Here is a 44643-nt window from a genome sequence, read left to right on the forward strand (position 1 = left end):
AACCCAGCACAGTTTGTTATCAATGCAATGTCACCAGCAGAAGTAGCTTCAATCGTAATGGATGAAGACACTCACTCAATGGATATCGCAGTAGAAGCTGATAACCTAGCGCAAGCAATCGGTCGTAATGGTCAAAATGTTCGTTTAGCAAGCCAATTAACTGGCTGGGAACTAAACGTAATGACTGTTGAAGATATGCGCACTAAAAATGAAGCCGAATCTGATAAGTTACTTAACTTATTCACTGAAAGTTTAGAAATTGATGATGAGTTTGCATCATTACTTATTAATGAAGGTTTCTCGACACTTGAAGAAGTGGCGTATGTACCTGCATCTGAATTTTTAGAAATTGATGGCTTAGATGAAGAAATGGTCGATCTTTTACGTTCACGCGCAAAAGATGCATTAACGACTAAAGCCCTTAAAACGGAAGAAAGCTTAGATGGTGCAGAACCAGCTGAAGACTTACTTGCGCTTGAAGGCTTAGAACGTCACTTAGCATTTGTTATGGCGAGCAAAGGTGTTGTTACACTTGAAGACTTGGCAGAGCAAGGTATTGACGAATTAGTTGATATCACAGAGCTTACATCTGAAAAAGCGGGTGAACTAATTATGGCTGCACGTAACATTTGTTGGTTTGCAGACGAGTAATTTATTAACGGAGGTATTACACACTATGGCAGAAGTAAATGTTGAAAAACTAGCCGGCGATATAGGTACAACTGTTGATAAATTGCTACAGCAGTTTTCACAAGCAGGTATCACTAAGCAGGCTACTGATAATGTAACTGAAGCAGAAAAAGCAACGTTACTTGATCATTTAAGCAAGCATCATGGCGGTACTGGTTCAGATGGCCCAGCGCGTATGACTTTACAACGTAAGAGTAAGAGCACATTAAGTGTAACTGGCTCTACGGGTAAAGCTAAAGCTGTTCAAGTTGAAGTTCGCAAAACACGTACATACGTGAAAAAAAGCGCAATGGAACAAGAACAAGAGCAAACACGCTTAGCCGCTGAAGAAAAAGTGCGCCTTGAAGAGCAGCAAAAAGCTGAGCTAGAAGCCGCAGAATTAAAAGCGAAACAAGAGGCAGAACGTAAAGCGAAAGAAGACGCTGATCGTAAAGCCAAAGAAGAAGCTAAACGCAAAGCTGATGCAGAGCGTAAAGCGAAACAAAAGCAGATGACCCCAGAGCAAAGTGCTAAGTCTGAGAAAGATCGCATAGAAGCTGAGCGTCTGCAAAAAGAAGCAGAAGAGGCCGCATTGAAGAAAGCTGAAGAAGAAGCGAAACGTCAAGCAGAAGAAGCAAGAAAGCTAGCTGAAGAAAACTCGGCACGCTGGAAGAAAGAAGAAGAAGAACGTAAGAAACGCGAAGAAACAGCGGATCACCATCTTACGACTTCTACTTATGCACGTGAAGCAGAAGATGTTGCCGATGCTCGTGATGAGCAAGGTACACGCCGTGTGAAGAAAAAGAAAAAAGCGCCAGCAAAAGATAAATTTGCAGCGTCAAGAGGCCGTAATAAAGCCAAGCTAAAAGCACCAGCATCATTACAACATGGTTTCCAAAAACCAACTGTTGATGTTAAAAATGAAGTGCGTATTAGCGAAACAATTACAGTAGCTGAGCTTGCATCACGCATGGCAGTTAAAGGCGCTGAAGTTGTTAAAACAATGATGAAAATGGGTGACATGGTTACCATTAACCAAGTGATTGACCAAGAAGCTGCGCAACTAGTTGCAGAAGAAATGGGTCACAAAGTTATCATTGTTAAAGAAAACGAATTAGAGCAAACAGTACTTAATGATCGCCATGAAGATGGTAAATCAGAGCCACGTGCTCCAGTAGTTACTGTTATGGGTCACGTTGACCATGGTAAAACATCTACGCTTGATTACATTCGTTCAGCAAAAGTTGCTTCAGGCGAAGCAGGTGGTATTACACAGCACATTGGTGCATACCACGTAGACGTGAACGGTCACATGATCACGTTCTTAGATACACCAGGACATGCTGCATTTACTTCAATGCGTGCTCGTGGTGCTAAAGCGACAGATATCGTAATCCTTGTGGTTGCAGCAGATGATGGTGTAATGCCACAAACTAAAGAAGCGGTACAGCATGCTCGTGCTGCTGGCGTTCCTTTAATTATTGCTGTAAACAAAATGGATAAAGAAGGCGCAGATCCAGATCGCGTTAAAAACGAACTTGCTGTACTAGACGTTATTCCAGAAGAATGGGGCGGTGATACGCAGTACGTTCATATTTCTGCAAAAACAGGTTTAGGCATCGATGACCTTCTTGAAGCTGTATTAAACCAATCAGAGCTTTTAGAGCTTTCAGCTCCTACTGTAGGTATGGCTGCTGGTGTTGTTATTGAATCTCGCCTTGATAAAGGTCGCGGTCCAGTAGCTTCTGTTCTTGTTCAATCTGGTACGCTTAACCAAGGTGACATTGTATTATGTGGTCTTGAGTACGGTCGTGTTCGTGCAATGAGAGATGAGAACGGTAAAGACATTAAGTCTGCTGGTCCATCTATTCCAGTAGAGATTTTAGGTCTTTCTGGTATTCCTGCTGCAGGCGATGAAGCGACAGTTGTTAAAGATGAACGTAAAGCGCGTGAAGTTGCTTTATACCGTCAAGGTAAATTCCGTGACGTTAAGTTAGCTCGTCAACAAAAAGCTAAGCTTGAAAACATGTTTACTAACATGACTGAAGGCGATGTCTCTGAAGTTAACGTGGTACTTAAAGCAGACGTTCAAGGTTCAATCGAAGCAATCTCTGATTCACTAACTAAGCTTTCTACTGATGAAGTAAAAGTGAAGATTGTTGGTTCAGGTGTTGGTGGTATTACCGAGACTGACGCAACACTTGCTGCAGCGTCTAACGCGATTGTAGTTGGCTTTAACGTTCGTGCTGATGCATCAGCTCGTAAAGTTATCGAGACTGAAAACTTAGACTTACGCTACTACAGCGTAATCTACAGCTTGATTGACGAAGTTAAGCAAGCAATGTCAGGTATGTTAGCACCAGAATTTAAGCAAGAGATTATTGGTCTTGCTCAAGTTCGTGACGTATTCAAATCTCCAAAAATTGGCGCTATCGCTGGTTGTATGGTTACTGAAGGTGTTATTAAACGTAGCGCGCCTATCCGTGTACTTCGTGAAAACGTTGTTATCTACGAAGGTGAACTTGAGTCACTTCGTCGCTTTAAAGACGACGTTGCTGATGTTCGTAACGGTATGGAATGTGGTATCGGCGTTAAGAACTACAATGACGTTCGCGTTGGTGACCAAATCGAAGTATTTGAAACAGTTGAAGTACAACGTACTCTATAATTGTTACTAGGGCATATTGAACCGCTGGGGTTAACACCTCGAAGTTTGATACGCTCTACGCTAAGATTTTAAATGGGGGCTTAGCCCCCATTTGTGTATCCATTATTTAGTTAACTTATTATTTAATTAACTTATTATTTAATTTCAATAAGTTATTATTTTAGGACAAGTATAATGAGAGAATTTTCTCGCACTGATCGTGTTGCTCAGCAAATTCAAAAAGAAATTGCTGTAATTTTACAACGCGAAATTAAAGATCCACGCTTAGGTATGGTGACAGTGTCAGCGGTAGAAGTGTCGCGCGATTTATCTTATGCAAAAATCTTTATCACTGTGTTTAATACACAAGATGAAGATGCAGCAAAGCAAAGCGCAAAAGTACTTAACGAAGCGACTGGTTATATTCGCTCGTTACTTGGTAAGCGTATACGCGCACGTATTATGCCTGAGTTAAAGTTTGTTGTTGATAACTCACTTATGGAAGGTATGCGTATTTCTAACTTAGTTGATTCGATTATTCGTGAAGATAATGCTAAGCATGTAGATGACGAAGTTGAGCATGTTGATGACGAAGCTGAGAGTGTTGATGCTGCTGAAGTTTCAGACAGCGAAGAAAGTACTAAGCACGTAGACGATACAGATAGCGAAGAAGGCACTAATACAGATGGCAAAACGCAGTAAAGGCCGTGCGGTTGACGGTATTTTGTTGTTAAACAAACCTGAAGGCATTTCATCAAATAAAGCACTACAGCAAGCAAAAGGTGTTTATTTTGCGCAAAAAGCTGGACATACAGGTGCTTTAGATCCACTTGCCACAGGTATGCTGCCAATTTGTTTTGGTGAAGCAACTAAGTTTACGCAGTTTCTACTCGATACAGATAAAACCTATATTGTTCGAGCGCAACTGGGTGAGCGTACAACAACATCAGATTCTGATGGTGAAATTGTTAGCACAAAAGATGTGAACGTAACGCGTGAGCAGCTAACAAAAGAAATTGCCGCATTTGTTGGCGAGTCTGATCAATATCCATCAATGTATTCAGCGCTTAAGTACCAAGGCAGACCTTTATATAAGTATGCTCGCGAAGGTATTGAAGTACCTCGTAAATGCAGAAAGATAAATGTATTTAGCTTATCATTTGACGAATTTGATGAAGAAAGCAACATATTACAAATGACGGCCCATGTATCTAAAGGGACTTACATTCGTACTATCGTTGATGACTTAGGTGAAAACCTTGGCTGTGGTGCTCATGTTATTATGCTTCACAGAACTGCTGTTGGTCAGTATCCCGCAGATAAAATGGTAACGCTTGACGAAATTGAAGCGTTGCTTGCTAAAGCGAAAGAAGAAGAGGTTGCTCCTTCTATCTACTTAGATTCGCTATTATTGCCAATAGATACTGCTTTAACCGATCTGCCTGTTGTTGAAATAACAACTGAACAGGGTTCGGTGTTTAGCCACGGGCAGGCGGTAGAACTTCCTGTTACTTTGCCTGAAGGGGCAATTAAAGTGGTTGCAGAAGGGGTATTTATTGGTACTGGTGAGCGTAATTCAAGCGGTCATTTAAAAGTCAAACGTGGTCTTGCTAGTCAGCAAGATGATTACGTTAAACCGCAATAAAAAGTAATATGTATTATTAACGACAGCTTATTAATACATATTGTGGATAATTAACTTGTAGTTATCCCCACAGTTGGTAGAATACGCCCGCTTAATCGTTTTGGCTGAATTAGTGATCGGCTAAGACACCTTTTAAATTTAATTTCTGGAGTTATTATGTCACTAAGTAATCAAGAAAAAATCGATATCATTGCTAAATTTGCACGTGCTGAAGGCGACACTGGTTCACCTGAAGTACAAGTAGCTTTACTTACTTTTGATATCAACAAGCTTCAAGGTCACTTTGCTGACCACAAGCATGACTTCCACTCGCGTCGTGGTCTGCTTCGTAAAGTAAGTACTCGCCGTAAACTGCTTGATTACCTTAAAGGTAAAAACATCACGCGTTATACAGCATTAATCCAAGAACTTGGTCTACGTCGCTAAGAACTTGATTACAAAGAAAGGAGCTTTTTAGCTCCTTTTTTTGTGCCTGAAATTCCTGCTAAAACCTGCAATTCGTTTTTAAACTTCTTGAATTTAAAAATAAAAACCCCATTATTCAAACTAGATAAAATGATTTTAAATACGTATTTAGAGTCGTGTTTATCTGATTGCTAGGCTCGCATTTTAACGGTGCTTTGGTATATACTACGGCACAAGCTAAAAAGGTTTAGCTTGATTATTTACGTCATCGCCAATTGTAGTACTTAATTGATTTTAAAATAAATACAATTATGTACTGTAATTGGTTCTTTGATGGCAACTTATTTAAGAACACATTTAAGGAATATTTTAAGTGCAAGCAATTATTAAAAAATTTCAACTAGGTCAACACACAGTAACCCTAGAAACAGGTGCTATTGCTCGTCAAGCTGACGGCGCAGTACTTGTAAGCATTGGTGATACTTCAGTTTTAGTAACTGTTGTAGGTAAGCGTGAAGCTCAACCAGGTCAAGACTTTTTCCCACTAACAGTTAACTACCAAGAGCGTATGTACGCTGCTGGTCGTATTCCAGGTGGCTTCTTAAAGCGTGAAGGTCGTCCTAACGATGGCGAAACACTTATTGCACGTCTTATTGACCGTCCAATTCGTCCACTTTTCCCAAGCGGTTTCGTAAACGAAGTACAAGTTATTGCTACTGTTGTTTCTGTAAACCCTGAAATCCAACCTGATATGGTTGCGATGATTGGTACTTCAGCAGCACTTGCTATCTCTGGTATCCCGTTCAGTGGTCCAATTGGTGCATCTCGCGTTGGTTACATCAACGGCGAATACGTACTTAACCCTACATTAAAAGAGCTTGAAGAAAGCCAACTTGATTTAGTGGTAGCCGGTACTGATAAAGCGGTACTTATGGTTGAGTCAGAAGCTAACGTACTTGCAGAAGACGTAATGCTTGGCGCTGTTGTATATGGTCATGAGCAATCTCAAGCGATCATCACTGCAATCGAAGAATTTAAAGCCGAAGCAGGCAAACCTACTTGGGATTGGACTGCACCGGCTAAAAACGTTGCACTTGAAGATAAAGTAGCAGCAATTGCAGCTGATAAAGTAGGCGCAGCTTACTTAATCACTGATAAAGTAGCGCGTAAAGAAGCACTTGGCGAAGCGAAAGACGAAGTTGTTGCAGTACTAACAGCTGAACTTGCTGAAGGCGAGTCTTTAGACAAGCAAGAAGTTGGTAAAATCTTCGGTTCACTTGAGAAGAAAATCGTTCGTGGTCGTATCGCTGCTGGCGAAAAACGTATCGATGGTCGCGAACCAGATATGATTCGTGCACTAGATGTAATGACTGGCGTATTACCGCGTACTCACGGTTCTGCTATATTTACTCGTGGTGAAACTCAAGCGTTAGTAACAGCTACACTTGGTACAGAACGTGATTCACAGTTAATCGACGATTTAACTGGTACTCACAAAAACCACTTTATGCTTAACTATAACTTCCCTCCATTCTGTGTAGGTGAAACTGGTTTTGTTGGTTCTCCTAAGCGTCGTGAAATCGGCCATGGTAACCTTGCTAAGCGTGGTATCGCTGCTGTAATGCCAACATTGACTGAATTCCCATATTCAATCCGTGTAGTATCTGAAATCACTGAATCAAACGGTTCATCTTCAATGGCTTCTGTATGTGGTACTTCACTTGCACTTATGAATGCTGGTGTACCAATTAAAGCATCTGTTGCGGGTATCGCGATGGGTCTAGTTAAAGAAGACGAAAAGTTTGTTGTTCTTTCAGATATCTTAGGTGATGAAGATCACTTAGGTGACATGGACTTTAAAGTTGCGGGTACTGCTGCCGGTATCACTGCGCTTCAAATGGACATTAAAATTGAAGGTATTACTCAAGAGATCATGCAAATTGCTCTTAAACAAGCAAAAGCAGCACGTTTACATATCCTAGCGGTAATGGACGAAGCAATCTCTACACCTTCAGAAGAGCTATCTCAATTTGCTCCTCGTATTTATACTATGAAGATCCCACAGAAGAAAATCGCTGAAGTTATCGGTAAAGGCGGCGCAACTATTCGTCAACTTACTGAAGAAACTGGCACAACGATTGAAATCGGTGATGATGGTACAATTAAAATTGCAGCTACAGATGGCGAAAGTGCAGCTAATGCAATTAGTCGTATTGAGCAATTAACAGCTGAACTCGAAGTAGGTACTATCTACGAAGGTAAAGTTGTACGTATCGTAGACTTCGGTGCGTTTGTAAACATTCTTCCTGGTAAAGATGGTCTAGTACATATTTCTCAAATTAGTACTGAGCGCGTTAATAACGTTGCTGATCACCTTTCTGAAGGTCAAGAAGTTAAAGTTAAAGTACTAGAAGTAGACCGCCAAGGCCGTGTACGTCTAAGTATTAAAGAAGCAATGGAATCAGCAGCACCTGCAGCTGACGCGCCAACTGACGCGTAATTGCTAATACTTCATCCAGATATATTTACTGGATAATATAAAAGGGGGCTGTTTAGCCCCTTTTTTTATGCTTTAATGAGGCTAATTAAATTTAAACAAAGATTATTCAAGGAAGCTAAATTACTCATATATAGTGATCAAAACCTTAAATGGAATACCAATGCATTTAAATTTGATGTTGTTATTGAGCAATTTTAGTGTGGCAATAATAGTTCGTCGGTTGTTATGAACCTATTCAGGCATTTCCTGTCATATTGTTACATATCTTGGTACTAAGGATTTTAATGAGACTCAAACACTTAGCTTTGGCATCTTTCGCTATTTTGTCTTTAAGCGCTTGCCAATCAACTGCACAGTCAGAACCTACACCTATTATTAATGTGCCTTTTACTGCTCCATTAGCTTCTGACTTTAGAAGTGAAATTGCTATAGCACGTTATTCAGAGCTACTTAACAGAGCCGATCTTAGTCCCGAACAACAAGCAAAACTGTACTACGATCGTGGTGTACTATTTGATAGCTTAGGCATGACTACACTTTCGCGCATTGACTTTAATCGTGCAATAAAGTTAAAACCTGATTTATCAGAAGTGTATAACTTCTTGGGTATTCAACATACGCTAATGCAGCAATACGAAAAAGCTTATGAGTTTTTTGATTCGGCATTAGAACTAGATGAACAACACGAATACGCTTATTTAAATCGTGGCATTGCACTTTATTATGGCGACAGAGCCGATATTGCTAAAAGCGATTTCGTTGAGTTTTTAGCGCGCTCTCCAAATGATCCTTACCGTGTACTATGGCTTTATTTGGCAGAGGCTCAAGAAAATAAAGAGCAAGCGCTTACTGAGCTAAAAACAAATGCAACAGCGCTTGATGAATCACAATGGGCGTATCAGCTAATTTCGCTTTTTACGGGTGATATGAGTGAACACACATTTTTATCAGGCATCAGTGAGGGTGTTAAGTCAGAACAAGAATATGCGCAGCGTTTATGCGAAGCTTATTTTTATTTAGCTAAGTTACACCAAGCCGCAGGTAATGAGTATTTAGCCTCTGATTATTTTAGATTAGCGCTTGCTACTAACGTCCATGAGTTTATTGAATACAAGTATGCGCGTTTAGAGCTTGAGCTAATGACTGGCGAAAACGCGGGTTAATATTTTAAAGATAGTTGGTGTATTACTGTGTAGCTTGTTAATTTCTGGCTCCAGTAATCACCATAATGTACTTGGCTTTTGGCACGTTTTAAACGCAAAAGCCAATGCTGTGCAAAGTTATTGGCAGTTTCCTCGTTATTTTTCTCAGCATTTACAATTACTCCCTGATTTTAAGCTCGCTTTATTAGCACGTAACAAAATTCCTTTTGCGCAATATGTGTATTCTCTTAGGTTATTAAAAAATAAACGTAGCGATACAGCTAAACTATTTTGGCAAGCAAGTATTTATAGCTTAAGTGAATCACAGCGGCAAAATTTAGCACGCCAGTTATTTACCCAATCTCGGTGGGATGACCTTAAATTATTAGCTAAAAATGGTTTACTGCCTAAAGGTGATACTTTAAATCACCTTAATTTAAAATTAAGTGCGCCTTACACCAATATTCCAGAATCGTTCATACACAACCTTGGTTTTTTAGCATTAGGTTCAGAGTTGCCTGTAAATAATCAATGTTTGTTTAATGTGGTAACGATGAGCGATCATCGTAGCGGGCTTTATAAACTCTCTGAGCTGATAAAAAAATACAACGAAAAACCAGAACCTGATAACAATGTATTTTGTTTCACTAAGCCTGTTTATGTTGCAGGCGCTATTGATTGCACAAATACAGTAAATAAAATGGCGCAGTGCAATTGGCAGTCATCATCATTAAAAAAACAACTTTCTGGAAAATTTGATTTTATAATAATGATGCCAAGGTATGGCAGTGCGAATGTACAAAACAACATAATGCAGCTGAATTCACATGTTAACTACAACGTATTTTTACATGAACTTATGCATTTTAGTGGTTTTGAGGATGAATATGCGCTGCCAAATACAAAACAAGCTTGGTTATGTAGTAAAAAAGGGTTTGTTGCACCTAACTTATTTATTTCGCACGGAGAACCTGCACCTAAAGGGTGGTATAAAAGTGAGAGCTGCCAGCAAGGTGGGACAGCTTATAAACCATCTAAAACTTGGTCCATTATGGAATATCAACAGATAGGGCTTTCAGAGCAATATAGGGCGCTTTGGCAAGCACATATAAAGGCTACCCCTCACCGTTTTTAACCCTAGAATACTTTTTTCGTAATTTTACTTTCTTCGTTCAATATTCATTCAGGTACTACCGCTTTTTATAGACAAAAAGCATGTTTATCAGTATAACTATATGTATTAATGTCGTTAAAAAACAGGCAGTAAAAGCATCACTTAATGTAAACCAAGTGATGCACTGATAAACTTATGACTCTAAAAGGCCCTTCATTATGACTTTGCTCTGGATACCTTTGTTATCCTTAATTGGCAGTGTTATTTCAGCATGCACTGGCAAACTTTCACGCAATCAATCTGCTAGCTTAACGGCTCTTGCGCCATTAATTGCTTTAGGCATTACGCTATACCATGCGCCTGCAGCTTTAGCGGGTGAAACAATTCGTTACTCAATGTCGTGGATCCCATCTTTAGGACTTGATTTATCACTGCGGTTAGATGGTCTTAGCTTATTGTTTATGTTTATGATTTTAGGCATAGGCTTACTAGTTATTTTGTATACCCGGTATTACTTAAGTTCTAACGATTCGATGGCTAAGTTATACAGTTATTTAATGCTGTTTATGACCGCAATGCTTGGCATTGTCATGTCTAACAACGTTATTCAACTTTGGTTATTTTGGGAATTAACTAGCATAAGCTCATTTTTACTCATTAGTTTTTGGTGGCATAAATCTGAAGCACGCAAAGGTGCGCGTATGGCACTTGCTGTAACGGGTGCTGGCGGATTGGCATTACTTGCAGGGTTAATGATACTTGGTGATATTGTTGGTAGTTACGACCTTGATGTTATTTTAGCAAGTAAGGCGATTATTCAGTCGCATGACTTATACGAACTTGCGCTTGTATTAGTGTTACTTGGTGCATTTACCAAATCGGCACAATTTCCGTTTCACTTTTGGCTGCCACACGCAATGGCTGCGCCTACACCGGTAAGCGCTTATTTACACTCTGCTACTATGGTAAAAGCAGGTATATTTTTATTGGCTCGTTTTTATCCTGCTTTAGCGGGTACCGATATTTGGTTTGCAATTGTAGGGTTAACAGGCTTAACAACTTTATTATTTGGCGCTTACATTGCGTTATTTAAACACGATTTAAAAGGGCTATTGGCCTACTCTACAATAAGTCATTTAGGTTTAATTACCTTATTACTTGGTCTAGATACTGAGCTTGCTACCGTTGCAGCTATTTTGCATATTATAAATCACGCAACGTTTAAAGCGTCGTTATTTATGGCTACAGGCATAATAGATCACGAAACAGGCACGCGTGATATGCGTAAACTCAATGGTATGTGGCGATTTTTACCCTATACCGCAACGCTTGCTATGGTTGCTGCTGCATCAATGGCAGGTGTCCCATTGCTTAATGGCTTTTTATCAAAAGAGATGTTTTTTGCAGAAACATTGCACCAACAAGTTCTTGGTTCTATGTCTTGGTTGATTCCAGTACTGGCTACAATAGCAGGTGCATTTTCGGTGGCGTATTCTGCTCGCTTTATCCACGATGTATTTTTTAATGGCGACCCAATTGATTTACCACGTACACCGCATGAACCACCACGTTATATGCGAGTACCAATAGAGATACTTGTTGTTCTTTGCTTATTAGTTGGTATGTTTCCACATTTTGTAGTTGGCGATATTCTATCTGCAGCATCCACTGCTGTTTTAGGTAAAGCAATGCCTGATTATCAAGTTGCTATTTGGCATGGATTTAACTTACCACTTCTGATGAGTGCAATGGCTGTGGTTGGCGGTTTGTTTATATATGTAAATCGTAAGTATTTGTTCCAGTTCCAAGCTTCATTACCGCCATTTAATGCTAAAAAAACATTTGAACGCGTTATCCTCAGCGTTATAACTTGGTGTCAATCAAAAATTAGTCATACTGAAAATGGTTCTTTACAGCGCTACCTTGTCGTTATGCTAGGTGTAGTATTGCTGTGTGCTGGTTGGCCATTATTTGAAATGCAACAATTAGCGGGCAGTATGCCAAGAACCCCAATTGACGTACACAATGCTATTGGTGCCGGTTTATTAATGATAGGTGCATTAGCAACTGTTATTTGGCACAGGTCGCGAGTGGTTGCATTGTTAATGCTCTCTATTGTGGGTCTTATGGTGTCAGTCGCATTTACGCGTTTTTCGGCGCCCGACTTAGCACTTACTCAACTTACCGTTGAAGTGGCTACCGTTATACTGCTTATGCTGGCGTTATTCTTTTTGCCTCAACATACGCCAAAAGAATCAAGTTCGCTGCGTATTTTACGCGATATCGGTATAGCTTCTACTTTAGGTGTAGTTATAGCTAGTATTTGTTATGCACTGCTTACACGCCCACTTGAATCGATTTCTGACTTTTTTATTGCCAACGCAAAAACAGGTGGTGGTGGTACTAACGTTGTTAATGTTATTTTGGTTGATTTTAGAGGATTTGATACGCTTGGTGAGATTACTGTTTTAGGTATTGCTGCATTAGGCATATTTAAAATGCTTTCTAGAATTCCTCTGTTTATGCCAGCGAGTGATGGTGAAGGACGCCCATGGGCACGAGAGCGTCATCCTATTTTGTTAGCGAGTATTTCACACAGTTTATTACCACTTGCTTTGTTAGTATCGGCGTATATTTTCTTACGAGGTCATAACTTACCAGGCGGTGGGTTTATTGCTGGCTTAGTTACATCTATTGCCTTTATTTTGCAATATATGGCGCACGGTTCAGCATGGATAAGCGAACGTTTTGATGTTAATTACCGTAAAATAATTGCCTCAGGTATCGCTATTGCAATGTTTACAGGCGTGGGTAGTTGGTTCTTCGATAAGCCATTTTTAACAACGTGGTTTGATTATTTCGATATACCATTTATCGGTAAAACAGAGCTTGCCAGTGCTATTGTATTTGACCTAGGTGTGTACTTAACGGTTGTAGGTGCAACACTAATGATTTTAGCAAGCTTAGGTAACATGACAGCAGATACCCAGAAAAAAGAGGTAAATATTTAATGGAATTATTGTACGCATGTTGCGTTGGAGTATTAGTGAGTTGCGGTATTTTTTTACTGCTAAGAGCGCGTACATTTCCTGTAGTGCTAGGGCTTACTATGATTTCATACGCAGTTAATTTATTTTTGTTTTCTGCTGGTCGTCTTACCATTAACAAAGCAGTAGTACTTGGTACTGGTGCCGACTACGCTGACCCTTTACCTCAAGCATTAGTGTTAACTGCAATCGTGATTGGTTTTGCAATGACAGCATTTGTCGTTATTTTAGCAATCCGTGGTCGTGCCGACTTAGGTAGCGACCATGTTGATGGTCATTTGGTAAAAATGTCAGCTGAAAATAAGGAGCAAAAATGATTCAACATTTAGCATCCTTACCTATTTTATTACCCATGTTTGCTGCGGTTATTTTACTGCTGCCACCGTGTGGTAAAAGCGTACCAATACGACGTATTGCCTCAAGTATTATGGGCATAATTACGTTTGCAGTAAGCGTGTTTTTATTAATACATGTGTATAACACAGGTATTAACGTGTACGCCATTGGCAACTGGTCTGCGCCGTTTGGTATAGTACTTGTTGCCGATATGCTCTCAACATTATTAGTAACGCTAACTTCTTTTTTAGGGTTAGGTGTTATTTTATATAGTTGTGCAGGGGATGATGAAAAAGGCAGCTTTTTTCACCCGTTAGTTCACTTTTTAGTATTGGGCGTTAACGGCGCTTTTTTAACTGGCGATTTATTTAACGTATTTGTATTTTTTGAAGTGCTACTTATTGCCTCATATGCATTACTTATGCACGCAGGCGATAAACAAAACACGCGTGCAGCGCTGCAATACGTAATATTAAACCTAGTAGGTTCAAGCGTATTTTTAATTGGCTTAGGTATTTTGTATGGCGTATTAGGCACGCTTAATATTGCTGATATGGCACGCAAAATGCCACTTCTTACTGGCGATGATGTTTATTTAGCAAAAGCGGGTGGTTTATTACTACTTGTTGTATTTGCGTTAAAAGGGGCGTTACTACCACTTCATTTATGGTTGCCAAATACTTATGCGAGTGCCAAACCTGTGGTTGCAGCGTTATTCGCAATTATGACCAAAGTTGGTGTATATGCCATGTTACGTGTATATACAGTGATATTTGGAGAACAAGCTGGCGAACTTGAGCATATGGCACAACCTTGGTTATGGGGGTTAGCTATTGCTACCATAGTTGTAGGTGCTATAGGCGTAGTTGCAGCGCAAGATTTACGTAAATTAACTGCTAATTTAGTTGTTGTTTCGGTAGGTACTTTAGTCGCACTGATTGCATTACAAAACGTAAATGCGACTGCTGCGCTGTTATATTATTTGGTACATTCAACACTTGTTAGTGCTGCATTGTTTTTACTAGCCGATTTAATAGCAACCCAACGTGGTAAAGCAGCCGATAGGCTGGTTGGCGGACGCATGGTTAATCAGCCTTTCTTGTTAGGTGGGTGTTTTATTATCGCAGCTTTAACGGTTGTTGGAATGCCACCATTTTCGGGTTTTGTAGGAAAAATTTGGATTCTTAAAACCACTTTAAATAGTGAACAAGCTTTATTATTTTGGCCTGTCTATTTAATTACAAGTTTTGTACTACTAATAGCATTATCTCGTGCAGGTACCGGCTTGTTTTGGGAACGTAAAGACAGAAAAAATGAAAGTTCTGATGGTGTAAATGCACACCCATTACAAGTAACCGTAATAGTTTGTTTGCTTGCTTGTTCGCCATTGCTGGTTATTTTTGGTGGACCGATAAGCGAGTACATGATTGGAGCTGCAACGCAACTCCACGATATAGGCGGTGGTATTAACGCTGTACTAAAAGGAGGTTCGTAATGAGATTACAAGCCCGTTTTCGATGGTTACCAACGCCATTTCGTAGTTTGTTTTTGTTTATTGTTTGGTTATTACTCAATAATAGTGTTTCGGCAGGGCATTTAGTATTGGCAGTGTTTTTTGCCATATTTATACCTTTACTAAGCTTTTCACTACGCGATCCTCAGCCGCTTATTTTAAAGCCTGGGTTAGCATTTAAACAGTTACTTATTGTGCTTTGCGATATTGTTGTTGCCAATTTACAGGTTGCTTTACTAATACTTGGTCCAACAAAAAAACTACGTCCAGCGTTTGTAAAAATACCAATTGATTTAACGCATAATATGCCAATCACTATATTGGCAAGCAGTGTATCGTTAACACCAGGCACAGTAAGCGCAGAGGTTTATCCTATTCCTGAATCAATAAATAAGGGCGATGAGCCAATACAGCGTTATTTACTTATTCATGTGTTGGACTTAAAAGACGAAGAGGCGCTAATTAAGCAAATTAAACAACGCTACGAAGCTCCTCTCAAGGAGATATTTCAATGTTAGACACTGTATTACTTATTGTTTTTTCAATGATTGGGTTATCACTGTTACTTAATTTATGGCGATTAATTATCGGTCCATCAGTACCTGATCGAATTTTAGCGCTCGATACTATGTATATAAATGTAATAGCACTTATTATTTTATACAGTATTAGTATGGGAACAGGGCTTTACTTTGAAGCAGCATTACTTATCGCTATGCTTGGTTTTATAAGTACGGTAGCGGTGTGCAAATATTTACTTCGTGGCGATATAATCGAATAAGGTGGAATAATGATTAGCGAATGGATTGTATCAATATTATTGTTGTTTGGTGGCGCGTTTATATTAATAGGCTCGATTGGGCTTATTAAATTACCTGATTTTTTTATGCGTTTGCATGGACCTACAAAGGCAACAACACTGGGTATGGCGAGCGTTTTAATTGCTTCAATGGTTTTTTTTACCAATGCAGAGAATGGGCTTAGTGTTAAAGAAATATTGATTACAATATTTTTATTAATTACAGCGCCTATTAGTGGTTATATGTTAATTAAGTCGGCAATACACCATAAGCTTAAAGCTAAAGAGGGCACCAAAGGTCTTGATAATATAAAAAACGATTAAGTGCTTTGACTTAACATAAGAGGGAGGCTTGATGCCTCCCTCTCTTCTACAATATAAGCTAAGTGATTTAGGTGTAATTTATTACCTGTTCTTCAAGTATTCGGCTGTTTCTATAATATCTTCATGATTGCCTGATGAAAGAGCTTCGCCAACCTGATAATCATGGCATAAGGATTCTTCTTTAGTCCAAGCAGTTACGTTTTTAGCATACTTCACAAGTGTGGTATCAAACATGGGGCATTCAATATAACCATGTTCGCGAGCAGCAGACTTCCAAATAATAGAGTGCACAAAAAAAGCCAAAATAACCAGAATCAACGTAACGCAAAAAATTGTCTGGAGGTGAACAAACACTTTCTTTAGCCAAGGTTTTTTAAATAATTCATAAACCCCACGAAATACGCCAGTAAGTAACGCCGTGAACAGTATCAACCAAAGGCTTGGCGTAGCTAAACTGTCATTTGAATAAACGATGACAGGGTAGCCGCTATATGGGTACGATAGCATTTGAAAAAAGTTATCTAGCGCATGTGAAAGTAGATACCATGTTATTGCGGCTGTGAACAAAGTTAATATAACTAGCCCGATAAAATAGCCAGCAACATTTAGATCATCAAGTTCGTCTTTAATAAGCTTTACCATGGGCTTTTAAGCCCATCTAAAAATTTACTGACACTTTGTTTTATTAATTGAATTAGCATATGTTCTATCCTTAGTTTTTCAGCTACATCCTTTACACATAGTATCCTATCAAATAGCCATAATTAATAACAATATATAAAGTCAGTAGTTAAATCAGTTCAAGTTAATTATGTTTGTGCCATTATTTAACTAATTTAAAAATAGCCATTGACCTATGTGTCGCACCTAGGTTTATCATTCAGGTATTGAACAACCATGGAGCTACATTATGTATGTTAAGCAACTAGCAAAGTTAATGGGTGTTACCCCCGATACTGTTCGTCATTACACGCGTGTAGGGTTACTTAATCCAATACGCAGTACAGAAAATGGTTATCAAGAATATACAGCAAGTGATCAGCAACGTTTAAAGTTTATTATTAGCTCACGTCAGCTAGGTTTTTCAGTTAAAGATATTCAACAAATTATTGGTGAGTCACAGCAAGGAAATTGCCCGTGCCCATTAACACGTAAACTTATAACCAAACGTTTAGAAGAAACAGAGGCACTCTTTCAAGAAACGCTAAAATTGCGTACACGCATGCAAGCAGCTCTTGCCCAGTGGGACTCTTCAGCGGATGGTGCAAATGCAAGCGATGTATGTAGCTTAATAGAATCGTTTGTTGACCCAATTAACAATCAAATGAACAAAGAGGAAGCGTAATGACTACTAATACAAAAGACACCGCGCAAAACTTTATGATTGAAGGCGCTAACTGTGGCAGTTGCGTGGGGAAAATCGAAAAAGCCCTGCAAGGTGTACAAGGTGCAAAAAATGTAGAAATGAACTTTGCAGAACGTACCGTACGTGTAGAGGGGAGTGCAGAGGAAAGCACGCTTATCAAAGCTGTCGAAAATATTGGTTATGCCGCTAAGCCTATGAGCAACGACTCCGATCAAGATGCGCTTGATGAAAAAGCTAAATCGGACGAGGCACACTATAAAAAGCTAATGCGTAATATGATGCTCGCATTGGGTGTAGGCATACCTTTAATGATATACGGGCTTATTTTTGATATGAGCGTAGCCACAAATCCACAAAGAATTGCGTGGTTTGTAGTTGGTATTATTACATTAGCTGTGATGGCTGTGTCGGGTAAACAGTTTTATAACGGCGCTTGGCAGGCATTTAAAAATCATGCAGCAAATATGGACACGCTTATAGCACTTGGTACAGGTACTGCGTGGTTATATTCAATGTTTGTAGTTATAGCACCTAATTTATTACCTGAAGTAGCAAGGCACGTGTATTTTGAAGCTTCATCGATGATCATTGGTTTAATTAGCCTAGGTCTTGCCTTTGAAGTTAAAGCGCGAGGACGTACTTCACAAGCGATTAAACGCTTAATTGGTCTACAGCCAAAAACAGCACGCGTTATTCGAAGTGGCGAAGAGCAAGACATCGACATTAGTGACGTTATAAAAAATGATGAAGTAAGAGTGCGCCCTGGTGAAAAAATCCCTGTAGATGGCGACGTTATAGAAGGTAGTAGCACGGTTGATGAGTCAATGTTAACCGGTGAACCTATGCCCGTAAGTAAAAAAACGGGCGATAAGGTAGTCGCAGGAAGTATTAATAAAAGTGGTACTTTACTATTTAAAGCCACCCATATTGGTAGTGAAACAACACTCGCTAATATTATAAATATGGTAAAGCGTGCGCAAAATTCAAAGCCTTCTATTGGTCGTTTAGCTGACGTTATATCGGGCATATTTGTACCAACAGTGATGATCATTGCTGTGCTTGCGGGTTTAGCATGGTTAAACTTTGGACCTGATCCATCAATTGCGTATGCAATAGTTGCAGTAACCACAGTACTTATTATTGCTTGCCCGTGCGCGCTTGGTTTAGCTACGCCAATGTCGGTTATGGTTGGTATTGGTAAAGCCGCAGAATCTGGCATCTTAATTCGAAATGGTGAATCGCTGCAAACCACGTCTAAAATTACGACTATGATTTTAGATAAAACCGGGACTATTACACAAGGTACACCAGAGGTAACCGATGTTATTGCGTTTAATAACAGTGACAAAAATACTGTTATGCAACTAGTTGGTAGTCTTGAAAGTAGCTCTGAGCATCCACTTGCAGAAGCTATTATTCGTTATGCTAAAAACGAGGGTTTGAGTTTAAGTAAAGTTAAAGTAACTGACTTTGATGCACTGACAGGTAAAGGCGTAACAGGGAAGGTTGATGGGCAAACATTATTGTTTGGTAATAAAGCCTTAATGGATAAATACAATGTGGTCGTTGATGATGCAACCGAGCAAGCACAAACACTTGCCGCAGATGCTAAAACACCTATGTACTTTGCTAGTAACAGTCAGTTACAAGCGATTATAGCCGTAGCCGATCCGGTTAAAGAAGACTCAGCTGCAGCAATTAAACGTTTGCAAAGTAAAGGTATTCACTTGGTTATGCTTACAGGCGACAACAAAGCCACGGCACAAGCGGTTGCTAAGCAAGTTGGGATTGATGACTTTATAGCTGAAGTAATGCCAAACGATAAAGTAGACGAAGTTACAAAGCGCCAAGCGAAAGGTGAGATAGTAGGAATGACAGGCGATGGTATAAACGATGCCCCTGCACTTGCTCAAGCTGATGTTGGCTTTGCAATAGGCACAGGCACCGATGTGGCAATAGAAAGTGCTGATATAACTCTGATGCGCGGATCGCTTCATGGACTTGCTGATGCAATTGCAGTTAGTAACGCGACCATTTCAAATATTAAGCAAAACTTATTTGGTGCATTTGTTTATAACGTCGCAGGTATACCGATTGCGGCTGGTTTATTGTATCCATTTTTTGGAATATTGCTCAACCCCGTTGTTGCAGGTGCAGCTATGGCACTTTCATCATTAACGGTAGTAAGTAACGCAAATAGATTACGTTTTTTCAAACCAGAAAAATCATAAGCTAAAGCCTTTCATTTAGGAGTAACAATTATGTTGATGATTAATATATTAGGCGCTTTGTTAATAGCTGCAATTATTTACTGGTTTTGGTTATACAAACCAGAACAAACCCAGAGTGACGACAATAAAGTAAAGGTTGTTGTTAATAACGGCGTATATCAGCCAGGGCATATTAAAGTAGTTGCTAATAAAGAAGTTGAGCTAACCTTTGATCGACAAGACAGCGCCCCTTGCGCCGAAATGGTCATATTCCCACAGCTCGATATTAGTAAAACCCTTGTAATAGGCGATGGTAATACTATTAAATTACCTGCGCTTGAGGCTGGCGAATATGACTTTCATTGTCAAATGCAAATGTATAAAGGTAAGTTGATTGCTCAATAGAGTTTGAACTAAATATATAATTGAGTCGTATTAGTTTGTAACATAAATTTAGGTTATCCGGACTTAATATAAACAATGAATAAGCTAAACCCTAAGAAGTTATTGAATAGTAAGTGGACGGCAGTACCTGCAATTAATAAAGAAAAGCACTTTATTATTATTGAGGTTGATTACGATGAAGATGCAAACGTAATTGAATGTATTACTGAAGCTATTATTTCAAAAAGCCAATATCCAATTAGCTGGCGAGATTTAAAAAACTCACAAAATTGGTTACAAGGGTGGAAGTAATTATTTATACGAGCTCAATTAACAGCTAACCTTTAAAACCGCTACCTTGTTAGCGGTTTTTTATTGTTAAAAAATACATGTATTCGCCAAATAGCAACAAACTCATGTTTTTAATTTTAAATGACTAAATATGTTTTAACTAGTTATTAAATTATAATTAAATCTATATATATCATTGAGTTATTTTATGTTTTTTGTTTTGTTACTTTTCAATAAAAACATATTCAGGATGCGTTTATTAAAAAAGTAGCTTAAAGCTATGATAAAAATAATTTAGTTTATGTTTTGTGTCTTTTTATTAAACCCTAAGTCACTGATTCTTAATGCTAATTTATCAGTGGCTAACTAGCTGTTGCTAAAAGGCAACAAACGAACCCTCGCTTTTCTGGTAAAACCCTCAAAAACAAAGTTAAGTCATTGCTTTTAAATTGTTTTTTAAAGTTGGCATCGAACTTGTAATACTTAGTTTGTATTAAGCAAAACGTGATTAAGCTAAGTAGCTAAATCGCAATAACCCAATGAAGGATTACTATTATGAAAACTTTCCAATCAACACTAGTATTAATGGCTCTAGCTTCTTCATCAGCGGCTTTTGCAGCAACAGATTTTGACACACTTGATGTAGACGGTAACGGTGCAATTAGCCAAGCAGAAGCTTCGGTAGATGCAGAGTTAATGAGCCAGTTTACAGACCTAGATACTGACCAAAACGGTGAGCTATCAAAAGACGAATTTACAGAGGCGTAAGCTTCAATAAAAACAGTTTGATGCCCAGTAATGTTATTTAAATTCTGAGTTGCCAAAGACAACCTTAATAGGCAAGGGAGCTTATTAAAAAGAATAACAAGGACGTGTTGGTACTTACACATGGGCACATTTATTCGCTATATATTACTGAAGGATTAAATTATGAAAAAATTACAGTCAACACTTGTATTAATGGCTCTTGCTTCTTCATCAGCGGTATTTGCAAGCACAGATTTTGAAACGTTAGATGTGGATGGCAGCGGAGCAATCAGCCAAGCAGAGGCATCGGTAGATGCTGATTTAATGGCGTTATTTTCTGAGCTAGACATCGATGGTAACGGTGAACTCTCTAAAGAAGAGTTCTCTGAGTATTAATATATAAATTCGACTCCTAAAGGATCTTTGAAAAGGACTTCTTACCATTTATTAGGGTTTTAAGCCAAAGGAAGATAATATGAAAACATTACATAAAACGTTAGCACTAATAGCATTAGCATCTTCTTCAGCGGCGTTTGCAGCAGTAGATTTTGACTCATTTGATACTGATGGTGACGGCGTTATTAGTCAAGCAGAAGCGCAAACTAACAAACAGTTAGCACAGTTATTTGACGACTTAGATTTAGACGGAAATGGTGAACTTTCTAAAGAAGAGTTTGCTACAGTACAATAGTTATACATTAGTAAAAAATCATACTCGAGCAGCTTAATACGAATAGTGTTAGGCTGCTTTTTTATGAGCACCTAAAATTGATATTTGAATAAAAATTTGTTTTTTTAAACTGATGAGATTGAGTTTATTATCTAATTTTAGTAATGACATTTATTCTTAATATATGTTTAATAAAAAAATCCCCCAAAGAGGAGGATTTTATAAATTTAAAGTGATTATTTAATAATCGTTATTGCTTATCTTCAGCGCGTTTAGCTTTAAAGTCTGAATCGCTTGTCCATTTTGGCCAATCGCCATTATTAGCAAGCTGAGTAGCTATATCAATAATTAATTCTATATCCTGTTTTACACCACCTAATGACCAATCTGCTGAGTAATCGTCTGCTTCTTTGTGATACTTATGTGCAATATACTCAGGATCAGTATCTCCAAGGCTCATAAATAATAAGCTAGGTACGCCTTGTTTAGAAAGTGAGAAGTGATCAGATCTGAAAAACAAACCATTTTGTGGGCGAGGATCCATTTTTACAACACGACCTTGCGCTTTAGCTGCTTTTGCTAGGTAATTTTCCATTGTCGATAAATCTTTGCCGTATTGTAAAATGTAGTCGGTCCCATCAAGTACGTTCATACCATCTATATTTAATAACCCAACCATTTGCTTAGTAGGGATTATAGTTCCCGATGCAAATTCTTCTGAGCCAATTAAACCTGTTTCTTCAGCAGTAAAGTTGGCAAAAATAATAGATCGTTTAAATGGGTGCTCTTTGTTCATTTTACTCATTATGCGAGCTATTTCTAAAGTCGCAGCGCTACCAGATGCGTTATCTACTGCCCCATTGTAAATTTTAGGACCGGTATCGGTTTGTTTTGTACCAAAGTGATCCCAGTGAGCGCTAATTACAACGTATTCATCAGGTGATTCGCTCCCTGTTATTTGAGCAACCACATTATGTGATTTAGCGTGTGATACTTCATTTTTAAACGAGAGGTTTGCTTGTAAATTTAGTGCAGTTGCTTTGAAGTTTTTATTAAGCGCTTCTTGCTTTAATTGTTGATAGCTAAGATTTGCTGATTTAAATAGCTGCTCGGTTGCGTTAAGTGTCAACCAACCCATAACAGGTAATTCGGATGCGTTTAGATTGTTATCCATTAACGTATATTTTGTGCCAGTATTTGAGCTTTCAACTACGCCCCAAGGGTAAGCTGCTGGTGCTGTTTCGTGCACAATAAACACTGCTTTTGCGCCTTGACGTGCCGCTTCTTCGTATTTATAAGTCCAGCGACCGTAGTAAGTCATTGCGTTGCCAGTAAATAGAGCATCATCTTGTGTTGCAAACCCTGGGTCATTTACTAATACAACTACGGTTTTGCCTGTTACGTCAATATTCTTGTAATCGTTCCAGTCGTATTCTGGCGCATTAATACCATAGCCTACAAAAACAACGTCAGAATCGCGTACATCTATAAGAGGCTGTAATTGCTTGGTACGCGCAGTAAAGTCTTTACCGGCTTTAAAGCTTAAATCGCCAATGTTAAGTTGCATGTTTTGATCAGCAGTTACCATCGCCATTTTTACGGGTTGTAAAAATTTGCTGTTATAAGCGCCAGTTAAACCAAGTGCTTTATATTGCTCACTTAAGTAACCTACCGTTTTTACTTCGCCGCGAGTTAGTGGACCACGACCCTCAAATTCATCTGAGGCAAGTGTCTTAATATGTTGTTTAATATTATTGAGATTTACACCTGTTGTATTTTCAAGTGTAGATTGTTCTTGAGTAGGCTCCGAGCAGCCAAATAACGTAACTAGTAGGCTTAGGCTCGCGCTTTTTAAAAGAGTAGATGCCATGGTATTCATTTTGTTATTAAAAGTTGCTTTTAATATAAGGAAGCTGGTCAACGATGTCGAATTTTTTAGTTAGATTATTAAGGTAATATCGAGCGTAATTTTTTACTTGTTATGAGTATTATTAATTAAACAATGAAAATAACTTAAAATGAGCAGAAATAAAAACAGTAGGGCTTTCTATTGTGCTATTAGTATTTATTGCCCTTAAACGATGGTAAAAAAATGTATATTAAAGAATTAGCACTAAACATTACTTATCTGTATTTAGCAAAAAACCAGCATAAGCTGGTTTTTTAATTTTAAGTAATGAGTTATTACTTAAGCATCTGCTAATTTTACGCGGATCTTGCTTTTATCAACAGTAGCTTGGTTAAGAGCTGCAATAGCGCCTTTAACTTCTATGTCGTTTGGCATTTCTACAAAAGCAAAACCTTTTGATTGGCCAGTTTCTTTATCAAGTACTAAGTTACAGGTAGTCACTTTACCGTGCTCTGCAAATAAAGTACGAAGCTCATGCTCAGTTGTAGCACGAGACAAGTTACGAACTAATAGTTTCATAATGAACCTAAATAATTATGTCAGTACTAATTATCTCAAGTAACTCGGGTTTAACCTAATTTTATTTTAAAAAGGGTAAATTCATTTTATTGAGCGTATATCGACTGCGATGAATACATACGTTAGTATGAAGTTATCGGATATATTTCTGCTATTAATTTTTGTGTAAAAACAAGAATAACAAACCTGTAAAATTCACTCGGTAAATAAGGATTATTCATGACTGAGAATAAGTTTGATATTTATAACCCTGTAATAAATGAACTGGTATCTGAAAGTATTAACTGCTCACCAGACTCATGGGAAAAAGGTCGATTGTCAATTGATTGTGATGGTAGAGCTATCAATTATAAATTAAAAAACTCTGATTCACCTGACTCTGCAAATATAAGTGATTCTCTTAGACAGCTTGCTGAACAACTGTATGTAACAATGAGGCAAAATGGCGATACATGGACCGAGGCTTTTATAGATTTTTTTGTAGAAGATGATTCTTGGAATTTTAAAGTGCAATTTGAGTATGAAGAGAATGTTTAGCTTAATTTCATGATTTTAAAAACAAAAATATCTTTTTAGAATGTAAATACGCAAAATACTAATTATCTAGAATATTAGTCATTCTAGATAATTAAAGCTTTTCTAATAATTAAATTAATATTCTTACCTGTCATTGTGGTACATACAGAATAACTACTCTGTGATTTACACAACTGTATCACCCCAAATAAATTGACATACTTAATCAAAATAGAGTTTACATTATGGATACGTTAGAAAGCTCATGGACACCTATACTTGCATTATTAATACCTCTTCTTTATGTCATATTTAGCGTTATGAAAAAAATGACAGCAAAATCTATATTTAAATATGGTGTACCTATCTGTATTTTATCAGGCATATTTATTGAAGTTATAGTGCAAAGCCATCCTCATGTTCCTGCTTTTATGGCAATTTTATTAACACTATTATATTTTTTGATTATTGTTATTTTTACTGTTTTTATAAGAAGCCTATATCGAACATTTACAAGTAAAAAAGTAAACGTTAGGGTGTAGGTTATTTATTTTATTAGAAAATATAGTGGGTTTTTAATTTGTTTATTCGATAAAAAATTACTATATAAGTTTTTATTAGGAAGTTATGCATGCTAAAAAAAATATATGAAAATTTTTGGTACAAAGAACAAGATGAAAAACTATCGGGCGCTAGTGTTCAAAGCCTACAGTCTTTTGAAGAGAAAACGGGCATAAAGTTACCAGTCGAATTTAAACACCTTTATACGTTATCTGATGGTGGATTTGTAAACCTTGATTTAAATTGTGATAGTGAAATAGCTCAAACAGCCGTTCCAGCCTTTTCAGCTTTAAGTGAGTTAAATCTTAGTCATTATGATTCAAATACAGGGTTTGACTATGAAGCCGCAGGTATACCAGAGAGCTTAATTATTCTTGGCTCGCACGGATATGATTTTTATGCACTAGATTATCGAGGAGGAAAGAGTGACCCCAAAGTAGTTTATGGCGATGGGGAAGATAGAGTTGATGTTATTGCTAACAGCTTTTTAGAATTTATTTTATGTTTGGAAGAAGAATAGTGATTTTAATATAGTGAGCTTCAACGTTAATGCGCTCTATTCCAAATTTTAAATAAAGTACTCATCTGCAAGTTTAGGTATCTTTTTCTGTAACAGAGTTAAATGATTAAAATTAATTTCTCCTATTACATAAACTAACTTTTACAAATGTGAAGGAATATATGCATTACAGTTTCGAAAAGTACTCTGAAAACCAAGGAGTGTATTTAAATAATCCAATATCGGCTGAGCTTAATAACCATATTACGCCATTATTTAAAGTATGCTTTGGGGATCGTTTTACCCTTGAATATATGCACTTTTTAACGTTGACTGATGGCATTCAAATAAATAACGTCATTATTTTTAGTGCAGAGGAATTAGTAAGCGAGCTTAGTACATCTCAGACTTCACTTGAACTGGGAAGTAATGGCAATATGGATGCTTATAAATTTTGTGCGATTCGCAATCAGTATCTAGTGGTTAACTTTTTTGCACATGATGACGTATTTGAATCATTTGATACTTTGCCACAATTATTTGATTACATAATATCTATTTCATTATAAAAAATCATTTCAGTTGGGCAGACAAATAACTTCATGCTATTTACATGTATGTGCTTTAACAGAAAAGCCGTTAGGGGTTTATCCCTAACGGCTTTTTTACTCATAATAAAAAAGTGATTATTTCACTTCTTTACCAGCTGCTTGTTGATCAGCATGGTAGCTTGAGCGTACAAACGGGCCTGACGCCGCGTGAGTAAAACCAATTTCGTCTGCATACGCTTTTAAGCCGTCAAACTCTACTGGTGGCACGTAACGTTTAACAGGTAAGTGATGCTTAGATGGCTGTAGATATTGACCTACAGTAAGCATGTCAACGTTGTGAGCACGTAAATCGCGAAGTACTTCTTCAATTTCGCTAATTTCTTCGCCTAAGCCAACCATTAAGCCTGATTTAGTTTTAACTTCAGGGTGAGCTTCTTTAAAACGACGAAGTAGTTCTAATGACCATTTGTAGTCAGCACCTGGGCGAGCTAGTTTGTATAAACGTGGCGCAGTTTCAAGATTGTGATTAAACACATCTGGTGGTGTTTCGATTAAAATCTCTAGTGCACGGTCCATACGACCACGAAAATCAGGCACTAAAATCTCAATAGTAATAGTTGGGTTATGTTTGCGGATTTCGCGGATACAATCGGCAAAATGCTGCGCACCACCATCGCGTAAATCATCACGGTCAACCGAAGTGATTACTACGTAGCTTAACTTCATATCTTTAATTGTAAGTGCTAGTTTTTCAGGTTCTGTAGCGTCGGGTGTTAAAGGGCGACCATGGGCAACATCACAAAACGGACAACGACGAGTACATATAGCACCTAAAATCATAAAGGTAGCGGTACCGTGGTTAAAACACTCAGATAGGTTAGGGCACGAAGCCTCTTCGCATACCGAGTGCAAGCCATGCTTACGCAGTGCTTGTTTAATACCATCAATGCGTTCTGTTGATTTAGGTAAGCGAATTTTTAACCATTCTGGCTTACGCAACATTTCAGTTTTTTCTGTAGGTAAAACTTTTACTGGGATCAACGCCATTTTTTCTGCGTCGCGTAGTTTTACACCTGGTTCCATTTTGACTGGTTTATTCATTCGTTTTCAAACCCTTCAGTATGCTTAACCTGTGTTGCATTAAGCTTATTGATCATGTGTTTTACCAATCCTTCACCTGCGCTTTCTAGGTTTTTAGGACCATCTAATTCTTTAGTTTGCACCATATTCATGCCCGCATAACCACATGGGTTAATGCGTAAAAATGGACTTAAGTCCATGTTAACATTTAATGCTAAACCATGAAACGAGCAACCACGACGAACTCTTAATCCAAGTGATGCTATTTTGCTATCGTTAACGTAAACACCTGGCGCATCAGCTTTTGCATAGGCTTTAATACCGTACTCTGCGAGTGACTCAATAATGCACTCTTCAAGCCATGTAACAAGCTCTCGGACACCAATTTTTAAACGACGTAAGTTAAATAATACATACATCATTTGCTGACCAGGACCGTGATAGGTTACTTGTCCGCCACGGTCTACTTTAATTACCTCAATGTCGCCAGGGGCAAGTAAATGTTCGTCTTTACCTGCTTGGCCTTGAGTGAATACACTCTCATGCTCTACAAGCCAAATTTCATCTGGTGTATTTTCATCACGGGTGTCGGTAAAGTCCTGCATTTTTTGCCAAATTGGCATATAACGCTGACGACCCAGTTGGCGTACGATTAAGGTGTTTTCGTTCACAACAAATCTCAACTATGGCTTAAAGCATGTGTCGTACGTCATCAATATTACTGATCACGTTGTAAATTTCTTCAATATGTTTGCCACTAGTTACCGTTGCAACAAGGCTTACTGATTCGTAGTTACCTTTGCTGCTTGGTTTTACTTTAGGTGCGTAGTCGCCAGGTGCAATTGGCTGTAACTTAGCTAAAATTTGATCAGTTAAGTTTACGTTAGCTAAACCCATTATTCTAAATGTAAATGGGCAAGGGTACTCTAAGTACTCATCAAATTTTGTATCTTTAACAGGTTGAACCACGACGGTGACTCCTCAAAAAAATAAAATGAAGGCTCTATGCAAAACGCTAAGCGTTAAACTGACAGGCTAATGGCAATCTTGAGTTTATACAGTTTTGGATGCACCAAAAATAACAACTCAATATGATTGGTTTATATGGGGCGCATTCTAGCATTTTTCAAGCAAAAAAAAACGCCTCACAATGGAGGCGTTTAAATTATATGCCCAAGTTAATAGGGCAGCTATAAATTACTGCATAATTTGTAAACGTAAGTAGTCATAAATCTTACTAAAGAAGCTACCTTCTTCCACTTCTTCAAGTGTTACTAGTGGGTACTGAGCAATGTCTTCGCCTTCTAGTTGTAAGAATAACGTACCTACTTTAGTACCTTTGGCAAGTGGTGCTTCAAGTGTGTTATCTAGCTCAAAGTTAGCTTTAAGGTTTTTATGCTGACCACGTGGAATAGTAATAGGTGTATCTTCTAAAATACCTAAAGATACGTTTTCTTTATTACCCATCCAAATACGTTGTTCTGCAAAGCTGTCGCCTGCTTTGTAAGGAGTAATTGTTTCATAAAAACGAAAACCATAGTTAAGTAGCTTTTTGCTTTCTACTTTACGAGCTCGTTCGCTTGAAGTACCCATCACAACAGCAATTAAACGCATATCGTTTTTAGTTGCAGATGTTACTAAGCTATAACCCGCGTCTGATGTGTGACCTGTTTTAATACCGTCAACATCTAAGCTTTCGTCCCACAGTAGTGAGTTACGGTTGTATTGCTTAATACCATTGTAAGTAAATGACTTTTGCTTATAAAGTGCATACTCATTTGGTACGTCACGTATAAGTGCAGCACCTAACGTTGCCATATCTCGTGGCGTTGTATAATGCTCATTGGTATCAAGACCATGACTATTGATGAAGTGACTGTTGCTCATACCTAATTTAGCTGCGTGAGCATTCATTAAATCAGCAAACGCGCTTTCACTACCTGCTATATGCTCAGCCATTGCAACACAGGCATCGTTACCCGATTGAATGATAATGCCGTGATTAAGTTCATCAACACTAATTTGCTTACCTACTTCAATAAACATTTTAGATGATTCAGGGAAGTTTTTAGCCCATGCCTTTTCACTCACAGTAACCATATCGGTTGGTGCTATGTTACCGGCTTTAATTTCGTTACCAATTACATAACTGGTCATCATTTTAGTTAAGCTTGCAGGTGCTAATTGTGTATCGGCTTCACCTTCGGCGATTACTTTACCAGTAGTAAAGTCGACTAAAAAATAACCTTTAGCATTAACTTGAGGTGGTGCCGGAATAATCTGGGCGGTGGCTGAAAATACAGCGGCAGAACAAGCTAAGCCGCATACACCTTTGAGGATTTTTTGTTTAATAGATTTCATCATACTCATTAATGGTTAAAGTTAAAGATTCGCGTTACGCCATTTTAAAGGTCTTACTGAGTGTAAAGCAAGAACGCGTTTTGAAATTGATTTTGTTTTAATTTATTTAATACTTCTTGTGCATGTGAGGCATCTTTTATCGGACCTAAATGCAACCTGTAAATAGCGTCTTTTTGAACGATATTTGTTGGTAATTTATATTGCTCTCGCAAGGTACTCGCTAGTGCTTCTATATTCATTAAAGTGCTACCCGCAGCTACCTGAATGTAGGTCTGATGTGCAACCGAATCAGGAAGCGTAACGGCTTCAAGCTTAACCTTTGCTGTACCATGGTTGTAGTAACCGAGCTTATAAGCAGCTGCATATGAAAGGTCAATTAGTCTATCGTCATGAAAAGGACCTCGGTCATTTACACGCACAATAACTGATTTACCATTGGCTGTGTTTGTTACTTTAACAAAACTAGGTAATGGCAGCGTTTTATGCGCCGCAGTCATGGCAAACATATCATATGTTTCACCATTTGACGTGTGATAGCCATGAAACTTACGTCCGTACCACGATGCAATACCTTCTTCACTGTAACCCGTTTCGTCAAGCATAGGGCTATAGCGTTTACCAAGAACCTCGTAAGGTCTACCTGCACTGGCGCTTTTGGTTACTTCGGTTACGGTTGCATCTTGCATTTCAATTGCAGTAGGCACACGTAAAGGAGCTGAGTCGTGGCGCATACTATAACGGCTACTTGAGCCGCTATTAGAACTACTACAAGCGCTTAATAATGTAATTAATAGTGTAGTGAGTAAAAGTTGTATATAAAGTCGCATTATTTTAAAAGCATCCTTTTATCAGTCGCAATCGACATAATAATACCAAAACCAGCCATTAACGTGACCATTGACGTTCCACCATAACTTATTAGAGGCAACGGTACACCTACTACAGGCAACAACCCAGATACCATGCCTATATTTACAAAAACATACACAAAAAAGGTCAGTGTAAGTGCGCCTGCAAGTAATTTACCAAAAGCATCTTGTGCGTTTACAGCAATGAACAAGCCACGACCTATAATAAATAAGTACAGGCTAAGTAATATGCATACTCCAAATAAACCAAACTCTTCACTTAAAACTGAGAATATAAAATCGGTATGGCGTTCTGGTAAAAACTCTAATTGTGATTGCGTGCCAAGCAACCAACCTTTGCCTTCAATGCCACCAGAGCCAATCGCTATTTTTGATTGAATAATGTGATAACCCGAACCAAGGGGATCACTCTCAGGGTCTAAAAAGGTAAGTACACGTTGCTTTTGATAGTCGTGCATTCCGTAATGCCAAAATGGCCATGCGGCAAGTGCAACAATAGAGCTTAAAAAGCCTATCAAGCGCCAGCTTAAGCCTGATAAAAACAATACAAATATACCCGAGCTTGCAATAAGTATGGCTGTGCCTAAATCGGGTTGTTCTTTAATTAATAAGGTAGGGAGCATTACTATCATAAAACCAATAATTAAATGGATAGGGCGAGGCGGTAGGTGATTACGACCTATATACCATGCAACCATCATTGGCACTGCAAGCTTCATTAATTCAGCAGGTTGAAACCGTGTAATACCTAAATCTAACCAGCGTTGTGCGCCTTTGGAGCTTACACCAAATAAAAGTACGCCAACTAACATAAGTAACCCAACACAATAAAGAGGGATAACTAAACGCTTTAAAGTAGCGGGTGAAAACTGCGCTAAAATAACCATGCCTAAAATAGCACCGCCCATACGGGTAATATGACGAATCATCATAGAAGAATCTTGACCACTGGCGCTATAAACGACTGTAATACTGCCTGCCATCATTATTAGTAACGCAATGAGCAGTGGTAAATCAAGATGCATACGCATCCAAATAGAGCGTTCATCGTGCAAAGTGGTCATGGTGTATCATTCCTTGCAAGATTAACGGGATTTGCAGCAAAATAGTAATCCATAAGTTGGCGAGCAATTTGAATGCCGCCATGGTTGTTTTCTAATACAACAGAAACCACTATTTTTGGATCGGTATACGGTGCAAAGCCAACATAAATAGTGTTATCGCGTTGACGTTCTTTAAGTGACTCTGCATCGTAGCGTTCGCCTTGTGCAATACTTACTATTTGTGCAGTACCCGTTTTACCCGCAGAGTCATATGTCGTGCCTTTAAATGCTTTATGTGCGGTACCGGAGACTTTTTTAACTGTGTTATGCATTGCATCTAAAGAGACTTGCCAATGACGGGGATCTTTTAAAATAACAGGCGGCTTTTCTTCATTATTAATTTGTTGAATATCGTTATCTTTTTTTACAACCTGCACTAAATGAGGAGGGTGGTTAAGACCGCGATTCACTAATATATTTGTTGCGTTTGCAATTTGAATTGGAGTTGCAGTCCAGTAACCTTGTCCAATACCTACAGAAATAGTATCACCACGCCACCACGACTCTTTAAAGCGACCTTCTTTCCATTCTTTTGAAGGCAATATTGCAGTAGTTTCTTCGTGAATATCAATACCTGATAAGTCACCATAACCAAAGCGCGCCATAAAATCGCTTATTTTAGTAATACCTAAGCGATAAGCAGCGTCATAAAAGTAGGTATCACACGACTCTTCAATTGCCTTATAAACATCAACATGACCATGTCCCCAACGTTTCCAGTCGCGCCATTTATGTTCAACGTTCGGAATCTGAAAAAAGCCCGGATCCCAAAGAGAAGTTGTTTCACTTACTATGTTTTCTTCAAGTGCTAGTACCGCCATAAGCGGTTTAACTGTAGAGGCAGGAGCGTAACGTCCTTGCGTAGTTCTGTTTATAAGTGGGCGATCTTGATTAAGTAATGCTTTGTAATTTTTGCTACTTATACCGTGTACAAATAAATTAGGGTCGTAACTAGGGTTTGAATAAAGCGCCAGTACGCCACCATCTTTTGCATCCATAACCACAACAGCGCCACGCATATCTTTAAGTGCATGCTGTGCTATTTGCTGTAAACCAACATCGAGTGTCAGTACTAAATCGCTGCCAGGCTGAGGAGGGGTCATACTTAATGTGCGAATAATACGTCCACGGTTATTTACTTCTACGCGTTGAGAGCCTACTTTTCCGTGCAGTATTTCTTCATAGTATTTTTCAATACCGAGTTTACCAATATCATGTGTTGCACGGTAATTAGTTGTTCGGTCTTCTTGTTCTAGTTGGTTTAGCTCTTTTCTATTAAGTTTTGCTACGTAACCCAACGCATGGGTGAGGGTATCGCCAAACGAATAATAACGAGCAAGACGTGCCTCAATACTAAAACCAGGGAATTTATGTTGATTAACCGAAAATCGAGCCACATCGGTTTCATCTAAGCGTGATTTAAGAACCTGTGATTTAAAACGACGTGTGTGCTTTATATCTTTTAAAAAGTCTTCTTTTTCTTGCTCAGTAATAGTGATTAGCTTGCTTACTTGTTCAAGCGATTCGGCTAAATCGTCCACTTCTTCGGGTATTACTTCAAGATTATAAACAGGTTTGTTTTCGGCAAGTAATACACCATTACGATCGTAAATTAGACCACGGTTAGGTGCAATTGGTATAACTTTAATGCGGTTATCGTTAGAGCGGGTTTGATAGTCTTCGTGATCTTCTACTTGAATAGTATAAAGATTAGAAAGTAGTACAGCGACTAACGCTAATACAAAAACAAAACCCACAAATGCACGCCTAGCAAATAAGTTTGCCTCTGCGGAGTGGTCACGAATAGTGGGTCTATGTTTTAGCATGGCAAGGGGTTACTCGCGATGATAAGGATGGTTGTTATTTAAGCTCCAGCCTCGGTAAAGGCTTTCTGCAACAATTATACGCACCATAGGGTGCGGTAATGTTAAATTAGATAACGACCATTTTTGCTCAGAAGCGTCAATACATTCTGGAGCAAGTCCTTCAGGTCCGCCAATAAGTAAACTTACATCGCGCCCATCGAGTTGCCATTTTTCCATATTTTTAGCAAGTTGGTGTGTATCGAGTGCTTTCCCTGTTACTTCTAACGTAACAATACGATTGCCTTTTGGAATAGCCGCTAAAGTTTTTTCACCTTCAATGTGTAAAATACGCTTTATATCTGCATTTTTACCACGTTTTCCGGCTGGAATTTCGATTAACTCAAGCGCCATATCTTTAGGGAAACGGCGCTGATACTCTGCAAAACCCGTCTCTACCCATGCTGGCATTTTTGTACCAACAGCAATCATTTGTATTTTCACGTATTACTTCCAAGCATTGTCTAAAATGAGTGAGCGTTTAGCCCCACAGTTTTTCTAGATCGTAATAGATACGTGCTTCGCTTTGCATCACGTGTACAACCACATCACCTAAATCAACCAGTGCCCATTCGCCGTCGCTTTCACCTTCATAACCTAGAGGCTCTGAATCGGCATGGCGAGCTTCTTTTGCTAAATGATCAGCAATTGACTGTACGTGACGTTTAGATGTACCAGAACAAATAACCATATAGTCAGTGATGTCTGATGTCTTCGTTACGTCAATATGAATGATGTCACGCGCTTTCATATCGTCAATTTTATCCATTGCAAAGGCGAGTAGTTGTTTTGAATCCAAGGTTTTGTCTCAATTTAAAAATTTAATGGCGCGCATTTTAACACGCTAAGGGTTTTTAAGCATCAATTTGATAGAGCTGATGCACTTCTATGTAATGACTCACTGCATCGGGTAATAGTTCATTCTTTTTATTACTTTTTTTTAGCTGCTTGCGAATGGTACTAGAGGCCGCATCATGCGTTTCACCGGATAAAAAATAAAGTTTTCCAGCAAGAGTTTGCTCAAGTACTGTTATTTCATCTGTTTTTGATTGTTGCATGTAATTTTCAAGGTCACCCGTTACATTACAATGTTGTGCTGGGCGCTGATAAACAACTATATGACAAAGCTGCGTTATTGCTTGCCACTCAAACCATTTATCGAGGTTGTTAAATGAGTCCATACCAATTAAAAATAAAATGGGAGTAGTGGGGTTTTCTTTACGAAGTTCTTGCAAACTTAGTAACGAATAAGATGGACCTGTTCGGTTAAGTTCTCTTAAATCGAGTTCAAAATACGAATAAGGTGCAATAGCTGCATTTAGCATACCGATACGATGCTGCGTACTAATGCCAGGTGCTGCTTTATGAGCGGGGAGTGCACAAGGCATAAAATAAAGCGTGTTTAAATTAAATGTTTTAACACATTGCAACGCCATGTTTATATGACCAGAATGCACTGGGTCAAAAGTGCCACCAAAAATTGCAATCATTTAACACCCATTAGCTTTTATTAATTAACCGCGTGGCACGGCATAGGGATATCGAGCGGTTGACAAAACTTAATACAAATATGAGCGAGCGCTTGATAAGGAGCAATTAAGTTACCTTGTTTATAACTGGCATCAAACAAAGCTACTTCACTATTTATTTGTTCAAGTGTATTTATGCTTAAACGGTTAATTGCGTTTTGCACGGGACCTTGCTGATTTTTCCAAATTGCTTTTTGCTTAAACAAATTAGCAATTGGCTCACCATTTAATAAACCAAGTTGCACACTGATAAGTGTATTGAGCTCTTTGGTTATAGCCCATAAAATACTTACTACTTCGGTATTATCGCTAGCTAGTTTATTTAATACTTTTATAGCTTGTTTAGCATGACCATTTAACAGTGCATCACTTAAATCAAAAATATCAAACTTTGCTTGATTTAATAACCCTTGCATCACTAATTGCTGAGTAATTAACGCATCGCCATGTAATAACGAGAGCTTTTCGAGTTCCTGAAAACACGCTAGCAAATTACCTTCAGTCGCATTTATTAAGCTTAGTTTTGCATCGTTTTGCATATTAAGTGATAAACGTTGGCATTGCTCGTCTAGCCATCGTTTTACATGGGAGCCTGTAAGTGGGTAGCAAGGTACAAATACGCCGAGTTTATCAAGGGCTTTAAACCAAGCGCCACGTTGTACTTCTTGGCTGGCTTTAGCACCTTTAATAATGAGGATAGTATCTGGGTTTACCAGCTCAACAACTTTTTTAAAGGTGTTGCTGCCAATAACGCCTGGTTTTTGTTGGTTTAAATCAAGCTCAATAATAGTACGTGCGCTAAATAACGACATACTTTGGTATTGAGCTATAATTTCTTGCCAATCAAAGCCTTGCATTAAGGTAAACTTAATTACCTCATCAAATCCTTGTTGCTTAGCAACGTCACGAATTTGTTGTACGCATTGGGCTTCTTGAAATGGCTCTTCGCCGAACACTAAATAAAAGGGTTTTAACCCTTTATTTAACTCGCTCGATAATTGATTAGCGTAGCAGCGCATTATAGTTGCGACAGCTCTCTAACAATACGGCGACTCGCTTGCTGACGAATTTCAGTAATAAGTAACTCAAGTTCTTTTGCTTTAGCAAGTGCATGATCTGGATCATCTTGATAGTTACGGTAAAGCTCAAAGCGTTTTTCTATTGCGTCTTCACCTGGGCGTTTAACTATGTAAGACACACCATAAGCAAGTTCGTATTCAGCAACCTGACCATTTTGAAACAACGATAACGTTTGACGTTCAACTGTTTCTCTACGTAAGTACAATTGCGCCATATTGTGAGCGGGTGCTTTTAGTTCTACATTACTTGCTTTTAGCTCGCTTTTAAGATCTTCAAACAAGGCTGACTTTTCATCGTCACCCACAAGGGTAAGTTGCTTAAGGTTATCAGGCAGGCTAGAGGCTTTTTTTAAATGAAACCCACAGCTCGATAACAAAAAGCAGACTAGCACTAAGGCTAGTCCGTTTTTAATGGCGTTAAATGCGCCCATATTAGTTAGCTACCACATTAAGTAATTTACCAGGTACGTAAATAACCTTACGAATGGTTGCACCGTCAGTAAATTTAGTTACGTTAGATTCTGCAAACGCAAGGGCTTCTACTTGCTCTTGGGTTGCATCTGCTGCCACAGTTAGCTTAGCGCGAAGCTTGCCGTTTACTTGTACGATGATAAGTTTTTCATCTTCAACAAGTGCCGACTCGTCAACTTTTGGCCATGCAGCATCTAAAATCTCGCCTTTTTTACCAAGCTCTTTCCAAAGCTCATGCGATAAATGCGGAGTAATAGGTGCAAGCATAATAACTAATGCTTCAAGTGCTTCGTTAGCGATCGCTACATCTTGTTTGTCGCTTAATGGTGCTTTTAATAACTTATTAGAAAGCTCCATAATAGCTGCAATAGCGGTGTTAAAGGTTTGACGACGTTCAACATCATCAGTCACTTTAGCAATTGCTTTGTGTAAGTCGCGACGTAGTACTTTTTGTGGATTAGTTAGCGCTGATTTATCAAGTGCTTGGTAACCTACTGTTTTAACGTCTACTGCGTATTTCCATACACGTTTTAAGAAACGATGCGCGCCTTCAACGCCTGAGTCTGACCATTCAAGCGTTTGCTCTGGTGGTGCTGTAAACATCATAAATAAACGCACTGTATCTGCACCGTACTGGGCAATTACATGTTGTGGGTCTATACCGTTGTTTTTAGACTTAGACATTTTACTCATACCTGATGAGAATACCGGCTCGCCGTCTTCCTTATGCCATGCTTTAGTAACGCGGCCTTTTTCGTCGGTTTCGGTGTTTACATCAGTTGGCGAAATCCAAATGTCGCCGCCTTTTTCATCTTTACGATAAAATGTTTCAGCAAGTACCATACCTTGACAAAGTAAGCGGTCAAACGGCTCGTCTGAATTAACTAAACCAAAGTCACGTAATAATTTATGGAAAAAGCGCGAGTACAATAAATGTAAAATAGCGTGCTCAATACCACCAATGTATTGGTTTACTGGTAACCAGTAGTTAGCAGCAGCAGGGTCTAGCATACCTTCATCGTAGCGTGGGCTACAGTAACGAGCGTAATACCAAGACGACTCCATAAATGTGTCAAACGTATCAGTTTCGTGAAACGCAGGTGCGCCATTAACTGTTGTTTTAGCCCATTCTGGGTCTGCTTTAAGTGGTGATGTTACACCGTTCATTACCACATCTTCTGGTAAGCGAACTGGTAGCATATCTTCAGTAGCCGCAAGTTCTTTACCATTTTCATCGCTAAGCATTGGAATTGGAGAACCCCAATAACGTTGGCGACTAACACCCCAGTCACGTAAGCGGAAGTTTACTTTACGCTCACCAACACCGAGTGCTTCTAATTTATCGGCAATCGCTTTAAAACCAGCTTCAAAATCAAGTCCGTTAAATTCACCAGAATTTACAAGCACGCCTTTGTCAGTGAATGCTTCTTTATCTAGGTTTACTTCAAGGTCTGAACCTTCAGCAGGTGCAATTACTTGTTTTATGTCAAGACCGTAAGCCGTTGCAAATTCAAAATCGCGTTGGTCATGTGCAGGTACTGCCATCACAGCGCCTGAGCCGTAATGCATTAATACAAAGTTAGCTACCCAAATTGGTACTTGCTCGCCCGTTAACGGGTGAGTTGCGTAAAAGCCTGTTGCAATGCCTTTTTTCTCCATTGTTGCCATATCTGCTTCGGCTACTTTGGTGTTTTTACATTCTTCAACAAACATCGCAATAGCGTCGCTATTTTTAGCGGCTTCTTGTGCAATAGGGTGACCACCGGCAACAGCAACATACGTAACACCCATAAAGGTATCTGGGCGTGTTGTGTATACGCTAAATGTTTCGTTGTTATCAGTGCGTTTAAATTCAATGTCGCACCCTTCAGAGCGACCAATCCAATTGCGCTGCATGGTTTTAACTTGCTCTGGCCAATCTTCAAGCTTGTCTAAATCGTCAAGTAGCTCTTGTGCGTAGTCAGTAATTTTAATAAACCACTGCGGAATTTCTTTTTGCTCAACTACAGCACCCGAACGCCAACCGCGACCGTCAATAACTTGCTCGTTAGCTAATACAGTTTGATCCACTGGATCCCAGTTAACCGTCGACATTTTTTTATACACTAAGCCTTTTTCGTAAAGCTTAGTGAAAAACCACTGCTCCCACTTATAGTATTCTGGGTGACACGTCGCAATTTCGCGATCCCAGTCATAACCAAAACCTAATTGCTTAAGTTGGGTACGCATGTAATCAATATTTTCGTATGTCCACTTAGCTGGTGCTGTTTTGTTTTTAATAGCAGCGTTTTCTGCAGGTAAACCAAACGCATCCCAACCCATAGGTTGCATTACGTTTTTGCCTTGCAGGCGCTGGAAACGAGAAACAACATCACCAATGGTGTAGTTACGCACATGACCCATATGCAGTCGACCACTCGGATAAGGGAACATAGAAAGGCAGTAATACTTTTCTTTGCTCTCATCTTCAGTGACTTTAAATACCTGGTTTTCTTCCCAGTAGCTTTGTACTTTTGACTCTATATCTTGCGGGTTATATTGCTCTTGCATCTATGGTTCCAGACTTCTTGCAAACTAATAAAAAATTGCCATTAGGATACCCCAAATAAAACACTATTCACAGCGGCAAAAACATGCTTTTATTAAAATGTAACTTTCAGTGCAGGTTAACCTGTATTTTTATAGTGTGGTAAGCTAAATACATAAGTTATAGGCTGATTTAACAGCAATTTTGAAGGAGTAAAAAATGACTGATTACAAAACATGGCTTGGCGATTTTACTAATTGGCTAAAAGATGTAAAAAATAATGGTGTAAAAGATGTTGTGAGTGGGTTTGTTGAATCTGAGCAGGCACTTAAAGATTTAAGTCAAGAAAGGTATGAGCTCTATAAAAGTTACTTAAAGCATGATATTGAGCATATTGTAGAGCACGAATCTTATTACAATTCACTTGCATGGCAAGAGCTTAAAGAGTCTCTTTGGTTTGAGCTTTCGAACATAGAAGACAAAACACAGCTTGAGTGGCAATCGTTAAGCCAAGATATTAAGCAAAATGGTGTGTATCACGTGGGCGAATGGATAGCCATGGGCACATTAGTATGTAAGAATTGCAGACATAGCCACGACATTTATCACGCTACGCAAATAACACCTTGCATAGAGTGTGATGGAACGCAGTTTAGCCGTAAGGCTTTGCAACCCTAAATATTAGTATTAAGTGGCTATAAGCCACTTAATACGTTTAAAAGCTAGCGAATATGCTGGTAAACAAAGAAGTTAGAATGACGAAAAAATTGCTGCCATTATCTGTATCTGCACTCGCACCGAGTATTTCTACTAATCATGTAAACACGTGTATGAGTAATCCGTATCCAGAGCAACTTACTTTTATAGGGCAACAACGTGCCCAAAGTGCGCTCGACTTTTCATTAGGTATGGAACTTCCTGGTTATAACGTTTATGTAATGGGGGAGGCTGCACATGGTCGTTTTACGCTTGTAAAAGATAAGCTCAAGCAACACGCAAAAGACAGACCCACGCCTAATGAATGGTTGTACGTAAATAATTACGACGATCATCGCGAGCCTATTGCACTATTTATGCAACCAGGCCAGAGCAAGCAATTATCTGACGACATAGATTCATTTTTAGATGAAGTGCTAGACACATTTCCGGCTGCTTTTGATAACCCAGCATACCAGCGCAAAAAAAAGTCGATAGACCGCGAGTTTAACGATGCCTACGACAGCGCAATTACCGCTGTTGAAATAGCTGCACTTGAACAAAGCGTTGCACTAGTAGAAGAAAAAAGCTCAGTAGGCTTTGCACCACTTGTTGATGGAAAACAGCTAAGCGACAGCGAATTTGGCGAGCTTGAAGAAACATTACGCGAAGAGTTTTTTGAAAAAATAGAAAAACTAGAAGATGCATTAATAGAAGCGCTAATAGAATTGCCTCGCTGGAAACGCGAATCTAAAGAAAAACTTCGTAATCTTAAAAAATCGACCGCAGAGCAAGCCACTAAGCCACTTTTAAAAGACTTAGAACATAAATATGCCACGCATATTGGTGTACTGCGCTATTTAAAAGATATACGCGTTGAAATTATTGATGCCGTGCTTGAATGGCTAGATGATGAAGATGAAAGCGAAGACAACAAAGAAGATTTTGACCGCAAAGGCATGCTTACCGACTTTTTTGCTCCTAATATATTAGTTGAATTTAAAGAAGACGATGCAGCGCCAGTGGTGTATGAGCCAAATCCAACCTTTGGTAATATATTTGGTAAAATTGAATATGCTACATCGCAAGGTACGTTAATTACGAGTTATCGCTCAGTTCAGCCTGGTGCATTGCATCGTGCTAATGGCGGTTACTTAATTATGGATGCCGAAAAAATAATGGCTAACCCACAAGTGTGGGATGGTTTAAAACTTGCGTTAAAAACACATCAAATAAAAAATGATTTACCGTATCAAGACAGCACAGTAGGAACAAGTTTTACACTTCGACCACAACTGATCCCACTTGATGTGAAAATTGTTTTATTAGGCTCACGCGAGTTGTATTACACCATAGGTGAATACGACGAGGAATTTGCAGAGCTGTTTAGAGTACTTGCCGATTTTGACTACTACTTACCAAGTAGCGATAAATTGCAGTACCAGTTTATTACTAAAGTTACCGAGTATTGCGAGCAAACTTTAAAATGCACAGCAACGCAAGCCGCTATGGTGCGTTTACTCAAGTTTAGCTACCGCCAAGCTGAGCACCACAATAAACTATCGGCTCGCTTTGCCGATGTGCTAGAACTTGTTGCTGAGGCAAGTTACTACGCTAAACAAGATAATTTAACCGTTATAGATGCACACCATATTGATGAAGCTATTGAAGGTAAGCAATATCGTACCGGGCAAATTAGCGAAAACATGCTTAGTGACATAAAAGAAGGTCACACACTTATTGCAACCAGCGGTCAAGCTATTGGTAAAGTGAATGGCTTAACGGTATTACATATTGGCGACACCTCATTTGGAACACCAGCGCGTATTACAGCGACTGTTTATGCGGGCGCCGATGGCGTTATAGACGTTGAACGCGAAGTTGAATTAGGCAAAGCAATTCACTCTAAAGGGGTTATGTTACTTACCGGTTATTTAGGTAACAAATACGCTCAGCAGTTTAGTTTAACGCTTAGTGCTAATATTGCCATAGAGCAAAGTTACGGCTACATAGATGGCGATAGCGCATCTTTAGCAGAGCTTTGTGCACTTATTTCGTCTATTACAAGCCTACCTATTAGCCAATCAATAGCGCTCACGGGTTCTATAAACCAACATGGTGATGTGCAAGCCATTGGTGGCGTAAATGAAAAAATAGAAGGCTTTTTTAAGCTGTGTAAAATGCGTGGTTTAACCGGTACGCAAGGCGTTATTATTCCTAAATCCAACCAAGTTAACCTAGTGCTTGATGACGAAATACTTAATGCAGTAGAGAGTGGTAAATTTAATATTTACGCAGTAGAAACCGTAGACCAAGCACTTAACTTGCTAATGGATATAGAAGCGGGCGATATAATTGATGACCAGTACCCTGAAAGCTCAGTAAACGGTATTGCACTTGCTCGCCTTAAAGAAATTGCCGACATAGTAAATGGCGATGATGAAAAAGACGAAGAGCTAGATAATGAAAAGCTAGACAACGAAAAAGGTTAATGATGATCAATATAATTTTGGCGGTGGTTATCGCCATTTTTTGTTTTTTAATATTTCAAAATAGTAAAAAAGCAAAGCAACAAGCAGGTATAAACGCACAAATAGGTGCAGATTACTTAGCCGCTAACGCAAAGGTAGAGGGCGTAGTCGAAACCACTTCAGGCTTGCAGTATAAAGTAATACATAAAAGCGAAAGCGAAAACACACCAAGCCCAACAAGTATGGTTAACGTGCATTACCACGGCACACTAATCGACGGCACTGTGTTTGACAGCTCAGTAGAGCGTAAAACACCTATTAGCTTTGGTTTGCACCAAGTTATTAAAGGTTGGACCGAAGGCTTACAACTAATGAGCCCAGGCGATAAATATACCTTTTATGTACCGCATCAGCTAGCGTACGGCGAAAAACGTGTAGGGAGTATTCCTCCTGCCTCAGTACTTATTTTTGAAGTAGAGTTATTGGCAATTGAGTCTTAGTGATTAAATTAAATAACAAGGAAGTAAGTTATGAATAAAGATGAATTACTTAAAGTAGCCAAGGGTGATATTAACTTTACCTTTCAATCTATTGTTTACGCATTAGCGCTATGCTTACTAGTTGCAGCTGTTTTTTTACTAGAAATGAGCGCTAACCTGCAAATAGGTTTAATAGTTTGTATTATCGGCGTATTTGGAATGACTATTTATAATAATTTAAATACTCGCCTAAATGCCGCGCTTGCTCTTATTGTGCTCTCACAAGAAAGCCAAAACACCAAGTAAGCAAACGAGTTAGTTTTAAGCCCTACTTTAATAAAGTGGGGCTTTTTGCTTTTAGCTAACATTAAAGTTTGCTCAAGGATTTTAATGCTAGGTCGATACCTATAATAGTTACAAAGCTATTTTAGGGATAAAATAATGAAGATTTCACCGGCTCCCATTCCATACCAAGTACACAACTCTAACACTCAGGCTTTAACGCAATCAGATAATCCACCTGTTGAAGAAGAGGGCGAGGAAGAACCAAAATATGTGCTATCAAAGTTTTTAGATACTAAAGCACAGCAATACAGTGAAGATAATGCAACGTTTGGCGATCAGTATAAAAATCTCGAAAAAGTATATAAGCATTTCACGGGGCGAGTTATTGCGCTGCAAGAGCAAATAAACAAACTTAAACAAAGCCCTGCACAACGTAGTTTAATCATAAGCACGACAGTAAATGAGTTAGATAAAAGTGATGCGAGTTTAATTTTAGATGCTGAGCACCTAGGTTCTAAAAAATATAAAAACACACAGCAACAAGATCAAATAGATATGTTAGAGATGCAATTAGGAGAGCTAAAATCAGAGCAAGCAGCAGTAAAACAACAAATGGTTGAATTAGTTATTAGTGAAATGAAAAGGCGAGGCGATCACGACTACACTGTTTAACCGAAACGTAGGATAAAATCTATATCAAGCAGTAATCTCAGCATTAACTGCGTTTAATTTACTTACAACCGACCAGTTATTTACGCGTAAATTTGCCTTTTTTATTAAAAATCCCTAACCAAAGTTCAGTTTATTTAGCGCCACCACACGCTGGTGGGTTACCCTGTAAACTCAATTTTACCCACTTCAAGTTTAAATTTACCTTCTTGCTTACCTGCAATCATAAAGCCTAGTTGCTTAATATCATCAAAATCAATAACAGGCTGTTGCTCAAGCACACGACCGCGATACGTTAGGGTAAAATCACTTGGGGAAAAGTTTATATCTACCCATTCATTTTTTACTGTTTTAAATGAGTGAGTATAAGCGGCACCATCAGGGGAGTTCGTTGTCCTGAGTCTAAGCTGATAAGTTTGCCCATCACCTTTAACACGCAGGGTTATGCCTTTCGTATTTTGACCTTGTGTATTTAACGCTGTGCGTATTGATGCAAAACCGCCGTTGTTATCAAGCGAAACATTGCCTGTAAACAGCAAACTGCTTTGTGTTTGTATTACCTTGCTATTAGAGACACCACCCATTACAGAGTCGTTAACAACATCCCATTGCTGGTTTGCATTCGCTTGTTCACTTATAAGTAATAAATTAAATACAAAAAGTGATGAAAGTTGTTTAGTTGTCATAAGTGTTTCCTAATTGGTATTCATAGGTTGGATCTTAAGGAATAAAACTTGAAAACATGCTCTGAATTTGATCTGATAGTAATCGCCAAACCACTATCTATCCCAAAAGCAG

General features: G+C 38.7%; 47 protein-coding genes (1 of these 47 only partly in view). 30 read left to right on the forward strand and 17 right to left on the reverse strand.

Going from position 1 to position 44643, the window contains the following annotated elements; all coding sequences use genetic code 11:
• The 14 genes from nusA to GQR56_RS10545 form a co-directional block, all read left to right on the forward strand.
• Positions 1-651, forward strand: partial view of a transcription termination factor NusA gene (nusA, locus tag GQR56_RS10480; RefSeq protein WP_024610133.1) — the 3' portion only. The gene continues 849 nt to the left of window position 1, outside the view; 651 of the gene's 1500 nt are visible here — the last part of the coding sequence; the start codon falls outside the window, past its left edge; it ends in the stop codon at positions 649-651.
• 25 nt (positions 652-676) lie between these two features.
• The gene (gene infB, locus GQR56_RS10485) at positions 677-3337 is read left to right on the forward strand and encodes a translation initiation factor IF-2 (protein WP_166111100.1); all 2661 of its coding nucleotides are present in this window, start codon (positions 677-679) and stop codon (positions 3335-3337) included.
• A gap of 174 nt (positions 3338-3511) precedes the next feature.
• Positions 3512-4018 carry a 30S ribosome-binding factor RbfA gene (gene rbfA, locus GQR56_RS10490; RefSeq protein WP_024610131.1) on the forward strand — a complete coding sequence of 169 codons (507 nt, stop codon included), beginning with the start codon at positions 3512-3514 and terminating at the stop codon, positions 4016-4018.
• Complete coding sequence (truB, locus tag GQR56_RS10495) at positions 4002-4961, forward strand: tRNA pseudouridine(55) synthase TruB (RefSeq protein ID WP_166111103.1); 960 nt, start codon at positions 4002-4004, stop codon at positions 4959-4961. The genes rbfA and truB overlap by 17 nt, the downstream gene beginning before the upstream one ends.
• Positions 4962-5117: 156 nt before the next feature.
• Complete coding sequence (gene rpsO / locus GQR56_RS10500; protein WP_024610129.1) at positions 5118-5387, forward strand: 30S ribosomal protein S15; 270 nt, start codon at positions 5118-5120, stop codon at positions 5385-5387.
• A gap of 352 nt (positions 5388-5739) precedes the next feature.
• Entirely contained in the window at positions 5740-7866 is a 2127-nt protein-coding gene (gene pnp / locus GQR56_RS10505) for a polyribonucleotide nucleotidyltransferase (RefSeq protein ID WP_166111107.1), read from the forward strand.
• A 284-nt stretch (positions 7867-8150) separates the two neighbouring features.
• Entirely contained in the window at positions 8151-9029 is an 879-nt protein-coding gene (gene nlpI / locus GQR56_RS10510) for a lipoprotein NlpI (protein ID WP_024610127.1), read from the forward strand.
• A 34-nt stretch (positions 9030-9063) separates the two neighbouring features.
• Complete coding sequence (locus GQR56_RS10515) at positions 9064-10143, forward strand: hypothetical protein (protein WP_240920926.1); 1080 nt, start codon at positions 9064-9066, stop codon at positions 10141-10143.
• A 197-nt stretch (positions 10144-10340) separates the two neighbouring features.
• Positions 10341-13133, forward strand: coding sequence for a monovalent cation/H+ antiporter subunit A (locus GQR56_RS10520; protein WP_166111110.1), 2793 nt, complete (start codon positions 10341-10343; stop codon positions 13131-13133).
• Positions 13133-13486: a Na+/H+ antiporter subunit C gene (locus tag GQR56_RS10525; protein WP_024610124.1), complete on the forward strand. Its 354-nt coding sequence runs from the start codon at positions 13133-13135 to the stop codon at positions 13484-13486. Before GQR56_RS10520 ends, GQR56_RS10525 begins: the two co-directional genes overlap by 1 nt.
• The gene (locus GQR56_RS10530; protein ID WP_166111113.1) at positions 13483-15000 is read left to right on the forward strand and encodes a monovalent cation/H+ antiporter subunit D; all 1518 of its coding nucleotides are present in this window, start codon (positions 13483-13485) and stop codon (positions 14998-15000) included. Before GQR56_RS10525 ends, GQR56_RS10530 begins: the two co-directional genes overlap by 4 nt.
• Complete coding sequence (locus GQR56_RS10535) at positions 15000-15536, forward strand: Na+/H+ antiporter subunit E (protein WP_166111116.1); 537 nt, start codon at positions 15000-15002, stop codon at positions 15534-15536. The genes GQR56_RS10530 and GQR56_RS10535 overlap by 1 nt, the downstream gene beginning before the upstream one ends.
• Positions 15530-15799: a K+/H+ antiporter subunit F gene (locus tag GQR56_RS10540; RefSeq protein WP_013464545.1), complete on the forward strand. Its 270-nt coding sequence runs from the start codon at positions 15530-15532 to the stop codon at positions 15797-15799. The genes GQR56_RS10535 and GQR56_RS10540 overlap by 7 nt, the downstream gene beginning before the upstream one ends.
• A gap of 9 nt (positions 15800-15808) precedes the next feature.
• Complete coding sequence (locus tag GQR56_RS10545; protein WP_166111119.1) at positions 15809-16141, forward strand: Na+/H+ antiporter subunit G; 333 nt, start codon at positions 15809-15811, stop codon at positions 16139-16141.
• Between the two features lie 81 nt (positions 16142-16222).
• Here the strand turns inward: GQR56_RS10545 and GQR56_RS10550 are convergent, their stop codons facing one another.
• Positions 16223-16783 carry a hypothetical protein gene (locus tag GQR56_RS10550; protein ID WP_166111122.1) on the reverse strand — a complete coding sequence of 187 codons (561 nt, stop codon included), beginning with the start codon at positions 16781-16783 and terminating at the stop codon, positions 16223-16225.
• 268 nt (positions 16784-17051) lie between these two features.
• On the opposite strand from GQR56_RS10550, the gene GQR56_RS10555 reads away from it, so the two are divergent.
• The 7 genes from GQR56_RS10555 (at position 17052) to GQR56_RS10585 (ending at position 21830) form a co-directional block, all read left to right on the forward strand.
• A complete protein-coding gene (locus GQR56_RS10555) occupies positions 17052-17486 on the forward strand; it encodes a MerR family transcriptional regulator (RefSeq protein WP_166111125.1) in 435 nt (144 codons plus the stop codon).
• Positions 17486-19738, forward strand: coding sequence for a heavy metal translocating P-type ATPase (locus GQR56_RS10560; protein ID WP_166111128.1), 2253 nt, complete (start codon positions 17486-17488; stop codon positions 19736-19738). The genes GQR56_RS10555 and GQR56_RS10560 overlap by 1 nt, the downstream gene beginning before the upstream one ends.
• Before the next feature lie 30 nt (positions 19739-19768).
• Positions 19769-20122: a cupredoxin domain-containing protein gene (locus tag GQR56_RS10565; RefSeq protein WP_166111131.1), complete on the forward strand. Its 354-nt coding sequence runs from the start codon at positions 19769-19771 to the stop codon at positions 20120-20122.
• Between the two features lie 75 nt (positions 20123-20197).
• Positions 20198-20413 (forward strand): TIGR02450 family Trp-rich protein, encoded by a 216-nt coding sequence (locus tag GQR56_RS10570; RefSeq protein ID WP_024610116.1) that lies wholly within the window; start codon positions 20198-20200, stop codon positions 20411-20413.
• A 534-nt stretch (positions 20414-20947) separates the two neighbouring features.
• A complete protein-coding gene (locus GQR56_RS10575) occupies positions 20948-21160 on the forward strand; it encodes a calmodulin (protein ID WP_024610115.1) in 213 nt (70 codons plus the stop codon).
• A 162-nt stretch (positions 21161-21322) separates the two neighbouring features.
• Complete coding sequence (locus GQR56_RS10580) at positions 21323-21535, forward strand: EF-hand domain-containing protein (protein WP_024610114.1); 213 nt, start codon at positions 21323-21325, stop codon at positions 21533-21535.
• 79 nt (positions 21536-21614) lie between these two features.
• The gene (locus tag GQR56_RS10585) at positions 21615-21830 is read left to right on the forward strand and encodes an EF-hand domain-containing protein (protein ID WP_166111136.1); all 216 of its coding nucleotides are present in this window, start codon (positions 21615-21617) and stop codon (positions 21828-21830) included.
• Between the two features lie 229 nt (positions 21831-22059).
• Here GQR56_RS10585 and GQR56_RS10590 read toward each other — a convergent pair whose 3' ends face one another.
• Both GQR56_RS10590 and GQR56_RS10595 read right to left on the reverse strand, forming a co-directional pair.
• Positions 22060-23679 (reverse strand): M28 family metallopeptidase, encoded by a 1620-nt coding sequence (locus GQR56_RS10590; RefSeq protein WP_166111140.1) that lies wholly within the window; start codon positions 23677-23679, stop codon positions 22060-22062.
• Between the two features lie 318 nt (positions 23680-23997).
• Complete coding sequence (locus GQR56_RS10595; RefSeq protein WP_024610390.1) at positions 23998-24237, reverse strand: RNA recognition motif containing protein; 240 nt, start codon at positions 24235-24237, stop codon at positions 23998-24000.
• Positions 24238-24456: 219 nt separating this feature from the next.
• Here GQR56_RS10595 and GQR56_RS10600 point away from each other — a divergent pair, with 219 nt between their 5' ends.
• From GQR56_RS10600 to GQR56_RS10615, 4 genes are all read left to right on the forward strand, one after another.
• The gene (locus GQR56_RS10600; protein WP_024610391.1) at positions 24457-24774 is read left to right on the forward strand and encodes a hypothetical protein; all 318 of its coding nucleotides are present in this window, start codon (positions 24457-24459) and stop codon (positions 24772-24774) included.
• A gap of 224 nt (positions 24775-24998) precedes the next feature.
• Complete coding sequence (locus GQR56_RS10605; RefSeq protein WP_166111143.1) at positions 24999-25295, forward strand: hypothetical protein; 297 nt, start codon at positions 24999-25001, stop codon at positions 25293-25295.
• 89 nt (positions 25296-25384) lie between these two features.
• Positions 25385-25834 (forward strand): SMI1/KNR4 family protein, encoded by a 450-nt coding sequence (locus GQR56_RS10610; RefSeq protein ID WP_166111146.1) that lies wholly within the window; start codon positions 25385-25387, stop codon positions 25832-25834.
• A 161-nt stretch (positions 25835-25995) separates the two neighbouring features.
• Positions 25996-26382 (forward strand): hypothetical protein, encoded by a 387-nt coding sequence (locus GQR56_RS10615; RefSeq protein WP_166111148.1) that lies wholly within the window; start codon positions 25996-25998, stop codon positions 26380-26382.
• A 117-nt stretch (positions 26383-26499) separates the two neighbouring features.
• On the opposite strand, the gene lipA is transcribed toward GQR56_RS10615, so the two are convergent.
• The 13 genes from lipA to leuS form a co-directional block, all read right to left on the reverse strand.
• Positions 26500-27465, reverse strand: coding sequence for a lipoyl synthase (gene lipA / locus GQR56_RS10620; RefSeq protein ID WP_024610971.1), 966 nt, complete (start codon positions 27463-27465; stop codon positions 26500-26502).
• The gene (gene lipB, locus GQR56_RS10625; RefSeq protein ID WP_024610970.1) at positions 27462-28115 is read right to left on the reverse strand and encodes a lipoyl(octanoyl) transferase LipB; all 654 of its coding nucleotides are present in this window, start codon (positions 28113-28115) and stop codon (positions 27462-27464) included. Before lipB ends, lipA begins: the two co-directional genes overlap by 4 nt.
• Positions 28116-28134: 19 nt before the next feature.
• Entirely contained in the window at positions 28135-28413 is a 279-nt protein-coding gene (ybeD, locus tag GQR56_RS10630) for a DUF493 family protein YbeD (RefSeq protein ID WP_002958517.1), read from the reverse strand.
• 228 nt (positions 28414-28641) lie between these two features.
• Complete coding sequence (locus GQR56_RS10635; protein ID WP_024610969.1) at positions 28642-29805, reverse strand: serine hydrolase; 1164 nt, start codon at positions 29803-29805, stop codon at positions 28642-28644.
• Positions 29806-29858: 53 nt separating this feature from the next.
• Positions 29859-30632, reverse strand: coding sequence for a septal ring lytic transglycosylase RlpA family protein (locus GQR56_RS10640; RefSeq protein ID WP_166111151.1), 774 nt, complete (start codon positions 30630-30632; stop codon positions 29859-29861).
• A complete protein-coding gene (gene rodA, locus GQR56_RS10645; RefSeq protein ID WP_024610967.1) occupies positions 30632-31738 on the reverse strand; it encodes a rod shape-determining protein RodA in 1107 nt (368 codons plus the stop codon). The genes GQR56_RS10640 and rodA overlap by 1 nt, the downstream gene beginning before the upstream one ends.
• On the reverse strand, positions 31735-33603 hold the full coding sequence (gene mrdA, locus GQR56_RS10650) for a penicillin-binding protein 2 (protein ID WP_166111154.1): 1869 nt from the start codon (positions 33601-33603) through the stop codon (positions 31735-31737). Before mrdA ends, rodA begins: the two co-directional genes overlap by 4 nt.
• A 9-nt stretch (positions 33604-33612) precedes the next feature.
• Positions 33613-34083 (reverse strand): 23S rRNA (pseudouridine(1915)-N(3))-methyltransferase RlmH, encoded by a 471-nt coding sequence (gene rlmH, locus GQR56_RS10655; RefSeq protein ID WP_024610965.1) that lies wholly within the window; start codon positions 34081-34083, stop codon positions 33613-33615.
• A gap of 37 nt (positions 34084-34120) precedes the next feature.
• Positions 34121-34438, reverse strand: a complete 318-nt coding sequence (gene rsfS, locus GQR56_RS10660; RefSeq protein ID WP_024610964.1) for a ribosome silencing factor — start codon at positions 34436-34438, stop codon at positions 34121-34123.
• 55 nt (positions 34439-34493) lie between these two features.
• Positions 34494-35129: a nicotinate-nucleotide adenylyltransferase gene (gene nadD / locus GQR56_RS10665; protein ID WP_166111157.1), complete on the reverse strand. Its 636-nt coding sequence runs from the start codon at positions 35127-35129 to the stop codon at positions 34494-34496.
• A 20-nt stretch (positions 35130-35149) separates the two neighbouring features.
• Positions 35150-36187 carry a DNA polymerase III subunit delta gene (gene holA, locus GQR56_RS10670; RefSeq protein ID WP_166111160.1) on the reverse strand — a complete coding sequence of 346 codons (1038 nt, stop codon included), beginning with the start codon at positions 36185-36187 and terminating at the stop codon, positions 35150-35152.
• A complete protein-coding gene (gene lptE, locus GQR56_RS10675; protein ID WP_024610961.1) occupies positions 36187-36678 on the reverse strand; it encodes an LPS assembly lipoprotein LptE in 492 nt (163 codons plus the stop codon). Before lptE ends, holA begins: the two co-directional genes overlap by 1 nt.
• 1 nt (position 36679) lies before the next feature.
• A complete protein-coding gene (gene leuS, locus GQR56_RS10680) occupies positions 36680-39268 on the reverse strand; it encodes a leucine--tRNA ligase (RefSeq protein ID WP_166111163.1) in 2589 nt (862 codons plus the stop codon).
• Between the two features lie 196 nt (positions 39269-39464).
• On the opposite strand from leuS, the gene GQR56_RS10685 reads away from it, so the two are divergent.
• From GQR56_RS10685 to GQR56_RS10705, 5 genes are all read left to right on the forward strand, one after another.
• Complete coding sequence (locus GQR56_RS10685; protein ID WP_166111164.1) at positions 39465-39923, forward strand: hypothetical protein; 459 nt, start codon at positions 39465-39467, stop codon at positions 39921-39923.
• A 77-nt stretch (positions 39924-40000) separates the two neighbouring features.
• Positions 40001-42433 carry an ATP-binding protein gene (locus GQR56_RS10690; protein ID WP_240920927.1) on the forward strand — a complete coding sequence of 811 codons (2433 nt, stop codon included), beginning with the start codon at positions 40001-40003 and terminating at the stop codon, positions 42431-42433.
• A 2-nt stretch (positions 42434-42435) separates the two neighbouring features.
• Positions 42436-42912 carry an FKBP-type peptidyl-prolyl cis-trans isomerase gene (locus GQR56_RS10695; protein ID WP_024610958.1) on the forward strand — a complete coding sequence of 159 codons (477 nt, stop codon included), beginning with the start codon at positions 42436-42438 and terminating at the stop codon, positions 42910-42912.
• 30 nt (positions 42913-42942) lie between these two features.
• On the forward strand, positions 42943-43197 hold the full coding sequence (locus tag GQR56_RS10700) for a hypothetical protein (protein WP_024610957.1): 255 nt from the start codon (positions 42943-42945) through the stop codon (positions 43195-43197).
• A 135-nt stretch (positions 43198-43332) separates the two neighbouring features.
• Positions 43333-43848 (forward strand): hypothetical protein, encoded by a 516-nt coding sequence (locus tag GQR56_RS10705; protein WP_166111170.1) that lies wholly within the window; start codon positions 43333-43335, stop codon positions 43846-43848.
• A 158-nt stretch (positions 43849-44006) separates the two neighbouring features.
• On the opposite strand, the gene GQR56_RS10710 is transcribed toward GQR56_RS10705, so the two are convergent.
• Complete coding sequence (locus tag GQR56_RS10710; protein WP_166111173.1) at positions 44007-44531, reverse strand: CIA30 family protein; 525 nt, start codon at positions 44529-44531, stop codon at positions 44007-44009.
• Between the last annotated feature and the right edge of the window lie 112 nt (positions 44532-44643).

This window comes from Pseudoalteromonas sp. Z9A5 (genome assembly GCF_011378875.1).
GTDB lineage: Bacteria > Pseudomonadota > Gammaproteobacteria > Enterobacterales > Alteromonadaceae > Pseudoalteromonas.

Bases quoted from the DNA above. Each gene is read 5' to 3' on its own strand.
- infB (WP_166111100.1), top strand. From the start codon at position 677: ATGGCAGAAGTAAATGTTGAAAAACTAGCCGGCGATATAGGTACAACT.
- rbfA (WP_024610131.1), top strand. From the start codon at position 3,512: ATGAGAGAATTTTCTCGCACTGATCGTGTTGCTCAGCAAATTCAAAAA.
- truB (WP_166111103.1), top strand. From the start codon at position 4,002: ATGGCAAAACGCAGTAAAGGCCGTGCGGTTGACGGTATTTTGTTGTTA.
- rpsO (WP_024610129.1), top strand. From the start codon at position 5,118: ATGTCACTAAGTAATCAAGAAAAAATCGATATCATTGCTAAATTTGCA.
- nlpI (WP_024610127.1), top strand. From the start codon at position 8,151: ATGAGACTCAAACACTTAGCTTTGGCATCTTTCGCTATTTTGTCTTTA.
- GQR56_RS10520 (WP_166111110.1), top strand. From the start codon at position 10,341: ATGACTTTGCTCTGGATACCTTTGTTATCCTTAATTGGCAGTGTTATT.
- GQR56_RS10525 (WP_024610124.1), top strand. From the start codon at position 13,133: ATGGAATTATTGTACGCATGTTGCGTTGGAGTATTAGTGAGTTGCGGT.
- GQR56_RS10530 (WP_166111113.1), top strand. From the start codon at position 13,483: ATGATTCAACATTTAGCATCCTTACCTATTTTATTACCCATGTTTGCT.
- GQR56_RS10535 (WP_166111116.1), top strand. From the start codon at position 15,000: ATGAGATTACAAGCCCGTTTTCGATGGTTACCAACGCCATTTCGTAGT.
- GQR56_RS10540 (WP_013464545.1), top strand. From the start codon at position 15,530: ATGTTAGACACTGTATTACTTATTGTTTTTTCAATGATTGGGTTATCA.
- GQR56_RS10545 (WP_166111119.1), top strand. From the start codon at position 15,809: ATGATTAGCGAATGGATTGTATCAATATTATTGTTGTTTGGTGGCGCG.
- GQR56_RS10550 (WP_166111122.1), bottom strand. From the start codon at position 16,783: ATGGTAAAGCTTATTAAAGACGAACTTGATGATCTAAATGTTGCTGGC.
- GQR56_RS10555 (WP_166111125.1), top strand. From the start codon at position 17,052: ATGTATGTTAAGCAACTAGCAAAGTTAATGGGTGTTACCCCCGATACT.
- GQR56_RS10560 (WP_166111128.1), top strand. From the start codon at position 17,486: ATGACTACTAATACAAAAGACACCGCGCAAAACTTTATGATTGAAGGC.
- GQR56_RS10565 (WP_166111131.1), top strand. From the start codon at position 19,769: ATGTTGATGATTAATATATTAGGCGCTTTGTTAATAGCTGCAATTATT.
- GQR56_RS10570 (WP_024610116.1), top strand. From the start codon at position 20,198: ATGAATAAGCTAAACCCTAAGAAGTTATTGAATAGTAAGTGGACGGCA.
- GQR56_RS10575 (WP_024610115.1), top strand. From the start codon at position 20,948: ATGAAAACTTTCCAATCAACACTAGTATTAATGGCTCTAGCTTCTTCA.
- GQR56_RS10580 (WP_024610114.1), top strand. From the start codon at position 21,323: ATGAAAAAATTACAGTCAACACTTGTATTAATGGCTCTTGCTTCTTCA.
- GQR56_RS10585 (WP_166111136.1), top strand. From the start codon at position 21,615: ATGAAAACATTACATAAAACGTTAGCACTAATAGCATTAGCATCTTCT.
- GQR56_RS10590 (WP_166111140.1), bottom strand. From the start codon at position 23,679: ATGGCATCTACTCTTTTAAAAAGCGCGAGCCTAAGCCTACTAGTTACG.
- GQR56_RS10595 (WP_024610390.1), bottom strand. From the start codon at position 24,237: ATGAAACTATTAGTTCGTAACTTGTCTCGTGCTACAACTGAGCATGAG.
- GQR56_RS10600 (WP_024610391.1), top strand. From the start codon at position 24,457: ATGACTGAGAATAAGTTTGATATTTATAACCCTGTAATAAATGAACTG.
- GQR56_RS10605 (WP_166111143.1), top strand. From the start codon at position 24,999: ATGGATACGTTAGAAAGCTCATGGACACCTATACTTGCATTATTAATA.
- GQR56_RS10610 (WP_166111146.1), top strand. From the start codon at position 25,385: ATGCTAAAAAAAATATATGAAAATTTTTGGTACAAAGAACAAGATGAA.
- GQR56_RS10615 (WP_166111148.1), top strand. From the start codon at position 25,996: ATGCATTACAGTTTCGAAAAGTACTCTGAAAACCAAGGAGTGTATTTA.
- lipA (WP_024610971.1), bottom strand. From the start codon at position 27,465: ATGAATAAACCAGTCAAAATGGAACCAGGTGTAAAACTACGCGACGCA.
- GQR56_RS10635 (WP_024610969.1), bottom strand. From the start codon at position 29,805: ATGAAATCTATTAAACAAAAAATCCTCAAAGGTGTATGCGGCTTAGCT.
- GQR56_RS10640 (WP_166111151.1), bottom strand. From the start codon at position 30,632: ATGCGACTTTATATACAACTTTTACTCACTACACTATTAATTACATTA.
- rodA (WP_024610967.1), bottom strand. From the start codon at position 31,738: ATGACCACTTTGCACGATGAACGCTCTATTTGGATGCGTATGCATCTT.
- mrdA (WP_166111154.1), bottom strand. From the start codon at position 33,603: ATGCTAAAACATAGACCCACTATTCGTGACCACTCCGCAGAGGCAAAC.
- nadD (WP_166111157.1), bottom strand. From the start codon at position 35,129: ATGATTGCAATTTTTGGTGGCACTTTTGACCCAGTGCATTCTGGTCAT.
- holA (WP_166111160.1), bottom strand. From the start codon at position 36,187: ATGCGCTGCTACGCTAATCAATTATCGAGCGAGTTAAATAAAGGGTTA.
- lptE (WP_024610961.1), bottom strand. From the start codon at position 36,678: ATGGGCGCATTTAACGCCATTAAAAACGGACTAGCCTTAGTGCTAGTC.
- leuS (WP_166111163.1), bottom strand. From the start codon at position 39,268: ATGCAAGAGCAATATAACCCGCAAGATATAGAGTCAAAAGTACAAAGC.
- GQR56_RS10685 (WP_166111164.1), top strand. From the start codon at position 39,465: ATGACTGATTACAAAACATGGCTTGGCGATTTTACTAATTGGCTAAAA.
- GQR56_RS10690 (WP_240920927.1), top strand. From the start codon at position 40,001: ATGACGAAAAAATTGCTGCCATTATCTGTATCTGCACTCGCACCGAGT.
- GQR56_RS10695 (WP_024610958.1), top strand. From the start codon at position 42,436: ATGATCAATATAATTTTGGCGGTGGTTATCGCCATTTTTTGTTTTTTA.
- GQR56_RS10700 (WP_024610957.1), top strand. From the start codon at position 42,943: ATGAATAAAGATGAATTACTTAAAGTAGCCAAGGGTGATATTAACTTT.
- GQR56_RS10705 (WP_166111170.1), top strand. From the start codon at position 43,333: ATGAAGATTTCACCGGCTCCCATTCCATACCAAGTACACAACTCTAAC.
- GQR56_RS10710 (WP_166111173.1), bottom strand. From the start codon at position 44,531: ATGACAACTAAACAACTTTCATCACTTTTTGTATTTAATTTATTACTT.